Source organism: Clostridioides sp. ES-W-0016-02 (assembly GCF_020641035.1).
In the GTDB taxonomy this organism is placed as follows: domain Bacteria; phylum Bacillota; class Clostridia; order Peptostreptococcales; family Peptostreptococcaceae; genus Clostridioides.
In genome coordinates this window covers 1055584-1113254 of sequence record NZ_CP061361.1, presented here as the reverse complement: position 1 = coordinate 1113254, position 57671 = coordinate 1055584, and the positions used below count along the sequence as shown (strand labels likewise).

Annotated in this window: 47 protein-coding genes and 1 other RNA gene (2 of these 48 only partly in view); 7 read left to right on the top strand and 41 right to left on the bottom strand. The window is 27.6% G+C overall.

Annotation, left to right across the window (positions count from 1 at the left end; genetic code table 11):
• The 5 genes from IC758_RS05435 to IC758_RS05415 all read right to left on the bottom strand — a co-directional run.
• A protein-coding gene (locus IC758_RS05435; protein WP_227434043.1) for an ABC transporter ATP-binding protein crosses the window boundary here: on the bottom strand, positions 1 to 1393 show its 5' portion. Its footprint begins 308 nt before the window's first position; 1393 of the gene's 1701 nt are visible here — the first part of the coding sequence; it begins with the start codon at positions 1391 to 1393; its stop codon lies off the left edge, out of view.
• A gap of 248 nt (positions 1394 to 1641) precedes the next feature.
• Positions 1642 to 1917 (bottom strand): PTS sugar transporter subunit IIB, encoded by a 276-nt coding sequence (locus tag IC758_RS05430; protein ID WP_227434042.1) that lies wholly within the window; start codon positions 1915 to 1917, stop codon positions 1642 to 1644.
• A gap of 128 nt (positions 1918 to 2045) precedes the next feature.
• Positions 2046 to 2579: a molybdopterin-guanine dinucleotide biosynthesis protein B gene (gene mobB, locus IC758_RS05425; protein ID WP_227434041.1), complete on the bottom strand. Its 534-nt coding sequence runs from the start codon at positions 2577 to 2579 to the stop codon at positions 2046 to 2048.
• Between the two features lie 23 nt (positions 2580 to 2602).
• Positions 2603 to 3784 (bottom strand): molybdopterin molybdotransferase MoeA, encoded by a 1182-nt coding sequence (locus tag IC758_RS05420; protein ID WP_227434040.1) that lies wholly within the window; start codon positions 3782 to 3784, stop codon positions 2603 to 2605.
• Positions 3785 to 4037: 253 nt separating this feature from the next.
• Positions 4038 to 4772 carry a hypothetical protein gene (locus IC758_RS05415; protein ID WP_227434039.1) on the bottom strand — a complete coding sequence of 245 codons (735 nt, stop codon included), beginning with the start codon at positions 4770 to 4772 and terminating at the stop codon, positions 4038 to 4040.
• Positions 4773 to 5135: 363 nt separating this feature from the next.
• On the opposite strand from IC758_RS05415, the gene IC758_RS05410 reads away from it, so the two are divergent.
• The gene (locus IC758_RS05410; RefSeq protein ID WP_227482171.1) at positions 5136 to 6041 is read left to right on the top strand and encodes a selenium metabolism-associated LysR family transcriptional regulator; all 906 of its coding nucleotides are present in this window, start codon (positions 5136 to 5138) and stop codon (positions 6039 to 6041) included.
• Between the two features lie 199 nt (positions 6042 to 6240).
• Here IC758_RS05410 and IC758_RS05405 read toward each other — a convergent pair whose 3' ends face one another.
• From IC758_RS05405 to IC758_RS05395, 3 genes are read right to left on the bottom strand one after another with little or no spacing between them, the layout of a single operon-like run.
• On the bottom strand, positions 6241 to 7635 hold the full coding sequence (locus tag IC758_RS05405; protein ID WP_227434037.1) for an aminopeptidase: 1395 nt from the start codon (positions 7633 to 7635) through the stop codon (positions 6241 to 6243).
• Between the two features lie 19 nt (positions 7636 to 7654).
• Entirely contained in the window at positions 7655 to 7864 is a 210-nt protein-coding gene (locus IC758_RS05400) for a DUF896 domain-containing protein (protein WP_227482170.1), read from the bottom strand.
• A 27-nt stretch (positions 7865 to 7891) separates the two neighbouring features.
• The gene (locus IC758_RS05395) at positions 7892 to 9337 is read right to left on the bottom strand and encodes a PLP-dependent aminotransferase family protein (RefSeq protein ID WP_227434036.1); all 1446 of its coding nucleotides are present in this window, start codon (positions 9335 to 9337) and stop codon (positions 7892 to 7894) included.
• 109 nt (positions 9338 to 9446) lie between these two features.
• Here IC758_RS05395 and IC758_RS05390 point away from each other — a divergent pair, with 109 nt between their 5' ends.
• Both IC758_RS05390 and IC758_RS05385 read left to right on the top strand, forming a co-directional pair.
• Positions 9447 to 10241: a histidinol-phosphatase HisJ family protein gene (locus tag IC758_RS05390; RefSeq protein ID WP_227434035.1), complete on the top strand. Its 795-nt coding sequence runs from the start codon at positions 9447 to 9449 to the stop codon at positions 10239 to 10241.
• 51 nt (positions 10242 to 10292) lie between these two features.
• A complete protein-coding gene (locus IC758_RS05385) occupies positions 10293 to 11615 on the top strand; it encodes a polysaccharide biosynthesis protein (RefSeq protein ID WP_227482169.1) in 1323 nt (440 codons plus the stop codon).
• Between the two features lie 101 nt (positions 11616 to 11716).
• Here IC758_RS05385 and IC758_RS05380 read toward each other — a convergent pair whose 3' ends face one another.
• The 3 genes from IC758_RS05380 to IC758_RS05370 all read right to left on the bottom strand — a co-directional run bounded on the left by IC758_RS05380 (position 11717) and on the right by IC758_RS05370 (position 14268).
• Entirely contained in the window at positions 11717 to 12922 is a 1206-nt protein-coding gene (locus IC758_RS05380) for a hypothetical protein (protein WP_227482168.1), read from the bottom strand.
• A 184-nt stretch (positions 12923 to 13106) separates the two neighbouring features.
• Positions 13107 to 13287: non-coding RNA, 6S RNA (ssrS, locus tag IC758_RS05375), on the bottom strand.
• 117 nt (positions 13288 to 13404) lie between these two features.
• The gene (locus IC758_RS05370) at positions 13405 to 14268 is read right to left on the bottom strand and encodes a hypothetical protein (RefSeq protein WP_227482167.1); all 864 of its coding nucleotides are present in this window, start codon (positions 14266 to 14268) and stop codon (positions 13405 to 13407) included.
• Positions 14269 to 14479: 211 nt separating this feature from the next.
• Here IC758_RS05370 and IC758_RS05365 point away from each other — a divergent pair, with 211 nt between their 5' ends.
• Entirely contained in the window at positions 14480 to 14881 is a 402-nt protein-coding gene (locus IC758_RS05365) for a hypothetical protein (protein ID WP_227434031.1), read from the top strand.
• 122 nt (positions 14882 to 15003) lie between these two features.
• Here IC758_RS05365 and ccpA read toward each other — a convergent pair whose 3' ends face one another.
• From ccpA to IC758_RS05340, 5 genes are all read right to left on the bottom strand, one after another.
• The gene (gene ccpA, locus IC758_RS05360; RefSeq protein WP_227434030.1) at positions 15004 to 16020 is read right to left on the bottom strand and encodes a LacI family transcriptional regulator CcpA; all 1017 of its coding nucleotides are present in this window, start codon (positions 16018 to 16020) and stop codon (positions 15004 to 15006) included.
• Positions 16021 to 16273: 253 nt separating this feature from the next.
• Entirely contained in the window at positions 16274 to 16480 is a 207-nt protein-coding gene (locus IC758_RS05355; RefSeq protein ID WP_227434029.1) for a hypothetical protein, read from the bottom strand.
• Between the two features lie 33 nt (positions 16481 to 16513).
• A complete protein-coding gene (locus IC758_RS05350; protein WP_227434028.1) occupies positions 16514 to 16693 on the bottom strand; it encodes a hypothetical protein in 180 nt (59 codons plus the stop codon).
• Between the two features lie 180 nt (positions 16694 to 16873).
• Entirely contained in the window at positions 16874 to 17080 is a 207-nt protein-coding gene (locus tag IC758_RS05345; RefSeq protein ID WP_227434027.1) for a hypothetical protein, read from the bottom strand.
• Between the two features lie 47 nt (positions 17081 to 17127).
• On the bottom strand, positions 17128 to 17553 hold the full coding sequence (locus IC758_RS05340; RefSeq protein WP_227434026.1) for a hypothetical protein: 426 nt from the start codon (positions 17551 to 17553) through the stop codon (positions 17128 to 17130).
• A gap of 171 nt (positions 17554 to 17724) precedes the next feature.
• On the opposite strand from IC758_RS05340, the gene acpP reads away from it, so the two are divergent.
• A complete protein-coding gene (gene acpP, locus IC758_RS05335) occupies positions 17725 to 17952 on the top strand; it encodes an acyl carrier protein (RefSeq protein ID WP_227434025.1) in 228 nt (75 codons plus the stop codon).
• Between the two features lie 161 nt (positions 17953 to 18113).
• On the opposite strand, the gene IC758_RS05330 is transcribed toward acpP, so the two are convergent.
• From IC758_RS05330 to IC758_RS05275, 12 genes are all read right to left on the bottom strand, one after another.
• Positions 18114 to 19118, bottom strand: a complete 1005-nt coding sequence (locus tag IC758_RS05330) for a nucleoid-associated protein (protein WP_227434024.1) — start codon at positions 19116 to 19118, stop codon at positions 18114 to 18116.
• A 14-nt stretch (positions 19119 to 19132) separates the two neighbouring features.
• Positions 19133 to 20035, bottom strand: a complete 903-nt coding sequence (locus IC758_RS05325; protein WP_227482164.1) for an RluA family pseudouridine synthase — start codon at positions 20033 to 20035, stop codon at positions 19133 to 19135.
• Positions 20036 to 20213: 178 nt separating this feature from the next.
• A complete protein-coding gene (locus tag IC758_RS05320) occupies positions 20214 to 21389 on the bottom strand; it encodes an acetyl-CoA C-acetyltransferase (RefSeq protein ID WP_227434022.1) in 1176 nt (391 codons plus the stop codon).
• A 91-nt stretch (positions 21390 to 21480) separates the two neighbouring features.
• Positions 21481 to 22326 (bottom strand): 3-hydroxybutyryl-CoA dehydrogenase, encoded by an 846-nt coding sequence (locus IC758_RS05315; RefSeq protein WP_227482163.1) that lies wholly within the window; start codon positions 22324 to 22326, stop codon positions 21481 to 21483.
• 100 nt (positions 22327 to 22426) lie between these two features.
• Positions 22427 to 23224, bottom strand: coding sequence for an enoyl-CoA hydratase-related protein (locus IC758_RS05310; RefSeq protein ID WP_227434020.1), 798 nt, complete (start codon positions 23222 to 23224; stop codon positions 22427 to 22429).
• Positions 23225 to 23242: 18 nt separating this feature from the next.
• A complete protein-coding gene (locus IC758_RS05305) occupies positions 23243 to 24253 on the bottom strand; it encodes an electron transfer flavoprotein subunit alpha/FixB family protein (protein ID WP_227434019.1) in 1011 nt (336 codons plus the stop codon).
• A gap of 17 nt (positions 24254 to 24270) precedes the next feature.
• Positions 24271 to 25053 (bottom strand): electron transfer flavoprotein subunit beta/FixA family protein, encoded by a 783-nt coding sequence (locus tag IC758_RS05300; protein WP_227434018.1) that lies wholly within the window; start codon positions 25051 to 25053, stop codon positions 24271 to 24273.
• A 56-nt stretch (positions 25054 to 25109) separates the two neighbouring features.
• Positions 25110 to 26246, bottom strand: coding sequence for an acyl-CoA dehydrogenase (locus IC758_RS05295; protein ID WP_227434017.1), 1137 nt, complete (start codon positions 26244 to 26246; stop codon positions 25110 to 25112).
• Between the two features lie 695 nt (positions 26247 to 26941).
• Positions 26942 to 27409: a YbaK/EbsC family protein gene (locus IC758_RS05290; RefSeq protein WP_227434016.1), complete on the bottom strand. Its 468-nt coding sequence runs from the start codon at positions 27407 to 27409 to the stop codon at positions 26942 to 26944.
• A gap of 85 nt (positions 27410 to 27494) precedes the next feature.
• Positions 27495 to 28037: a hypothetical protein gene (locus tag IC758_RS05285; RefSeq protein WP_227434015.1), complete on the bottom strand. Its 543-nt coding sequence runs from the start codon at positions 28035 to 28037 to the stop codon at positions 27495 to 27497.
• Between the two features lie 35 nt (positions 28038 to 28072).
• Complete coding sequence (locus tag IC758_RS05280; protein WP_227834686.1) at positions 28073 to 28768, bottom strand: ABC-2 transporter permease; 696 nt, start codon at positions 28766 to 28768, stop codon at positions 28073 to 28075.
• Positions 28768 to 29628 carry an ABC transporter ATP-binding protein gene (locus tag IC758_RS05275; RefSeq protein ID WP_227434013.1) on the bottom strand — a complete coding sequence of 287 codons (861 nt, stop codon included), beginning with the start codon at positions 29626 to 29628 and terminating at the stop codon, positions 28768 to 28770. The genes IC758_RS05280 and IC758_RS05275 overlap by 1 nt, the downstream gene beginning before the upstream one ends.
• Positions 29629 to 29764: 136 nt before the next feature.
• Between IC758_RS05275 and IC758_RS05270 the strand changes: the two genes are divergently transcribed.
• Both IC758_RS05270 and yfcE read left to right on the top strand, forming a co-directional pair.
• On the top strand, positions 29765 to 30565 hold the full coding sequence (locus IC758_RS05270) for an NAD(+)/NADH kinase (protein WP_227434012.1): 801 nt from the start codon (positions 29765 to 29767) through the stop codon (positions 30563 to 30565).
• A 23-nt stretch (positions 30566 to 30588) separates the two neighbouring features.
• On the top strand, positions 30589 to 31155 hold the full coding sequence (yfcE, locus tag IC758_RS05265) for a phosphodiesterase (RefSeq protein ID WP_227434011.1): 567 nt from the start codon (positions 30589 to 30591) through the stop codon (positions 31153 to 31155).
• A 372-nt stretch (positions 31156 to 31527) separates the two neighbouring features.
• Here yfcE and IC758_RS05260 read toward each other — a convergent pair whose 3' ends face one another.
• The 13 genes from IC758_RS05260 to IC758_RS05200 form a co-directional block, all read right to left on the bottom strand.
• Positions 31528 to 32580: a cell wall-binding repeat-containing protein gene (locus IC758_RS05260; RefSeq protein ID WP_227434010.1), complete on the bottom strand. Its 1053-nt coding sequence runs from the start codon at positions 32578 to 32580 to the stop codon at positions 31528 to 31530.
• Positions 32581 to 32789: 209 nt separating this feature from the next.
• Positions 32790 to 34016 (bottom strand): peptidase T, encoded by a 1227-nt coding sequence (pepT, locus tag IC758_RS05255; RefSeq protein WP_227434009.1) that lies wholly within the window; start codon positions 34014 to 34016, stop codon positions 32790 to 32792.
• 88 nt (positions 34017 to 34104) lie between these two features.
• On the bottom strand, positions 34105 to 35157 hold the full coding sequence (ytvI, locus tag IC758_RS05250; RefSeq protein WP_227434008.1) for a sporulation integral membrane protein YtvI: 1053 nt from the start codon (positions 35155 to 35157) through the stop codon (positions 34105 to 34107).
• Between the two features lie 150 nt (positions 35158 to 35307).
• The gene (locus tag IC758_RS05245) at positions 35308 to 36561 is read right to left on the bottom strand and encodes an HlyC/CorC family transporter (RefSeq protein WP_227482158.1); all 1254 of its coding nucleotides are present in this window, start codon (positions 36559 to 36561) and stop codon (positions 35308 to 35310) included.
• Positions 36562 to 36693: 132 nt separating this feature from the next.
• Entirely contained in the window at positions 36694 to 40221 is a 3528-nt protein-coding gene (locus IC758_RS05240) for an AAA family ATPase (protein WP_227482157.1), read from the bottom strand.
• On the bottom strand, positions 40208 to 41419 hold the full coding sequence (locus IC758_RS05235) for an exonuclease SbcCD subunit D (RefSeq protein WP_227860813.1): 1212 nt from the start codon (positions 41417 to 41419) through the stop codon (positions 40208 to 40210). Before IC758_RS05235 ends, IC758_RS05240 begins: the two co-directional genes overlap by 14 nt.
• A 46-nt stretch (positions 41420 to 41465) precedes the next feature.
• Entirely contained in the window at positions 41466 to 45293 is a 3828-nt protein-coding gene (addA, locus tag IC758_RS05230; protein WP_227860812.1) for a helicase-exonuclease AddAB subunit AddA, read from the bottom strand.
• A complete protein-coding gene (gene addB / locus IC758_RS05225; RefSeq protein WP_227860811.1) occupies positions 45293 to 48763 on the bottom strand; it encodes a helicase-exonuclease AddAB subunit AddB in 3471 nt (1156 codons plus the stop codon). Before addB ends, addA begins: the two co-directional genes overlap by 1 nt.
• Positions 48753 to 49583, bottom strand: coding sequence for a PD-(D/E)XK nuclease family protein (locus IC758_RS05220; protein WP_227434002.1), 831 nt, complete (start codon positions 49581 to 49583; stop codon positions 48753 to 48755). Before IC758_RS05220 ends, addB begins: the two co-directional genes overlap by 11 nt.
• A 145-nt stretch (positions 49584 to 49728) precedes the next feature.
• Positions 49729 to 51948, bottom strand: a complete 2220-nt coding sequence (locus IC758_RS05215) for an ATP-dependent helicase (protein ID WP_227482153.1) — start codon at positions 51946 to 51948, stop codon at positions 49729 to 49731.
• A complete protein-coding gene (locus IC758_RS05210; RefSeq protein ID WP_227860810.1) occupies positions 51941 to 53857 on the bottom strand; it encodes a hypothetical protein in 1917 nt (638 codons plus the stop codon). Before IC758_RS05210 ends, IC758_RS05215 begins: the two co-directional genes overlap by 8 nt.
• Positions 53858 to 54103: 246 nt before the next feature.
• A complete protein-coding gene (locus IC758_RS05205; RefSeq protein WP_227433999.1) occupies positions 54104 to 56119 on the bottom strand; it encodes an N-acetylmuramoyl-L-alanine amidase in 2016 nt (671 codons plus the stop codon).
• 581 nt (positions 56120 to 56700) lie between these two features.
• A protein-coding gene (locus IC758_RS05200; RefSeq protein ID WP_227860809.1) for an N-acetylmuramoyl-L-alanine amidase crosses the window boundary here: on the bottom strand, positions 56701 to 57671 show its end. 1051 nt of this gene lie beyond the right edge of the window; the window shows 971 of its 2022 coding nt (coding positions 1052-2022); its start codon lies beyond the right edge, outside the window; its stop codon occupies positions 56701 to 56703.

Sequence of the window (57671 nt, the reverse complement as noted above, 5' to 3'; positions counted from 1 at the left end):
TTTCTCCTATATAAGTATCATATCCATCTGGCAAAGTTTCTACGAAATCGTGTATTCTAGCTTTTTTTGCAGCCTCAATCATCTCTTCATCTGTAGCACTAGGATTTCCACAAAGAATATTATCTCTTATAGTTCCTGTAAATAAAAATACATCTTGTTGAACTATACCTATATTTTTTCTCAAAGATTTTAAACTTACATCCCTGATACTTTTTCCATCAATTTTTATATCACCTTTATCAAACTCATAAAATCTTGGCAATAAATTACACAATGTAGTCTTTCCTCCACCAGAAGGACCTACTAAAGCTATAGTTTTACCAGCTTCTATAGATAAACTTAGATTATCTAATACTTGGGTATCATCTTCATATGTAAAAGATATATTTTCTATCTCGATGTTACCTTTTACATGTTCAAGTTCAACAGGGTTTTTAGCTTCTTTTTGATGGTCCTGTTCCATTATCTCTATGAATCTTTTAAAACCTGTCATACCATTTTGATATTGTTCTGTAAAGTTTATCAATTTCTTCATAGGTTGTATAAACATCTTTACATATAATATATATGCAGCAAAATCACCTAAAGTAATTTTCCCAAGATAAGTAAAGTATCCACCAGCTATAACAACTACCCATTCCAAAATATCCATATATAAATTCATACCAGAATAATATTCTGCCATTACTTTATAAGAATCTTGTCGTGCTCTCCTAAATAATTTATTACTTCTTACAAACTTATTTAATTCTTCTTTTTCAGTACAAAAAGACTTAGTTACTTTCATTCCAGCTATGCTATTTTCTAAAGTTGCATTTACATCACCTATAGTAACTCTACTTTTCATAAAGGCTATATTCATCTTATCTTTTTTTGTTATAGCAAACCAAATTATAAATGGCAATATAGCAAAAATTATAAGAGTAAGAGGAATATTTATATCTATAAGTATAAAGAATGAACCAACTAGCATTACTATAGAAATGAATAAATCTTCAGGACCATGATGTGCAAGTTCTGTTATATCCATTAAGTCATTTACTATTCTAGACATAGTTACACCAGATTTATTATTATCAAAATAAGTATTTGGAAGCCTCTGTAAGTGTGTAAATACCTCATTTCTCATATCAGCTTGCATATCTACACCAATGACATGTCCCCAATATTGCATAAAATAATTAAGCCCTGCTTTTGCTATAAATATAAGTATAAGTACAACTGCAAAAACTACTAGCATTCTTAAATTTTTATTTGGAACAATGTCATCCATTATATTTCTAGTTATCATAGGATAAACTAAATCACATAAAGAAAATAAGAACGCAGCTATAAGGTCTAATGTAAAGATTTTCTTATATGGTTTATAATATTTGACAAATTGTTTTATCATAAGTTTTAAATCCTCCTTTATCAATACGTCTAAAAAATACCCTTAAATTAGTATAACATAACACTAATTTTAAATCTTTTATAAAATTGCAATTCAAAAGAATATGTTTCATAAAATTGAATACTTATTTTATATAATCATATATTTAAAATACACCTAAAAAGAGCCATATCTATGTAAATAAAATTTTACAAGATACAACTCTATATTTAGTACTAAATATTTTTTATAACTGTAAACTCAAAAACTTATTTTAAAGCATCCAATATTTTCTTATCTAATGCAGCAGTATTTATACCTGTTATGTATGCTGTTGCTTTTATTGCAGGTATATCATAAGTTGTTGGCAATATAGTAGTAGATACTATCAAATCAGCACCTTCTTGTTTTGTTGCACATTCAGCAATTTTACATTGTATAACTTCTGCTTGTATGTTATTTTCTTTAACCAATCTTTCTACTTTGTCGCAAACTACTGTTGATGTTGCAATTCCTGCTCCACATGCTACTAATATTTTTTTCATATTATCCTCCTACGATTTCTATAATATTTTATAATTCAAAATACGATTTTTATAATTAAATAAATTTCTCATATCTTTGTTTATATATAAATAATTATACCATTTTATATCAAAATAATATCTTAAAATTATTCTTTTAATATGTTTTTTATTTCACTATCATTTAATTTTAAAGTATTATTTTTTATACAATATTCTATGTACTTTGATACATTTTTATAGTCATTCAAACTAAACTGCTTAATATTTAAATCATATTCTATGTCACTTATAATACCTATCAAATCAGATTTATTTGATAAAATATCCTTATACTTATCCTTTCTAGTTACCTCTAATCTTTTAAATCTATAATTTTTATATCCTTCTATAATAATCAAGTCCATATCTTCATAAAACTTAATCATTTTATATAGTGGATTTTTATCTTTTAACTCTTCAATATATGCTAACCTCTTATTTGATATTATACAAACTTTCCTCGCACCTGATTTTCTATGTTTATAAGTATCTTTCCCTTCCTCATCTATCTCAAAATCATGGCATGTGTGTTTGATAACTCCAACATTATACCCTTCTTTACTTAATTCTCTTACTATACCTTCAATCAACGTAGTTTTACCTACTCCTGAATAAGAGACAATTGATAATACATTATACATAAAACCATATCCCCTTCATAAAACTATATAACAACAACATCTACTAATTGATTTTCTTTTATTATTTCTCTCTTTTTTATCTTAATCATGCAATTGCTTCTCAATGTTGCAGATAATCTAGCCTTGGCATCTTTTTTATCATTTAATGTAACATATAATTTACCTTCATCTGTATATAATTTTCCACTTACAAATCTATCGTTATTTGAGACTTTGTTAAATTCTCCTTTAAATATAGCTTTTATATAATGATTGCTGTCCTTATATGTTAAATACTCAATCACAGGAACAACTACATTATCAAATACCACAATTGCCGCATGTGGATTGCCAGAAAGCCCAAACAATATTTTTTCTCCCAATGTAGCTACATAACAAGCTCCTCCAGGTTTAATATTTATCTTCCAAAACAATTCTTTTGCTCCTATGTTTCTAAATACATCTGGTATTAAATCTTTATCTCCAACAGATACACCACCTGTAGTAATTAAAAAATCTACAGTTTCTAGCATATCCTTTACTTTTTTTTCTAACTCCTGTATATCATCAGTACAATTACATATTGTATCTGCTTGTATTCCAAGCTTTAAAAGCTTTGAATATAATGTATATCTATTGCTATCATATATTTTGCCATCCTCCAAAGTTTCATTTATATCTTGTAATTCTGTTCCTGTATTTAAAATACCAACTTTTAAATCATCATATACAGTTAATTTAGATATTCCAAGACTCGCTAATACTCCTATACCATCATACCCTATATTTTGATTTTTACTAATAATTAATTGACCTTTTTTTATATCCTCACCTTTAAATATATAATTGTCATATTCCTTTAGTTTTATATTTAAAGTTATCATGTCTTCTCTAGTTGTCACATCTTCTTTCTTTACTACACAGTTTGCTCCCTTTGGAATTTTTCCACCAGTCATTATCTTCACTGCTTCATTTTTATTTAATATACCATCAAACACTTCTCCTGCATATAATGTTCCTATAACCTTTAAATTTTTATTTTCAGAATTTGCATCATATGCATAACCATCATATGGTGACCTGTCAAATGGAGGACTATCAATTGTTGAATATATATCTTCTGCAACTACTTTATTTACTGCTTCTATAAGATTAACTCTCTTAATCCTACTTATTGGTATAACATTTTCTTCAATAATTTTTATGGCATCTGCTAATCCTATCATTTTAAATACACCCCAATATATTTTTTATTTAAAAACATTCTTAATGTAGTATAATTGTAAATTGCAATAAATCATTTTAGCTTATATTTAATTATAACTAATTGTTATCTATAATTGCAGTTTAAATTTAATAAATCTTATAAAATTATCATTAATTGTATTAATTTCAATTTTATACATTTTATAAAAAAAAACTGCTTCAAGTTAGAAATTTACTTCTACCTTAAAACAGACTTGTATGCTTTAAAATTCATTATTCTAATAAAGCTCCTTTTATTATTTTTACAACTTTATCACTCTCAATAGTTTTTATAGACTTTATTTTATTATCTACTATACTTATTGTAAGTATTTCTTTGTCTAATAATTTATTATCTTCTTTTAATCTATAACTCTTCACTACCCTATTTCCTTCATGGTTATATGCTGTTAAATTATAATTGGCATTACCCACGATTTCATTTATCCTAGATTCTTCAACTCCAATATACTCTCCCAAGTCAATGTTTTTATATTCCTCCAAGGATACAGCTGATTTTTCATTATCATTTGTTTCAATCATAATACCATAACTTTCATCTATAGCTGTTATACTTTGTGATGAAAAGGAATTTGTTTCAACATTAACAACTTTATTTTTATTAATGTTAATGTATAAAGCACTTCCATCTAATTCATTGTTTCCAGTATATTTAGGGTAAACTAATGTCATATAACTTGATGTATTTATATCTTGCATTGTATTTGATTTTTTTAAATTCTTATTTTTTATATAATAAATTGTGTTATAAGGTATTCCCATATTTTTTATAACATATTTATAATCTTTATCCATCATTTCATTAACATCATTTTGAACTTTTGTCATAGTTTTTTGCTGTGTTGCTTTACTTGCTACTTGATTTTTCTCTTTAGTAGTTTCTTTATGACATCCAACAAGTACAATCCCTAAAATAGTTACACAAACTAATGACCTTTTTAACTTCATAAATCAATCCTCCTTTCTTAAATTTTATAATATTTATCTATATCTCATTGTGTGATTATCTTTTTTTTCAATAATTACGTTTATTATTTTATAAAATAATTATATAATATTTATTTAAATTTAATAAGATTAAGAAGCTATCTGTAATTTTTTTGTAACAAAACACATTTTAAAGTTGAATTTTGAAAATTCAATTTACAAGATACTTGTGGTAAATATCCTTATAACATTATACCAAATTATTCCTAAACAATCAAAAACTCCATAAACATTTTAAGGTTTTCTATTTCAAAAAATCACCTTTAACTATTAATTTATCAAATATGTTATAATAGTTTTAGATAATTTAAGGAGGATTAAATAATGGATTTTAAACAACTTGAAGTATTTGTTGCTGTTGCAAAACATCAAAGTTTTTCAAAAGCTGCAAGAGAACTTTTTTTAACTCAACCTACTGTAAGTGCACACATACAAAATTTAGAAAGAGAGTTAGAAACTGTACTTATAAACAGAAGCAACAAAGTTATTACACTCACAAAATCTGGTGAAATTCTTTATGAGCATGCCATATATATATTAAATAACTGCAAACGTGCAATTTATGATATAAAAGAATATTCAGGTAAAATAGAAGGTATTATAGATATAGCATGTAGTTCTATACCTGAAACTTATATTCTACCTGATTTTATGAAGAATTTTTCTATGAGTTATCCAGATGTAAAATTTTCCATAAGCCATTATGATTCTCAATATGCTATATCAGAAATTTTAAATGAACGGATAAGCTTTGGATTAGTTGGTTCTAAAATTAACAATCCTCAAATCGAATATCTAGACTTATTAGATGATGAACTTGTACTTATTACTCCTTCAGATTTTAAAATTGATAACAATAACAATTACATTGATATAGAAGAATTGGCTTCTGTCAATTTTATTATGAGAAAAGAAGGCTCTGGTACTAGAAACTTAATACTAAACACCCTTAGCAAAAATAACTTTCCGGTAAACAAATTAAATGTAATAGCTCATGTAGAATCAAATGAAGCCATTAAAGAAATGGTTAGATTAGGCCTTGGTGTATCTTTTATATCATATATTTCAGCTATTGATTATCTAAATGCAGGCAAAATAAAATGCTACAAAGTAAAAGATGTTGATTTTACAAGAAAATTTTTCTTTATTTATTCTAAAAAGAAAACTTTTTCTCCATTGGAAGATAAATTTCTAAACAGACTATGTGAGTACTTTGAAATCATAATATAATAATTTTAATACACGACACTCAAATTTAAATTATAAGCTGTTAAATAATAAAATAATAAATAGAGTAGTATTATACTATGTTCATTTAATTAATGAGCATAGTATAATACTACTCTATTTACTTATTACTTATTACTTATTACTTATTACTTATTACTTATTACTTATTACTTATTACTTATACTATTGTATATTAAACTTATAAATTTATATTAAAAAACGATTTATATCCTTTGTACATTTCATATATATCTACTTTAGAAACAATCTCATGCGGTGCATGCATATTTAAAACACCAACACCACAATCTATAACCTCTGCACCTTGATTTGCTAAGATATAGGCTATTGTTCCACCTCCACCTTGGTCCACTTTACCAAGTTCAGCAGTTTGCCATACTACATTACCCTCGTTAAAAATTCTTTTTACTTCTGATATAAACTCAGCATTAGCATCATTACATCCACTCTTACCTCTCGAACCAGTATACTTATTTAAAACTATTCCATTTCCCATATATGCAGAGTTTCTTTTTTCATATGCCTCATCAAAATTTGGGTCATATCCAGCTGCAACATCAGCTGATAATACTTTACTATTTGCTAAAGCTCTTCTTACCTTAATATCACAGTAATCGCCTTCTAAAGCTATTAACTCAGCCACAGTATTTTCAAAAAACTTTGAATGCATACCTGTATTTCCTTGGGAGCCAACTTCTTCTTTGTCTACACATAATGTAACTGAAGTAAATTCTGGTTGTCTAGTCTCTAGTATAGCTTTTACAGCAGCATATGAACATACTCTATCATCATGACCATATCCTAATACCATTGACCTATCAAACCCCAAATCTCTTGCCTTCCCAGCTGGAACTACTTCAATCTCAGCGCTTAATAAATCTTCTTCAACTATACTATATTTTTCATTTAAAATTTTTAATATATTTGCTGTTATAGGTTCTTTTTCTTCGCCATCCAAAGGCATATTTCCAATTAATACATTTAAAGCTTCACCACTGATTCCTTCTGACAATTTCTTTTGCATTTGGTTTCCAGCTAAATGAACTAATAGGTCAGTTACACAAAACACTGGGTCACTGTCTTCTTCACCAATAGATACATCCACCTTTGTACCATCATTTAATATAACTACTCCATGTAAAGCAAGAGGAATAGCTGTCCATTGATATTTTTTAATTCCTCCATAGTAGTGAGTCTTAAAAAAACCTAGATTAGCTTCTTGATACAATGGGTTTGGTTTTAAATCTAATCTTGGAGAATCTATATGACTACCTATAATCTTCATACCTTTTTCTATATAGTTTTTACCTATTACAAAAAGTGCCACTGCTTTTTCTTTATTTATAGCATAAATCTTGTCCCCATGACTTACACTTCCATTTTCCATAGCTTCATCTATTGAAATATAACCATTTTCTTTAGCCAATTTTATAATTTCTTTTACTGAAAGTCTTTCAGTTTTTGATTTACTTAAAAAATCCATATAATTGCGAGCATATTCCATAACCTGTTCAATAGCATTCTCTTTTTTTTCAATTTCCCATGCATTCTTAAATTTATGCTTTAAGTCCATGTTTTCCTCCTATTAAGTTTTAATTTTTATTATTTTTCATATATTGTTCATATTCTTCTGGTGAGACTACTTTAACACTATCAAGTCTTGATTTAAAATGAGCTCTAAAATTTTCTAAATATTCCTTTCTTAAAATCTCCCTTTCTTTGATTTCATCATCAGAAAGAGCTCCCTCTTTATTTTTCTTTGCTAATTCATTAATCCTATCTAATTTCTTCTTGTCAAACATTTTTTCCTCCTAAAAAACTTCTATTTATTAATAAAATAATTTATTACTTTTTATATCTAACTTATTTTTATATTCACAGAAAAACTCTTCTATATTATCACTTATTATAGATATTCCCTTTTCTAACTCTTCCATACTTGGACGAGCTATATTTATTCTAAAAAATCTATCATCCACTAGATTATCAAAAAAATAAGTCCCTGGAAGCATGGATACTCCTTTATTTAACATAAAACTTGTAAAGCTTTGTGATGTATACCCTCTTGGCAATTCTAAAAAAAAGTTTATACCTCCACAAGATTTTCTAACTTTTAATTTACCACTCAATTTATCATTAATCAAGTTTTTTGCTAACTTGTACTTATCAGTATATATCTTCTCTATATGACTTAGATAATTCTTCCAATTGAAATTCTCCATATAGTAATACATTGATTTTTGAATAAGACCTGGTGTTGATATGTCTGATGAATATTTAGCCCACAAAACTTTTTTTAATAATTCATTTGGCATTTCTACAATTCCTATTCTTAAGCCTGGCATAAGTATTTTTGAAAAACTCTTTATATATACTACCCTATTTTTATCATCATAGCTCCTGACTGTCCTATTATCCTCTGAATCAAATATAAAATCACTGATAAAATCATCTTCAATTATATAAAAATCATGCTCTTCTGCCAATTCTATTAGCTTCTTTTTTTTATATGTAGAATAAGATATACCTGTTGGATTTTGAAAATTAGGCATAATATATATAAGTCTTGGTTTTATTTTTTCCAATTTTAATTTTAAAATACCTATATCAATTCCATCATCTAACATAGGTATAGATATTATTTTTGCACCTCTACTTTTAAATACTTCAATTGCTCCATTGTAAGAGGGTTCTTCCATAAAAACAACATCAGAATAACTTATAAGCCCTTTACAAACTATATCTATACCTTGCTGTGCTCCTGAGATTATTTGAATGTTTTCTTTAGTAGTATTTATATTTTCATCACTTAAATACTCTACCATCTTTTCTCTTAACTCCTCAGAGCCTAGCCCTTCATCGTAATCAAATATTGAACTTCCATCTTTAGATAATGCCATGTTTACAGCATTTTTAAATGAATCTATAGGAAACATATCATTAGATGGATTTCCATTATCGAAATGAATTAAATCATCTCTTTGTCTAATATTCTTGTTTTTCCCTTTATCTATACCATTTTTATAAGAATTTGAATTTGATACAAAAGTTCCACTTCCTATAATTTTATATACATATCCTTCATTTTCCAAAAGCTCATATACTTTAACTATAGTAGTATTATTTACATGTAAATAATCTGATAACTTTCTTATTGGTGGAAGTTTTTCATGCTCAACTAGTTCTTTGTTTATTATTAACTGTTTTATATGATTAAATATTTGTATATATTTAGTTGACTTCCTTTCACTTAAATCTATTTTGTATTTTTCCATATTTATCACCGCTTATTGTTTTTATATTTTATTGATGCCTTAGCATATATTTGATATTATTTAGTATGTATATATAATACCAAAATTTTTATAAAAAGGGGAAATATTTATGTTTTACGACTATCACATGCACTCAAGTTTCTCTACTGATGGAAAATCTACAATGGAAGAAATGATAAAAAAATCTATAGACCTTGGTATAAATGAAATTTGTTTCACAGACCATGTCGATTATGATGTTTATGCGGATGATTCTTTTTCGATTGTTTACGAAGATTATTTTAAAAGTCTAGAAACTCTTAAAAATAGATATAAAGATAAAATATCAATAAAAAAAGGGATTGAATTTGGAGTTCAAACTCAATTAATAGATACATATAGAAAAGAAGCTCATCAATATCCATTAGATTTTATAATATGCTCTATTCATGCTATAGATAAAATGGATTTATACCTTGGTAGCTATTTTGAAGGTAAGACTCAACATGAGGTCTATGAGAACTACTACCTTTATTTGTATAATATTGTTAAAAACTACAAGGATTACTCTGTTTTAGGTCATTTAGATTTAATTAAAAGATATGCACCTTATGATACCATCCTAGATGACAGACTATTTTCAGATATAATTGAAGAAACTCTCAAGCAAGCTATCTATGATGGTAAAGGTATCGAAATAAACACATCTTGCTACAGATACAACCTGCCAGATTTAACTCCATCTAGATATATCCTTCAGATGTATAAAGATTTAGGAGGAGAAATCATAACTACAGGCTCAGATTCACATCATGTAAGTCAAGTTGCATATGAATTTGATTACATATATTCATTACTAAAAAACATGGGATTTAAGTATGTATCTAAATTTAATAAAATGAAACCAGAATTTATAAAATTATAAATTTTTACACCCCCTTATGAATATATTTAAAAGATAAGGAGGTGATTTTTTTTGAAAGTACCTTATTTAGTACTATCAACAGTTATTTTATTTATGTCTAACTTTGTCGTAAGAATATTTGGATTTTTATATAAAATATTCTTATCAAGAGCTTTAGGCGAAACAGGTCTAGGTATATATCATATGATTTTTAACTTTTTAATGATTTGTTTAGCTGTTACAACAACTGGAATACCTACTGCACTTAGTTGTCTAGTTGCAAAAAGAAAAGCTTTAAATGATAAGCACAACACTAATGCTTTGTTTATATCAACTTTATACATATCATTTTTTGTAGCATTAATTATATCTATAGTTGCATCTTTCAATAGTTCTTTTTTATCACTTAAGTTTCTAAAAGACCCTAAATTGAACTTATTTATACTAGCAGTTTGTCCTGCCATAGTTATAATAACACTTTCAAATGTACTTAGGGGGTATTACTACGGCATAAAGAACGTAAAAGTTCCTGCTATTGGACAAATTATTGAACAGATGGGTAAAATTCTATTTGTTTTTTTACTCGTTATGTATGTAAATGATAAGTCTATGAATTGTTATATTGCTCTTTTAGGTATATCTATTGGTGAATTGAGTAATATCATATTTATGCTCATATGTTTATGTCGAGATTCTTCATTTGACAATAAATATATTATAAGTATAAAAGATTTTTATAATTCCTCTATGGAAACATTGAAAATGTCCATACCTATAACTTGCAATAGAATGTCAAATATACTTTTACAATCTATTAGCTCTATGATGATACCATCAAGATTAGCATTATCAGGCATGACTTATCAACAATCATTAAGTATGTATGGTGTCGTCAGCGGGATGGTAATGCCATTTATATTTTTACCATTTACTGTTGGCTCAGCACTTATTGTAAATTTGATACCTACTATATCACAAGAAATGGCCTTAAGAAAACGTAAAAGTGTCCTAAAAAAAATAAAGTATTCTGTAATCCTAACTTTATTTGTAGGTATACTATCATCAGTGTTTTTTTATTTCTTTGGAAAAGATTTATGTATACTAGTATTTAAAAATAAACTTGCTGGAGAATATTTAAAAGCTATGTTTTTAGTACCACTATTTATGTCACTAAATCAAACGCTATCTGGTATTTTACATTCAATAAGAAAAGAATTAGCTTCAAGTATAAACACTATCATTGGTATGTTAATTCAGCTAGTAGCTCTATATGTATTTCTTCCTATTCCAGGACTTAATATTTATGCATACATATACACAATGACAATAGTATCAATATTTACTTGTTTATTACATACTATAGTACTTTTTAAATCTATAAAATCTATACATTAGTTATAAATAACGTGAAGGCTACCAATGTAAATCATCTACTATTGGTAGCCTTCCTTAAATGATTTTTATTTATAATTTAAACTGTCTATATATCTACCTATCTATCTGTGGCAACCTGAATTTCCACTTCCATGATTAGGTCCACATTGCGAAAAATCACATACTTTAGAGAAAGTATCAACAAGTCTTGGTTGGATTGGGTTTGGTGATGCTAAAACTACTATTTGTTCACTTATTAATGTGCTAACTGTTTCTTGTAAGCAAAGTACTAAATCTATATCATTTGGTATAATTAATTCATACATAGGTTCACAACATTCATTACATTCTAATTTTAATATAGATTTTCCTATACAATCTACAGTTAAGTTAGTTTGGTATTCTTGTCTTAAAGTGACAGCTCTTCCGTCAGCTGGCAAGCATATTGGTGCTGAAAGTGTGTTAAAAGTAAATTCTACAAAATCAACTCTTCTCTTACATCCACCTCCTGCTCTAACTGCTGGGAAAGCTAATGCAACGAATTCTGTACATCCACATCTACCTCTTAGTTCTAATACTAGATTACGAACTGCTACAGTTAAGCCTCTTTGTTTATAAGCTACTGATTTGCCTTTTCCTTGTCTACAACATTCAGCGTTTCTTTCTCCACATACTGCATATTCAAAAGTTGTTTCACAGTTTCTTCCTATTATATCTCCTAATGGATCTAAATCGAAATCTTCTAAAGTTGTCATTCCTGTGTCTATAACTATTCCATCATTACTTAAGCATATTTTATCTATAGTTACACTTGCTCTACCTGCACTTGGAACTGAACCAAATACTTCTACTACTTCTGTTTCAAAAGTTAATGGTTCTCCATTTGGTCCAGTTGCATCTGTAAATGTTTGGAATTGCATAGTATCAAAAATTCTATTAGCTTCTATTGCAAATGGAACTGCATTTGCTACAGAAAAGTTTCTTGGAGATATAGGATTACAGCAGTTTGGTCCACATTTGTTTTCAAAACATTCATCTGAATCCATTTGGCATGGTTCACAATCACATTTACAATTATCATGGCATCCACAATTGTCATCACATGGATTAGGTTTGCATGGATTAGGTTTACATGGATTGCATGGATTAGGTTTACAATCATCATGACAATCACAATTATTATCATTGTTACATCCATTATGATGATGTGATTTTTTGAATCCTCTCATCTCATCTGAACTTATTTCATCTGTATACACTTCTTCTTCATTCATTGTAGACATTGGCTGATTTAGCATTCTTCTTTTATTTTTTTTGTAATCTTGCATTTTTCATTGCCCTCCCTGTAAGCGATTCTTATTAAGTCTTCGGCTTTTTATAGCCTAATTAATACTATGCACTTATAATCCTAATTGTTACTTAGCTTTTTAAATTTCTCAATAATTAGGTATATTTGGTAGAAAAATGCATTTTAATAAAAAAAAGTACTACTATTTAAAATAGTAGCACTTTTTTTGTCCCGAAACACCGGTGGCTAAGTAAATTCACACCCTAGGCACTCCCAGGTGGGTGACTTGCCAGTAACCTTTAACGTCCAAACTAAACAGGCATGTTATAATTTACTAGACACGGTCTCCCGTATTTCATTTGTAGGTTGAATTTAAAAAAGCCTTATCGTATGTTTCAGGATTTCATATTATTATTATATAATAAATTTTGAATTTTTTAAAGTGGTTTTATATAGTAATTAAGATAATCTTATTCTAGTATTACTTTTTCTTCCTTTTCTCTTTATGTATTTAGTTAATTATTACTTTCTCTTAGCTTTACTTCTAGTATTTTTTTCATTACGATTATGTTCATGCTTTTGTTCATTAACATCATATAATTCTTCATCATATACTATATTTTCATCATTTTCTGCATACTCATGGTCTGTTTCTTCATCTTCTGTTAATTCTTCTTCATTATCATCTATCTCATCTTCATAATCTAATTCTTCATCTTCTTCATTATTATCTTCATATTCATCATCATCATTATTACTATCATCACCTCTTAAAAGATTTCCTAGCAGTTTAAGATTATTCATACTACCTAGATTATTTATATTTGCCAAAGAACTTAAACTAAATCCACCTTCACCAAAATCATCAGGTAAAAACAATTCTGCAAATAAATCTATCTTTTTTTTCATTCCTATAGCCTTTTCAACAGAATTTTTTCTCTTTTCTGGAAATACATCTATAATTTCTTTTATCATCATATTTTTTTTGTCTTCACTATCCATTTTTCTAAAAAAATCTGTTTCCTCTTCAACATCTACCACATCTATATTGTTAAGTTTCTTTATGCCTCTAACTAAGTCTAAAATACTTTCTATTTTTACTAGTATTTTCCTTTCATCTCTTGACATGTATTTTTTAGTTCTTGTTATTATTTCCATTCCCATTTCTAGGTCTTCTTCACTCAAATCCATAAGTCTTAGACCTCTTTTTATATCATTTGCATCAAACCTTAAAGTTTCATGTATAGCTTTTGATAATTTCTCATTTGAATTTTTTTTGTTTTTTCTGGCTCTATTATTTTTCTTTGATTTATCTTTATCATCAAATATAGAGATATTACCATTACTCAATGCAATCACTCCAATCAAAAATAGTAAGTTATTCAAGACAATTCCCCCTTATATTATATAATTGCCCTATATTAAAGTATGTTTTTCATATTTTAATGTTCCATTTTTAAAGCTCAGTGCATATATATTATCTATAAGAATTTTTATTTATATTATATATCACTCACAATTCACCACTTCAATATTATTTCTATATATAAATAGTATGAATATAATTCAATATATATTTATAGAAAGGGGTTTTTTTATGAAAAAAATAGATACAGATTCATTAGAAAAGATGGCTAAGCAAAAAAATATTGACAAGGATAAGATAGAAAAGATTGCTGATAATTACAAAGGGAAATCAGAAAGTGAACTTATGGAGGAACTTATAAAGATAGGTAAGAACCTAGATGGAAGAGAGGAAGTAGTATCAAAATTCAAAGCATTTTTAGATGACAATCAACGTAAAAAATTAGATACTATAATGGATAAAATATCAGATGCAGAGACTCAAAGAGATACTAAACCTGCTAAAACTAAAAAGACTAAGCAACCAACTAAAGGTAAATCAAATACACCTGCACCAAAAAATACACCAAATAATCAACAAAAAAAATCTAAGAGTATATTTAAGAAAACTAAAAAATCCAACCCTCATGAATAAACAAAAATAAACTACTTTTAAGGTTTAAAGTTATTATTTTTAACTAAAATATTTTAATTGCATATTATTTAAACTAAAAATCAGGTAGTGTTTTAAACACTACCTGATTGACTTTAATAACTTTATTTCTTTCTCTCTATAACACTTTCTCTATCAACAATTTGATAAGGTAATTCTATTTTCTTGTTTTCAATTAATTCTTTATTGATTAATTTAATAACCATTCTTATTGCTACTGCTCCCATATCATATAAAGGCTGATAAACTGTAGTAAGCTTAGGCCTATACATCTTAGCTATCTTAACATCATTAAATCCTGCAACTGATATGTCTTCTGGAACCTTATATCCAGCATCACAGATAGCATTTATAGCTCCTATAGCAGCCTCATCACCCGTAACAAAGGCTGCATGAGGTATTATTCCTTCATCCAATAATTCTTTCATACTATGGTATCCACTTTCATAATCAGTTCCACCATATTTGATTAAACTCTTGTCCAACTCTATATTATTACTTGAAAGTGCTTCTTCGTAGCCTGAAAGTCTTTCCATTTCTAAAACAGTATCATCTTTACTTGTCATTATAAAAGCTATCTTTTCATGACCTTTCTTTATAAGATGTTCTGTCATATCAAAAGTAGCTTCTTTATTACTAGTGCTCACTGTGTATATATCATAATTTCTAGCAGTTTTACTTATATATGTTGCTGGTATACCACAATTTTGTATATAGTTGATATGCTCTTGTTCAACTACCCATGAAATCATAACTATACCTTCTACTTGTTTTGCTCTTAATAGATTTATACTCTTTAACTCTTGTTCTTTATCAGAGTATGTATTAGCTAAAAGAATATCATAATCATACATTTTAGCAACTTCTTCTATTCCATTTAATATCTCATTAACAAAAGAATCTGAAACTTCTGGAACTATTACCCCTATTAATTGACTCTTTTTAGTTACTAAGCTTCTTGCAAGTGGATTTGGAATATATCCAGTTTCTTTTATAACCTCTAAAACTTTTTGTTTGACTTCATCAGTCACAGGTTTTGAATCATTTATAACTCTAGATACTGTAGATATTGACACGCCTGCTTGTTTAGCAACATCTTTTATCGTTATATTACTTTTCATTTTCATCCTCCTAATTTTGCTAAATTTATCTAAATCTGAACCAAATTTATACAGGTTCTTATTTTAACTATATTTATATAAGTTCTTATTTTACCATAAAAGCAAGTACATTTAAATACATTATATTTTATATTATACCCTATATTCAACAATTTTAATAATATTCATTCTTAATTTAAATTACATTAAAAAATAAAATAAAAAAATGCTGGTATAAAACATACCAGCATTTTTTCACTTTAACAGTTTAGTTTTAGCAGCCGCAGCCACAACCATCATCACCATCAAAGAATCCACCACATGAACAAGTTATTAATAATAGTATTAAGAATGGTATCCATGACATTATATCGATATCTCTCCAACAATCTTCAAAAGCTAAGAATAGGAAGAATAATACGATTATCCACCATCCTCCCCCACCAAAACATCCATCGTTTCCAAAAAATCTATCTAACATAATAAACTCCTCCTTTTTTAATAATTACTACTCTTATTCTAAGCATCCACTACAGCAGCAAAGTATTAATAAAACTATTAAGAATGGAATCCATGCCATTATGTCAAATTCTGCCCAGCTCTCTCCAAAAGCTAAAAATAGGAAGAATAGTACGATTATCCACCATCCTCCTCCACCAAAACATCCATCTTCTCCAAAGAATCTATCTAACATTCCACGTTACCTCCTGTTGATATTTTGTTGAGCTTTTCGCTCCTAACATATACTATGCATTTGGTTTCCATTTTGCTAATGTATTTTTATTATTTTTTTATTTTTTTTATCTTAACTAAAAAAGGCAAAACCATAACTTGTATAAGTTACTGGCTCTGCCTATTTAATAATCAATATTTTTTAGCAACAACAACCATCATCGAAGTTAAATAACAACAATACTATTAATATAACCCATATCCATATATTGTCATCGCATAATAAGTCTTCTAAAATGTCTGTACATAATAATAAGAATACTATAACTATTATTATCAACATTTTATTACTAAAAAATCCTTCGCATCCTCCAAAGAAACGTTCCATATTGTCTTCTAATTTTGTCATAACTAATCCTCCTTGAATCATTAAGAGACTAACTTTTGTCTCTTTAATTAAATATATGTAGTAATAGACAGATAAGTTACTTCTAAAAAGTTTTTATTGATTAATTTATTTATTTCTTTTTCTCCTAGTTTATTGTATCTATCAACTTCATCTAAATAATCCTTTTTTTCTTCTGATATAGTATAAATTAAACTTTCTATTGATTTTACTTTGTATTCTTTATATCTTTCTATCAAGAAGGATGTTTTTGAATTTTCTATGCCTTTCTTTACATGCATTAATCTTGATATATAATCGTCCTTTTCATTAGATACATAGCTTTCCTTCTCTGCTACATCTTCAAGAATTAAATTGGTTTCCATTACATAGTCCTCTATTCGTTGCATATCTAAAGTTATTGAATTATAATAAAAATTTACTGCTATAAGTAAAAATATTCCTACAGATGTTAGTAATAAGCCTACATATTTCATAGCATTTCCTCCTAAGTTATATTTGTTATCAATAAAGTTTATTCATCAAATAAGACTTTATTACTACCTTTATAAAATTTTATTTTTTTTTACTAATTGCATATTGAAAAATTTTTGATATTATATTAAACTAACATTAAAATTAATTAAAACTGCTGTAGGAGGCTTAAAATGTTTGAAAAAATAAAAGAAATAATAGCAGAACAATTAGGGTTAGACAATTTAGATGAAATAACTATGGAAGCATCTTTAATGGAAGATTTAGAAGCTGATTCATTAGATGCTGTTGAGATTATAATGGCTCTTGAAGATGAATTTGGTATAGAAATACCAGATGAGGAAGCTGAAAACTTTAAATGTATTGGTGATATATGTAAATATATCGAAGAAAATAAATAACATCATTTTGTCTACAAATATAAATAGTCTGTGTCTACTTCTACTTAATATTTCTATTAGAAGTTTACACAGACTAATCTACATTTTATTTATAACTATATTAACTATACATTTCTTCTAACTTAATTTATATTCAATCCTATAAATTACTCAAATTAAGATTACTTTTCTTCATAAAATGTTACATTCTTTATTACTATATCTATAGTTCCATCTTGATTTTGCTTTACAGTATATTTCATTGGGTCTTCAAAATCAGTTAGGTTCCCTTTTATATCAAAACCATTATCAGTTTTTATACTTCTCTTTTTGAGCTTTTTCTCAACCCATTTTTTATCTATGCTAAAACCTTCATCAAGACCTTTTTCTTCCATATGCTCTTTAAAACTACCTTTTAATTCTTCATCCTTAATTGAATTATCAACAAAATCATTTATATCAATTTCATGTTTTTCTTTTAATGTATAATTTAATATACTTCTTACATCTTCTGCTTGTTTTATATCATTACTAAGAGCATTAGTTATCCAATTTTCGGCTGTATTTTTAAATACTTTTGTCTTATACTTATCATCATCTATTTTTTTAGCATGCAAAAATTCTGTTACAAACTTTGATTCTGAACCCTCTTTTTCTGCATCTTTGTCTAAGAGTCTTAGATGAAACTCATCATTCATTCCACTTAATCCAATTAAAGCTCCTTGTTTTTGTCTTAAAGTTTCTGGAATACCAATTTCATTTGATACCATTTGAATATTAAATTTATCATCTACAAACTCAATTGAATGAGTATACAATTTTTTATAATCTAATTTCAATATAGCAACACTCTTTTCATCTTTTACAGTATACAAGCAAATTGCCAAATCACAAGATTCTAATGCTGCATTAATCTTCATAACATCAAACAGATAAGATGCTATTTCTTTAGAGTTTTTTAAAAATGAACTTTCATCATATATTATTTGTTCACAACAATTTTTAATTAAATTGTCATTATAATCTTTAAAAATACCTTTTCTTAAATCTTCATCCTTTGAAATTCTCTTTATTGCTTTTTGAAAAAATCCATCTACTTCTTGATTAACTTTACCTTCAAAATCATTTAATATTGGAACATCACTATTCTTATCCAAAACATGTATTATAAATTTATGTATTATCATATATATCACCCCATCTATCTTAATTTCGATATTAACTCTTGCATATCCTTTGGTATATCTGTTTTAAATTTTAAAATTTCTTTTGTTCTTGGTTGTTCAAACTCTAAGCTATATGCATGAAGAGCTTGCCTATTTATAAGATTTCCATCTATATAACCATATAACTCATCACCTATTATTCCATGACCTATATGAGCCATATGAACCCTTATTTGATGTGTTCTACCAGTTTCTAGCTTTACTTCTAGTACAGTTGCATTTTTTAATCTTTCTACTACTTTATAATGAGTAACAGATGCTTGCCCTCTTTCATCTATTACTCTCTTTATTGAATCCTCTTCAGGTCTATAAATTGGTTCATTTATAGTTCCCTCATCTTCATCTATAATCCCATTCACTACTGTTATATATGTTTTTTCAACTTTGTTTTCACTCATTGATGTAGACAAAGTATGGTGTGCATAAGCATTTTTTGCTACTATAACAAGTCCTGAAGTGTTCATATCAAGTCTATTTACAAATCGTATTTTTACATTTTCTTTATGCTTCTCTATATAATAACTAATACCATTTGCTATTGTATTATCATAGTGACTTTTAGTTGGATGAACTACCATAAATGGTGGCTTATTTACCATAATTATATCAAAATCATCATATATTATTTGTAAATTTAAATCTTGTGGCTCAAAATTTGCTTTTTCTTCTTCTATTTTTACCTCTATTAAATCCCCACGAGACACTTTTAAACTTGGCTTTTTATATACACCATTTACTAATACACTTTTTTCTCTTTTCATTTTTGATAGTGACCTAACCGAAAAATTTAGCTTGTCCAGCAAAACTTCTTTTAGAGTCATTTCTTCTTCATTTGTATAGGATATAAGATTATATTTTTGATTTTCTTTTTTAAACAAACTTTTACCTACTTTCTTTTATATCTTCAAAACCATGATATTATATATTTTACACTATTTTTGTTTAATAGATAATAATTATTTTTTAACCATAAAAACCTGTAAGAATAACAAATAGTTACTCTTACAGGTTAAGTTCATGGTTAAATGTTTAATTTTTAAAAATTATAATCTAAAACTATCTTTTAACTATTAAAGTAGTTCCCATTCCACCACCTATACAAAGTGTAGCTAAACCAGTTTTAGCATCTCTTCTCTTCATTTCATATAAAAGTGTAGTAAGTATTCTTGCTCCTGAGCATCCTATTGGATGTCCTATAGCTATTGCTCCACCGTTAACATTAACTTTAGCCATATCTATGTTTAAATCTTTTACTACGGCTATAGATTGAGCAGCAAATGCTTCATTAGCTTCAACTAAATCTATATCTTCAATAGTCATATTAGCAGCTTCTAAAGCTTTTTTAGTTGCTGGAACTGGTCCATAACCCATTATTGTAGGGTCAACACCAGCTGTTCCATAAGAAACTATAGTTGCAAGAGGTTCTATTCCTAATTCTTCAGCTTTTTCTTTAGCCATTACTACTAACATAGCAGCACCATCATTGATTCCTGATGCATTACCAGCAGTAACTGTTCCATCTTTTTTAAATGCAGGTCTTAATTTAGCAAGTTTTTCTATTGTAGTACCAGGTTTAATATACTCATCTTTGTCTACTACAGTGTCACCTTTTCTTCCTTTTATAACCACTGGAACTATTTCTTCGTCAAATTTTCCTTCAGCTTGAGCTTTTTCAGCTTTATTTTGACTTGCAAGGGCTAATTCATCTTGTTCTTCTCTAGTTATATTCCATTGCTCTGCTATATTTTCAGCAGTTATACCCATGTGATAGTTATTGAATATGTCTGATAATCCATCTTTTATCATTGAATCAACAAAAGCAGTATCACCCATTCTTGCACCATATCTAGCACTTGGTACTAAATAAGGAGACATACTCATGTTTTCAGCTCCACCAACTAGCATTATATCAGCGTCCCCTAATGCTATAAGTTGAGATGCCATTGAAACAGATCTTAATCCAGAACCACAAACTATATTTATAGTCATAGCTGGTTTTTCTACTGGTATTCCTGCACCTAATGCTATTTGTCTTGCTATATTTTGACCAAGACCTGCTGTAAGTACTCCTCCTAAAAGTGATTCATCTATCATATCTGGAGTTATATTAGCTCTTTTTATAGCTTCTTTAGCTGCTGTTATACCTAAGTCTACTGCTGAAACTGATTTAAATGCTCCTCCAAAACTTCCTACTGCTGTTCTAGCTGCACTGGCAATTACTACTTCTCTCATATTCATTACCCCCATTAAATTAGATTTTTATCAGATTTTTGAGATTGTTTTTTTTTAGACAATATCAGTTAAATTTTTTAGATTTCAGTTCTTATTTATTATAATCATAGAATCCTATTTTAGTTTTTCTTCCTAATTGATTAGCTCTAACCATTTTAGCTAAAAGTGGATGAGGTCTATATTTAGTGTCTCCAAATTCAGTGTATAAAACGTTCATTATAGCTAAAACAACATCTAATCCTATTAAATCACCTAATGCTAAAGGTCCCATTGGATGGTTTGCACCTAGTTTCATAGCCTCATCTATTTCTTCTTTACTTGCAACACCATCTGCATATATACCAACAGCTTCATTTATCATAGGTATAAGTATTCTGTTTACTACAAATCCAGGAGATTCAGATACATCTACTGGTACTTTATTGATACTCTTAGATAATTCAAATACTGTATCAAAAGTAACTTTTGATGTTAATTGACCGCTTATAACTTCAACTAATTTCATCATAGGAACTGGATTGAAGAAATGCATTCCTATAACTTTATCTGCTCTATTAGTAGAAGAAGCTATTTCTGTTATAGATAATGATGAAGTATTTGTTGCTAAAATAGTATCGTCTTTACATAACTCATCTAATAATTTAAAAACATCTTTCTTTATGTTCATATCTTCTACAGATGCTTCTATTATTAAGTCCATGTCTTTCAAATCTTCATAGTTAGTAGTTGAACTAACATGACTTAATATTTCTGCTTTTGTAGCTTCGTCCATTTTTCCTTTAGTAACCAATTTAGTTAAATTTTTATCTAATAAGCCTAAACATTTATCTATAGCACCTTGAGTTCTACTCTTTAAACATACATCATGACCACAACTTGCAAAAGTTTGTACAATACCACTTCCCATAGTTCCACTACCTATTACAGCTAATTTCATAGTTATAACCTCCTGTTATTTTAGTATTTATATTCTGTTAACTAGATTAAAGTATTTATTCAATCTAGTTAACAGCAAATATATTTTTAATTAGATTTGTTTATCCTTTTATAAAGTTAGCTTCTCTTTTTTCAATAAAAGCTGACATTCCTTCTTTTTGGTCTTTAGTTGAAAAACAAAGTCCAAAGAAATTAGATTCTATATCTATTCCAGTATCTATATCAGTTTGAGCACCAAGTTGTATAGCTTCTTTAGAGTATCTAACTGCAAGTTGAGCATTTTTAGCTATTGTTTTAGCTAGTTTTTCAACTTCTTCCATTAAAGCTTCTGGCTCGACAACTTTATTTACTAGCCCTATTTTTTCAGCTTCATCAGCTTTTATAACTTGACCTGTAAAGATTAATTCTTTTGCTTTTGCCAGTCCAACCAGTCTTGTAAGTCTTTGAGTTCCTCCATACCCTGGAGTTATTCCAAGAGTTACTTCTGGTTGCCCAAATTTAGCTTTAGCAGATGCAATTCTTATATCACAAGCCATTGCTAGTTCGCATCCTCCACCTAAAGCAAATCCATTTACAGCTGCTATTATTACTTTTTTACTATCTTCTATTTCTCTAAAAGCTTTAGCTCCTAGAAGACTAAAATCTTTAGCAGCTACGGCATCTAAATCTTTCATATATGCAATATCTGCTCCAGCTACAAATGCTTTTCCTTCCCCTGTCAGTATTACTACATCAATAGTTTCATCATTATTAATATCAGCAAATACTTCATAAAGTTCTTCTAAAGTTTTTGAATTTATTGCATTAAGGGCTTTAGGTCTATTCATTTTCACTGTACATATATTTTCATTTACTTCAACAGCTATATTCTCATAAACTTTAACATCGCTTGTACTCATAATACCCTCCCCAAGAAATTAGTTAGCTAAAACTTCACCTTTTTCTTTTGCAACACTTAATTGACTTATAAGTTCTGGAAGTACTTTGTGAACATCTCCAACTATACCAACATCAGCATATTTAAATATTGGAGCTTCTGGATTTTTGTTTATAGCAACTATAAACTCAGCATCTTCCATACCAGCTATATGTTGTATTGCTCCAGATATACCACATGCTATATAAAGGTCTGGTCTTACAGTTTTACCAGTTTGACCAACTTGTCTTGCTTTATCTAACCATCCTGCATCTATAGTTGCACGAGAACCAGAAACTTCTCCACCTATAACTTCAGCTAATTCATAAAGTATATCTAAATTTTCTTTTCCGCCCATTCCACGACCAGCAGAAACTAATATTTTAGCATCTTCTATTTTAACTTGTTTTTTAGCTTCTTTTATTATTTCTACAACTTGAACTAATTTGTCAGCCTCAGTAAATTCTACTTTAAAACGATTAATTACAGCTTCTCTAGTTTCATCAACTTCATTTTTCTTCATAACGCCTGGTCTAACTGTAGACATTTGAGGTCTGAAATCTTTGCAAACTATTGTTGCCATTATATTTCCACCAAAAGCAGGTCTTGTCATTAATAATAATTTTGTATCTTCAGCTACTGCAAGTCCTGTACAGTCAGCAGTAAGTCCTGTATGTACTCTAGCAGATACTCTAGGTGCTAAATCTCTACCTATTGAAGTTGCTCCAAATAATACAACTATTGGGTCCGCTGCTTTTATTGCTTCATATGCAGCCTTTGTATATGGTTCAGTTGTATACACTGCTAAAGCTTCATCATCTACTACTATTACTTCATCAGCTCCATAATGTGCTAATGTATCTATTAAATCTTCTACCTTACTACCTAAAAGTAATGCAGAAACTTTTGTATCATAATCTTTGGCTATTTCTGTTGCCTTTCCTAATAATTCTAAAGAAACAGTTTGAATTACATTTTCTCTTTGTTCTATTACTACTAAAACATTACCCATTCTTTATCCCCCCTTAATTATATGATATATTTTTCTTTTAATTTATCTATAATAATTCCAGCTGATGCTTTTGCATCTTCGTTGTATATTGTACCAGCTGGTTTAACTGATTTCGTAAATGATTTAAATACGCTAGTTGGAGAACCTTTTAGACCTAAGTTAGAAGGGTCAACTTCTATATCTTTTACAGTCCAAGTTTCTACTACATCATTTTCAAAAGAATCATATATTCTTCCAACCTTCATGTATCTTGGTGTGTTCATATCTTTAAGAGTTGTTATAAGGCATGGCATTTTAACTTTTAAGTCATGACAACAATCTTCAAATTGTCTTTTTACTAAAACATATTCGCCTTCAGTTTTTATTTCTTCAGCATATGTTATTGATGGAAGTTTTAAATGTTCAGCTATTTGAGGTCCAACTTGTGCAGTATCACCATCTATAGCCTGTCTTCCAGCTATTATAATATCAAAATCTATATTTTTTAATGCTCCTGCTAATGCTGATGAAGTTGCCCAAGTATCAGCACCTGCAAAGGCTCTATCTGTTAATAATATTCCTCTATCTGCACCCATTGCTAAAGCTTCTTTTAAAGCCATATCTGCTTGAGGAGGTCCCATTGTTATTACAGTTACATGAGCTCCCATTTCTTCTTTTAATCTTATCGCTTCTTCTAAACCTGCTTTATCATCAGGGTTTATTATACTTGGTACTCCATCTCTAATTAAAGTACCTGTATTAGGATCTAGTTTAACTTCTGTTGTATCTGGAACTTGTTTTATACAAACGACTATCTTCATAAATCCTTCCTCCATATCTATTTTAATATCGACCTATTGTGTATATTTTAATATCTCTATTTTAATAATTTTCCTGAAATAACCATTCTTTGAACTTCACTAGTTCCTTCATATATTTCAGTTATCTTAGCATCTCTCATCATTCTTTCTACTGGATAATCACGAGTGTATCCATATCCACCATGAAGTTGTACAGCTTTTGTAGTAACTTCCATAGCTGTTTCTGCTGCAAATAATTTTGCCATTGCTGCTTCTACTCCATAAGGTTTTCCTAAGTCTTTATTTATAGCTGCTTGATATACAAGATGTCTAGCCGCTTGTATTCTAACTTCCATATCAGCTAATTGGAATTGTGTATTTTGGAATTTTGATAGTGGTCTACCAAACTGTACTCTTTCTTTTACATATTTAACTGTTTCATCAAGAGCACCTTGTGCTAAACCTAAAGCTTGTGCTGCAATACCAATTCTACCACCATCAAGAGTAGACATTGCTATCTTAAATCCTTGGCCTTCTTTTCCAAGTAAATTTTCTTTAGGTATTCTACAATCTTCAAATATTAATTCACTAGTAGCTGAACCTCTTATACCCATTTTCTTTTCTTTAACACCAAAGCTAAATCCAGGAGTTCCTTTTTCAACTATAAATGCTGAAATTCCTCTATTACCTTTAGATTTATCAGTCATTGCCATTACTACATATATGTCACCAGCTATTGCATTTGTTATAAATATTTTTGAGCCATTAAGTATGTATTCATCTCCATCTAAAACAGCAGTAGTTTGTTGTCCAGACGCATCTGTACCAGCATTAGGTTCAGTAAGACCAAATGCTCCTAATTTTTCACCACTTGCTAATGGTCTTAAGAATTTTTGTTTTTGTTCTTCATTACCATATTGATATATAGGCCATGAACCAAGAGATGTATGAGCCGATAATATAACTCCTGTAGTTCCACAAACTCTAGACAATTCTTCAACAGCCATTATATAACCTACAGTGTCTCCACCTTCTCCACCATACTCTTTTGGATACGGTATACCCATCATTCCTGCCTTTGCCATTTTTTCCACTGTTTCATAAGGAAATCTTTCTTCTTCATCAAGCTCTGTTGCTAAAGGTTTAACTTCATTTTCAGCGAAGCTTACATATAACTCTTTAAGCATCTGATATTTTTTAGAATTTAAATCCATAATAGCCTCCTCAGTATTTTATAAATATTTTATTTTCATTTATTAATTAAAATCTCGGCAACATCTATAATAAAGTATTTGAGTATACGTCGAGAAATTTATAACCTTAATTAAAGTCCGCCCTATATTTATATGCAATTATATTAACCGATTATGACATTAATTTAATTATAAATTGTTAATTTAAAGTCAACTGTTCTTAAAAAAAATCTCGCTTTTTGGAATTTTGTGAAATTTCAAGCTAGAATAAGACTTCTCTCACAATGGTTATAGATAAAATAATTTGTTTATGATGTTCATTCTAGGGTATATCAATAGTAAATGTTATGTATATTAGTATTTCAACCCATATATAAATTTTTTCTATCATATCAAAATTATTTTAATAGAGCTAAATAATCATATTTTTTCGTGATTATTTTTGTTTTTTAAATATCTTACATTTATAATAGTATCACTCAAAGGATAATTTTTCAATAATTTCTAATTATTTTTTTAACAATATTTACTACATTTTTTCCATTTTTTTGTCATTTTTTTATTATTTTGAAGAAAAATCAGAATTTTTTAACTTTTTTTTGGATTATTAGTTTAAATTAGATTTTTCTCTTAGATTTATAAATATTTTCCACATAAAAATATCCCCACACAGACAGTATACAGGGATATTTTTTTACTAATTCTCATTATATTTTTTACCAATTTTTACAAACATCTACCCATTTCTCACACTTAGAAAATTTCTCCATTTCATCACATGTAAGTTCTATTGCTGAATTACTGCTACCACATGCAGGAAATACTGTATCAAATCTCTTCATTGAATCATCTAGATATACTTTTAAAGGATTTTTTAAACCAAATGGACAAACACCACCAATAGCATGTCCAGTAAAATCTAGAACTTCTTCTGGTGCTAACATTTTAGCTTTACAACTAAACTCATCCTTGTATTTTTTATTATCAATCTTAGCATCTCCAGCTGTAACAATTAAAATTGCATCCTCTCCTATTTTAAATGAAAGAGTCTTAGCGATTCTAGCTGGAATAACTCCTGCTGCTTCTGCCGCAAGTTCTACAGTAGCACTAGATTGTTCAAACTCTAGTATGCTATCTTCCCTTCCAAATTCTTTAAAATACTCTCTTACATTGCTTATTGACATTGAACACCCTCCTAACCTGAATATTTATAAATTTCATACTATTTTAATTATATATGCAATAACTTTATTTTTCAATTTTTTCAAATTACTCCATAACATTAGAATTCCATACATCATTATTTTTTCTAACTACTAGATATAAACCTTTTGCGATAGGCATTTCCACAGTAAATTCGCCCTTATATTCTACACTCATACCAGAGTCATTAAAATACCTGTAGTCAAAGTTTAACCCCTTTGGAATCACAAAATCGACATAACCTTGATTATTCGACTTTATCCCATAGTTTAAGGTTTTTTCAGTTATAGAATTTTTTTCATTAAACAAATCTATATTTACATAATAAGAGCATTTATTCTCTCCTTTTTTACTCTCAATACAATTCTCAAATCTCATTTTTGCACTGTTTAATCTATATCTGTATTTACTATTATTACTTATTTTGAATCTTATAACAGTACCAATTTCTTCACTTCTTCTGCTATCAAAATCAAAAACAATTTCCTCTAAATGATTTATTTCATAATCTTTGACACTTACCATATCTCTATATGCTAATTTATTTATAGCTATGAATAGTGTAAAAACTCCCAAAATAAAAATTGAAACTTTTATAAACTTATTCATTTCTAATCTCCTTATATTTTACGCTATAATATTAATTAAAAACTTTTATAATTAAACTTATTTTTTTTTGAAATCTTAATAGAAAAATACATAGATATTATAAAAATCATTATAGTCAAAAATGTAATACTATATAGATTTATATATCTAGTATTAGTCATATCAGTAATATAATTTGAAAGGTATACGCCTCCTACCTTACTATAATTAACATGCTTTACTTGATATACTATCATACTAACCATTCTTAAAATACTCCCATATACAAAATAAACTAAAATACTTATTATTAATCCACAAATTTTCATTTTGCCATATCCAAATTTAAAAAATAAAGGAAGTACTATTGATAAAATTGCTAAAAATATATTTATAGAAAAGAACACATCATTTAAAACCATGCTTCTAAAAAACACTAATGATGTCAATTTACTTATTAAAGATGCAATTGTTGTTATAAAAATTATTAATCCCGCACCTAATAAATACTTTGAATACACTATATCTTCAATACTAACTGGCATACTTCTTATAAATATTCTTGAATCACTTTCATAATCACATTCAAATGTATTTACAAAAATCAAATAACTTATGACAACACTTACAGTATAATACGAAATTGAATTAAGGAAAAAATAAAAAATAAAAAATAGCAATATGTACTTCAAATTACGAATCCCATCTGAACTAACTCCTACTATTAAATCTTTTCTTATCAAATTGAACATTATTTCACCTCATTTACATAATAATACATTAGTTCTTCTATAGTAGGATTTTTAACTTTATGTTTATCAATTTCTATCAATAAGCTTTTTACTTTTAAGCTATCTCCAACTTTTAGTAGTGCTTCACTATAATATTTATACTCTTTTACACCCACTATATTTTCTTTAATTTCGTCTAATTCTGCTTTATTTGCCCTAATTATTTTATATTCCTGCTCTATCATATCTTTCTTTATTGTAAAAATTTGATTTCCTTTATTTACAAAAATAAGATAATCCGCAATCCTAATTAAATTATCAGTATTGTGAGTTGAAATTATTACACTACTACTTCCATTTTTCACAAAATCTTTTAGATACTGCATTATTTCTTTTCTTACAATTGGGTCTATTCCAGCGGTTGGTTCATCCAAAATAAGTAGTTTTGCATTATGGCTAAGTGCATTTGCTAGCATAAGCTTCTCAGATTGTCCTTTGGATAAATTCTTAATATGTATATTTTCTTCTATTTCAAATTTTTCAAGATATTCATCAAATCTTTCTCTATCAAAATTACTATAAAATAAAGATACTATTCTTCTAAACTCTTTTACCTTCAAATGCGGATAAAATTGTAAAGAATCATATACAAAACCAATATTGTTTTTAAAACTTACTGGAGAGTTGTCAATTGTTTCATTACAAAGTTCAATTTCACCTTCATCAGCATCAATAATCCCCATTATAATTTTTATTAAAGTTGTCTTTCCAGAACCATTTGGTCCTATAACTCCAATAATCTCTCCTTCTTTTAATTCCAAGTTTATATTATTTAATTTAAATTTACCTAATTTTTTTGTGATATTCTTTACCTTAAACACGTCTTCACCTCTTATGTAATTTTTTATACCCCCTATACATATTTTAACACATTCACAACAAGCTAGGTCATTTATAAATTTATAAATTAAGAATTATAAAACTATGTTATAATACAAAGTATGAAGAGGTGAATATATGAAAAGAATTATAACTATAAATGCAAACCAATTAAATAAGTCCCTTGAGACTAAAGAACTCTTAACTAGAAAACTTGTCAACGCTGGCTTTGAGGTGTATTCAGATATTTATCCAGATACAGAACTTATTATATCAATTGGCGGTGATGGCTCTTTTTTAAGAACAGTTAGAGATTTCGATTTTCCTGAAATTCCCATAATGGGTATAAATACGGGACATCTGGGATTTTTTCCTGATATTTTACCAGATAAGATTGATAGCTTTATTGAAGCTTATATAAAAAAGGATTATATTATTCAAGAAATGTCACTTCTTAATGCTGAAGTATATACAACTACTAGTGGCTCTAACATGCTTGCTGTAAATGAAGTTGTTATAAGAGGAGACAAGTCTAGAACTATACATCTTAATCTAAGCCTTGATGATAAACATATACAAAATTTTAGTGGAGATGGTATGATTATTTCTACTTCCACAGGTTCAACCGCCTACAACTATTCTGCTGGTGGTAGTATTGTTGATATAAAACTTGAACTTATGCAGATTACACCTTTACATCCAATAAACACTAATGCATATAGATGTTTTACATCAAGTATAATATGTTCAAATGAATCTGTTATAAAAATTGCACCAGAATACAGATTTGAAGATTCATTATTGATTGTTGTTGATGGTGTTGAACACAGATTTAGACAAATTGAAAATATAAAAGTTAGCATGTCTGATGCAAAAATAAAATTACTTAGGATGTCAAATTACGAATTTTGGCATAGAGTATCTGAAAAATTTTTATAGACTGCACTTAGGAGGATTTTAATATGAAAATAGGAATAATGAGTGATACTCATGGTAGTTTACTTTACTTTGAAAAAGCATTAAATGTATTATCTGATTGTGATATTCTTTTACATGGAGGAGATGTATTATATCATGGTCCTAGAAATGATATTCCAGAAGGATATAACCCTAAAAAATTTATTGAAGTATTAAACAAATTAGAAAATATTATAATTGTTAAAGGTAACTGTGATGCAGATGTCGACCAGATGGTAATAGAACATCCTATTCAAAGTCCTTATGTCATGAGCCAATTTGGAGAAATTAGGATTATATTAAATCATGGTTATACAGAAACAGAAGAAGAAATTATTGATAAATCAAAGAAAATGGGTGCTGACATATTAGTTTTAGGACATACTCATGTAAAGAAACTATATATGGATGACAATTTAATAGTTATAAACCCTGGAAGTACTTCTATCCCCAAAGATGGAAGCCATTCTGTAGCAATTATAGATATTATAAAAACTGATGATGAAGATGAACTTGAACTTGATATCAATTTAATCGATATTAATACTGGAAATATAATCAACATTAACTAAATGTAGTATTCCATAAGAATGTATTAAAAACGTTAAAGGCTAATACTTAAAACATATAGAGTAAATTTAATTACAAAAGTAAAATATATTATAAAAAGACACTTTACACTAAAGTGTCTTTTCTATTCTATATCATCATAAAACTGTATAACAACATACGATATTGTAAAGTATCACAAAATTTCTACTAATTATGTTTTAAATAACTTCATCTGTATAACCTACAATATTATAAAGTGTATATTTGCACAAAAACAAGTAAACTAGGCTATTTGCAACTTAATTAGAATTTCAAATACATTAATTCAAACTTCTAATTAAACATAACTTAGTTTACTTGTCTCTATTATATAATATTGCTAATTGATAAAACTACTGTAATCCTAATGCTTCTGTATAAGGATTACTATTTTTTCCTCCACCAACTTGTACAAACTTATTTGCTTTTACTTTCTTTATAAAACTTTGTTGCCCATTACTTAAACTTCCACTTGCAAGAATGACAGGCGATTTTGTTTTTGCTGCCAATACTCCAGCAGCAAGCCCATCAACTAAATCAGCTTCTCTACCACTTCCATCCTTTGCAAAATACATATTACTAACCTTACTTAATTTTCCATAAAATTTTTCTAAAACTTTAGCATTTGTGTCTTTTCTATCTGTTCCAGCTAGTCTTTCTGAATTTACTAGTTGTCCCTCAAGTTTTTTGCTTATATTATATTCTCCGCCTATTATGTATGTCTCATTTGAATTTTGTGTTATAAAACTTTTAGCCTCACTTCGTATACTATCTTTACTTGCATATATTATAGCCATATTATCACTTGCAGCTGGACTTGATATAGAAGTTGCATCTGCTAGACCATTATAGCCATTAACTACTGCTATTTTTGAAACGCCTAAATCTCCTGTATCATCCAATTGTTTAGTAAGAAGCAAAGAAGTTTCTTCTCTATCTGCTCCTCCAATTCTGCTTACTAAAACACCTATATCTTCAAGATATTTTTTTACATTTGATGAAATTGCTCCTTCACTTCCAATTAAAATAATTTCTTCAGGATTAAGTCTTGTTATCTCATCTGCTACATTTTCTGGTACATTATTTTTATTAGTAAGTAGTATTGGAGCATCCAATTTGCTTGCCAAAGGAGTTGAAGCTAGTGCATCTGGTAATGAATTTGAATTTACTAGAAAAACCCTCTCTGAACCATTATTCCATCCACTTTGAGATATTTTTATAGCTGTATCAAATCTATCTTCCCCAATTAACTTTTCTCCCTTTGGAGATTTTCTGTTTTGAATATAGCTATTCATATTTTCCTGCGAATTTTGATTCTTGCTAGTTGTATCTGCATATACACAGCTAGGCATTACAAGCCCTAATACAAGTGCAAATACCATTATTTTTTTAGATTTAATTTTCAATATAATTCCCCCTTATTTAAAATATTAATACTTATAGACACTCTGCAATACTTATTTATACCCCAAAGTAAATATAATTACCTTTTATCAAGATAATTATAAAATAGCTACATCATCTTAAATACAAAACAAACTTATAATCCATTTGTTTCATAAAGAATGATATAGCTATTATAACTTTAAACTCTTAATTTTTGAATACTTTTTAACTAAACTCTTTCAGCATATTTTTCAGCTATTCTTATAATTAATTTAGTAGCTTTCTCCATAGAACTAACTGGAATACATTCATTTTTACCATGGAAGTTTAATCCTCCCGTAAATATATTTGGACAAGGTAGTCCTTCAAATGATAGTCTTGCACCATCAGTACCACCTCTTACAGGAACTAAACGTGGCTTTATGCCTACTTCTTCCATTGCCTCTTTGGCTATATCAACGATGAACATAACTGGCTCAATCTTTTCTTTCATATTATAATAAGAATCTTTTAAGTCTAGTTCCACTCTATTATCATATTTCTTATTTATTTTTTCTATATTTTCTATCAATATAGATTTTCTTTGTTCAAATTTTTCTCTACAATGGTCTCTAATAATATAAGCCATGCTTACAGTTTCAACATTTCCATTTATAGTATTTAGATGCCAAAAGCCTTCATAACCTTCTGTTGTTTCTGGTCTTTCATCCGCTGGGAACATTTCTGATATTTCAGCTGCTATATGTATAGCATTGACCATTTTATTCTTAGCTGAACCTGGATGAACGTTTCTACCATGTATAGTAATAGTTGCATTTGCTGCATTGAAGTTTTCACATTCAAGTTCTCCAACTACTCCTCCGTCTAAAGTATATGCATATTTTGCTCCAAATTTTTTAACATCAAATAGATTTGCACCTCTTCCAATTTCCTCATCAGGTGTAAATCCTATTTTTATATCTCCATGCTTAATTTCAGGATGATTGATTAAGTATTCTATTGCAGTTACTATTTCGGCTATTCCAGCTTTATCATCAGAACCAAGCAAAGTTGTTCCATCAGTAACTATTAAATCATCTCCTTTAAATTCTACTAATTCTGGAGAATCTTTTATATAGGTAACAACATTTAATTCTTCATTTAAAACTATATCTTTTCCATCATAATTTTTTATTATTCTTGGTTTAATATCTTTTCCACTTATATCTTCAATTGTATCCAAGTGTGATATAAACCCTATAGTATCTACACCTTCAACATTTCCTTTTAAAGTAGCCATTACATAACTGTTTTCATCTAAACTTACTTCATCAATACCAATTGATTTTAACTCTTCAACTATATATTCAGCTAAAACTCTTTGACCTTCTGAAGATGGACAATTTTCACATTGAGAATTCGATGTTGTATCAAATGATACATACTTTAAAAATCTTTCTACTACTTTTTGCTTCATGCATATACCTTCTTTCTTACAATATTAATGGAATTTTTATTTATTAGTGAATAAAATTTTACTACAAAAATATATTAATTATTTATAGTTAAAAGATATCCACCTTCTTAAGTATATCATGCATACATACCAAACCCAAACAAAAAATTACTCCTATTATTCCCTTTACCTGAATTCCAATAAAAATTGCAGCCAGTGTTGCTAATGGATTTAACCCAACATTTACTGATACTAATTTAGGTTCAAGTATTTCTCTTATCAGAGACAAAACAAAAAATATTATAGTCATACTTACAGCTATAAAATAATTTTTTATAAGAAAATAGTACACGATTATTGGAAGGTATATTGTTATTATTCCTAAAAATGGAATTAAGTCCATTAAAGCTCCTACAAAAGCTACTATAAGACCATATTTCAATCCAAATATAGCAAAACTTCCCCATATAGTAAAAAAAGTTATAGCCATAAGTATTGTATAAGCTCTTATATACCCTACAAGAGAAAGACCTGCTTCCTTCTTTACATTCTTTACCTTTTTTCTTACATCACTAGTAAACATATTATAAAAATTATTTTCAATTTTATCTAAATCTTTTGCTATAAAATATGTAGCAATAAACAAAGTAATTATAAATATTATAATATATGGAATAGAAGTAGCCAGTCCAATTATACTTGTAAGGAGATTTTTTGTAATATGCATTACTTCATTACTAAACTTACTTACTAATTGTTCTATATCAAAGTTAGCTATTTCTTGAAATGATTTCATATAGTTATTTACTTTATTTAAAAAATACATAATTGTATTGCTTATATCTTCAGGGTTAGCAGATATATTATTTAGGAATCTCATTAATTCTTTCACTGAATTTATTGCTATTATTGTAGTAACTGTACTTACTACTGCTACTGCAAGAAAACTCAAAACTAATGTAGATACACCCTTATTGATGCTAAACTTATTTTCTAATTTTTGGGATATAGGATTAATCATAAGAGCTATTATTCCACCTAAAAAAAATGGAGCTATGTATGGAAACGCTTTATAAATAAAAATAAACAACAATGTGTATATACAAAAAAAGATAGTGTTATTTTTTAATTTGTATAAAAAATCATTTTCTAATATATTCATCTTAAAAATCTCCTTCCTTCTAATTTATATTTCTATTTTGTCCATTTAATACTAGTTTTATTTGAATATAAAATAAAAATAAGTGCATTAAATATAGAATTTAAATTCTACATTCAATGCACTTATAATAAATTTAAGAACATTATTACATCATGTATATATTCTTATTTTTTTTATTCTGTTTTTTTCTATACTTTCTATACAAAATCTTATATTATCAACTTCAATTACTTCATTTTCTTCTGGCAGTCTGCTTAAATGTCCAATTATAAACCCACCTATAGAATCAAATTCTTCAGATTCTAAGTTTACACCTATAAGTTCATTGACATCACCAATTTTAGTACTTCCATCTACAATATACTCATCTTCTTTTATAACTTGTATTTCATCTTCTTCTTCATCATATTCATCTTCTATATCACCAACAATTACTTCTACTAAATCTTCTATAGTCAAAAGCCCAGATGTCCCACCATATTCATCTACGACTATAGCCATTTGACTTTTTTCAAGTTTCATCTCTTCAAGAAGCTGTGTTATCTTTTTAAACTCATATGTGAAAAATGGTTCTCTCATATAATTTTTAATATCAAATGACTCTATTTCCTCATCTGATAAAAATATAATATCTTTTATATTAAGTATTCCTATAATATCATCTACAGTTTCTTCATATACAGGCATTCTACTTAGTTTTTCTTCTTTAAATACTTGTATGATTTCATCGTAACTATCTTCCATATCTATAGCTACCATATCTATTCTCTGTATCATTGCATTTTTAGCTTGCATATCTCCAAATTCAAATACATTATTTATGATTTCTCTTTCTTCCATTTCAAGGACGCCTTCTTCATGGCTTACATTTACCATAGTTTTTAATTCCTCTTCAGTTATAAATGACTTGGCTCCTTTATGTGTTATACCAAACAATTTAAATATAACATTCGTAATTATATTAAATACCCATACTACTGGTCTTAATACAAATATAATTACTCTTATAGGCTTAGATACCAAAAGAGAAACCTTTTCTGAGTTACTTGCTGCTATAGTCTTTGGAGTAATTTCACCAAATATTAACACTAGTACTGTCATAACAGCTGTAGCAATTGCTACTCCTTTTTCTCCCATCAACCCTATAAACAGTGACGTTGATATGGATGTTGCTGCTATATTTACAACATTATTTCCAACTAATATAGAACTTAAAAGTTTATTTGGGCTTTCTATTAATGAACTTACTAACTTAGCTCCTTTGACTCCTTCATCTTGCATATATCTTATTCTGATTTTACTTAAAGACATTAAAGCTGTCTCTGATGCTGAGAAAAATGCAGACCCCATAAGTAATACTACTAAAATTATAATCTGGACCAAACTATTGGGCGATTCCAACACTTACCACACTCCTACTTACTTGTTTTTTTATATTGACATTAATTATAAATAAATTTAATATTAGTTTTAATTATATCACAATTATATATTTTTTGGAAATGTTAGATAATATATTCAATTAACATATTGTTTCTAACTGTATTCAATTTTTACTTTTGAACCTACACCAGCTTCACTTGATGAAACCAATAACTTAACAGGAACCCTATTTTTAAGTTCTTCGACATGACTTATTATACCCACACTTAGATTATTACTATGCAATCTTTCCAATGATTCTATAACAATCTCCAAAAGTTCACTGTCCAATGAACCAAATCCTTCATCTAAGAAGAAGAATTCAAGCGGTGCACTTCCTTTTAATTGTATTTGAGATGAAAGAGCAAGTGCTAATGATAGTGAAGTTAAAAATGTCTCTCCTCCAGATAGAGTATCAATACTTCTTCTTTCTCCTCCATTAAAATTATCTCTCATTACAAAATTGAGTGTTGAGTCAATTTCAAGTGCATATCTTCCTTTAGTTATTCCTTCTAGTCTTTTTGATGCTTCTAAAGCTATATACTTTAGTTGATTTGTAGAGACATATTCTACAAATTTATTTCCTTGTATACATTTATCTAATTCTTCTAACAAATCTACTTTATGTTCAACCAATCTAAGTTCCTTATTAAAATCATTTATCTTATCTAAAGAATCTTTTAATGTTAGCAACCTATTTTGATTAGCTCCAATGTCTTTGGATATATTTCCTATTTCTACTTTCATATTATAAATATTATCTTTTAATTGTTCAAAGTATTCTTTTTTAATAATTCTTCCATTTAATTTTTCTTTTGATGATTTTATTTTAAATGATAATAACTTTTGTTCTTCTTCATATTCTAATATTTCTTCAATCAATTTTTTTACTTCTTCACTTTCTAATAACGCTCTTTTTACTGCGTATATACTTTCAAACTTATTTTCTGCTAGCAGTTTATTTAATATTATTTTTTGTTCTTTATATTGTTCTTTAGCAGTTTTAAGTCTTCCATCTATATTGTGCTTTTCAGCAAGATTTTTTTCATATTCTGACCTTTGTTCTTCTAGCTTTACTTTACTAGACTCTTCTTGTTCTAGTATCTTGCATATACGTTCTTCAACACTATGTAAAAGATTTTCAGCTAAATCACCTTTTGTTATGTTAATTACTTCTTTATACTTACTGTCTCTATGCACTTTTTTTTCTACATATAACTCTCTAGCTTTTATTAACTCTAATTCTATTTCATGTAACTTACTTTCTTGTTCTCTTATTTTAATATCTAATAAATCTCTGTTTTTTAATAAGTTTGAGTATCCAGTATTTAATAATTCTAATTTTTTTTCATTTTCTCTTATTTCTTCTACTTTTGATGATAGATTTGAAACTTTAGTAATTGTTTTTAATCCTAAATACTCTTGTTTTAATTTCTTACATTTATGTTCCAGGTTTTCAATTTCGATATTTAAGTCTTTTATTAATTTCTTATAGTTATTCAGACTTTCATTTATCTTTAATTCTTCTTTTTCAATTCTATTTTTTTCTTCTTTTGCCAATGTTATTTTATTTTCGGTGCTTTCCTTCTCTTTTTCCCACTCTTGAATATTAGACTTAAGAACAGCTAATTTTCTTTGTTCATCATCAAGTCTTTTAAATAATTGACTTGATGGAATTTCCCCAAGCTTTCCTTTTACATCTTCCAATTCTTTAGTTTTCATTTTTTCTACAGACACATAACCACTTACTTTAGAATTTAATTCTTCAATATTGTGTCTTATGCTTACTTTTTCTTTTTCCAATTTATCCAATTTGTCTTTGACAAAAACTATATTTTCATCATAATTAGTTATATTATGATTTTCATGGTGCTTTGAACCACAAACTGGGCATGGCACATTTTCTTTTAATTCACGTCTAAGTTCAGAAGCCAAATTCAAGTATTTCAGTTCTTCCAACTCTTTTTCAAGGTCTTCTCTATTTTTTCTATTATTCTCAAGCTTTTCATTTACTAGACTTAGCTCTCTCTCAATATTAAATTTCTTTTCTAAAACTACCTTTAATTCATCTTGTATATTATTTTTCTTACTTTCATTTTCTTTGGTATTATTTGCCTTATTTCTTAATTCAGTTACATATTCAGATTTTAAAAGCAAATCTTCACTTTTACCAGGACATTTCTTAAGAAGAACATCTAAATGAAGAGACAAACTTTCTAGGTTATGGTTGATATCATTTTTATCTCTATCAATATATCTAACTTTTAAATTTATATCTTCTGTATCCTTAGATATTTCTCCTAGCTTATTTATTTTTTGAGTTTTCTCTTCTAGTACTTTATTATAATCTTTCTCATATTCATATGCTAAAAATATTTTTTGTTTTAATTCTGCACTTATATTTACTTTATCTATTTTTCCTTCAACTTCTTTTACAGACTTAATAACTGCTTCTTTTCTAGATTCAGAATCTTTTTTTAGTTTTTCTAACTCCATTTTGTTTTTACTTAAATCAAGGCCATTTTCTTTTAATTCTTTTAATTCCTTATCTAGTAAAACTAATTCTTCTTCTAGTTTTATTGCTTGTTGTAACTTTATTTTTTCCTCACTTAACTTAGGAACTTCTTCATTTTTAATTCGACTTATTTTTTCATATCTATGCTTTGTAACTTCAAGTTCTTGATTTAAAATTACTAATTTTTTATCTAAATTATCTACTGTGAAACTGTCCTCTTTTATTCTTTTTTCTAAATTTTGAACTGTGCCTATATATGGGTCCACTCTTCTTGCATTATTATCATTTTCTACAAGATTAGTTTTTTCTTTTATCTCATTGCTTTTTAGATTAAGTTCATTTTTTCTAAGCTCATTTTTCTCTAGTTTCAATTGTTCCTCATATATTACTTTACTCTCTTCATAAGATTTTTGAGCTAAATCTAAAGTTTTATTTTTATCTTTTTCTAGTTTTTTTAACTCTATTAGTTCTTGATTGATATTATTATACACTTCTTCTGTAATTCCATCGTATTGACTTAATTTTGATTTCAAGTCTTTTAACTTTTGCAAATGTAAATTTTTTCTCTTTTTTACCTTATCTCCAAGACTTCTTCCATACTTTTCAAGATTGAAAATTCTCTCTAACATGTCTCTTCTATCTGCACGTGATAATCTCAAAAACTCATTGAATTTGTCTTGTGGTAAAACTACTGACCTCGTAAAATCGTTTGATGTTAGTCCTACAACTTGAGCCACTTTTTCATTTACTTCAACAACTTTATCAGCCAAAACATTTTTTGTATTATCATTTAACACCTCTACTAATCTAGCGCCAGAAGTTTTTGTTCCTGTTTTACTTCTTACAATAGTTCTATCTACAATGTATCTTCTTCTTGTATTTTTGCTTCCTATCTCAAATTCATATGATATAATTGCTTTGTCACATACACTGTTTATATATTCTTTTGTATTTCTAGATATATTTCCATACATAGCAATGGTTATGGCATCTAAAATTGTAGATTTCCCACTTCCAGTAGTCCCAAATATTCCAAACAAACCTCTTTCAATTAGCTTTTCAAAGTCTATAACTTGTTTATCAATATAACTATTAAGTCCAGTCAGTTCTAATCTAATTGGTCTCATCTGTTGATTCACCTTCTTCACTTATTATATCTAGAAATAAATCCATAAGTTCTCCTTTTGGTTCTACTCCTCTACTAAAGGAATAAAATTCTTTGAATAATTCTGCCATAGACTTTTCTTTTATATCTACACTTTCTTGTTCATAACAAGATGTTATTATCGGTTTTATCTCTATTATGTCTTTTAATAATTCTTTCATTTTTTTAATTTCACTTTGAGATATTATCTCATCAGTATTTATTTCAAAGTATGACCAAATATCTCTACCTTGATTTTTCTCACATATATCTAAAGCTTCATCTATACCATTACATTTAAATACTTCTATTGGCTTGTAATTATTAAAATAAATTTCCTCGATATTTGGTTTTTCTCCTGCTTTTATATCCACTATATACGCACCTTTAGTATATGCTCTTTCATCTTTGCTGTATTGAAGCGGAGAACCAGAATAATATGCATTTAAACGTTCAGAAGCTTTTTGTTGTTTGTGCAAATGTCCTAATGCAGTATATTGAGCTTTTTCTGGTAAGTCTTTTTTTTCAACCAGAAAGCTTCCCCCTAGTTGTATTGGTCTCTCTGATTCTGTACTCTCTCCACCTATTACAAATATATGTGATACTGCTATATTTATAGTATCGCTTCTAAAATTTTCTCCTAAACTTCTAAATATATCACCTACTTTTTCAGAGTAAGTCTTTTGCTTTTCCAAATCATCTTCACTTGAAAAAACCTCATTTAATCTTTTTTCACTTGGATAAGGTAATGTAGCAATTACAATACTTTCTCCATTTATATTTAGTGTTGTGCATCCTTGTACAGCCTCTATTATTTCAAACTTTTCATACTTAGCTATTTCTGTAGAACTTGATGGATAACCAAATATAAGTATACCCTGTTCATGTGCTAAAGGTGTTATTGCAGAAAGTCTCTCTGGATTATCATGATTCCCAGAAATTATTATTACACATCTTTGTCCATTATTAGCAAGTCTTGAAACAGTTCTATAAAACAGTTTTTCTGCTTGAGCTGGTGGATTAGAATTATCATATATATCACCAGCAATTATTACCATATCAACTTCATTTGATTCTACTATTTGTATGAAGTCCTCACAAAATTTTGCCTGCTCTTCAATTCTAGAGTGGCCTTCTAGGTATTTCCCTAAATGCCAATCTGATGTATGAATGAATCTCATTTTTTCCCTCCCCATTTATATTTATGTCTAATTTATATCAAAATAATTAATAACAAACAGCCTCATCAATTCCAAATAAATATATACATTTTTCTTTTACTGATTTTCCAGTTAAAGTTTCAATAACATCTGCATATAAATCTAATTGTCTCTTATATTTCTCTATTATCTGATTTATATTTTCTTCATTTACAAAATCTGTTTTATAATCTACTAAAACTATCTGATTATCTTCTTCAAAATAAGCATCAACTATACCTCTTAACATGACACTTTCTTTGTCATAAATTTTCTTATCATCATTTTTTATCAATTCTTCATAAAGATATATATCTTTCATATTTACTTGTGCATAAATTGACTTTTCTCTATTTATAAGTTCAGCATTTAACATCCTTTTTCCTATATTAGATGTAAAAAATTTATATATTTTATAAGGATTTACTATACTAGCTTGCTTTTCTGTTATTATACCCTTTGAAATAAAACTTTTTATTTGCATCTTTATATCACTTATGTTGTTTACCTTCTTTAAATCTAAAACTTCCATAACTAAGTGAATTATTGTACCTCTTTCTGCTCCATTTATTTTTTCTTTTTCTTCATCATTTTGAATAAATAGAGGTTTTTTTAAGGTTATTTTTTGTTCGAATATAGTATTTATCAACTCTTCTTCATAATTATTTTGTATCTTATTTATTTCTGTAACTGATATACTAGCAGGTTTTTTTGTACTAAATTCATATGGATATATATAGTTTAACTTTTCTTCTATTTCAGCATAATAATCGCTATCAGGCTCATCTACATCTATTTTTTCAAGAATTTCTTCAATACTTTCTTTTTCTTCATCATTTTTCTTTTGTATTAAAATATCATCCTTATTCCATAACTTTCCATACCAATTTGAATTATGTTCAACATTAAATGGCACATCTAATCCCATATCTTCCAATAAATTAGATAAATCTTTATGTTTTAATACACAAGGCATTATCCAATCTAAGAAATTCTTACTTTTTAGTATTTCATATTGTGATATTGTATCTAAATTTTCAATTCCATTGGACCATTTTTTCATGCTATCTTGTACATTTCTAGTAGAGCCTGTTATAATCAGTTTCTCTTTTGCCCTCGTAAATGCAACATATAAGACTCTCATCTCTTCTGATAAATTTTCTATATTTATTTTGCTTTTTAGTGCTTCTTTAGCTATACTTGGAAAAGAAATTCGTCTCTCATAATCCACAAACTGAGGTCCATATCCTAAGTTATGATGATATAAAATACTCTTTTTAAAATCTTGAGTATTGAAATTTTTTCCCATAGCAGAACATATAACTATTGGAAATTCTAGACCTTTACTCTTATGGATACTCATTATTCTAACAACATTTGCATTTTCTCCAAGTGTTTTTGCACTCCCCATATCAGAGCTAGATTTTTTTAATTTCTCTATAAAATTTACAAAGTTGAATATTCCCTTAAAGCTAGTCTCTTCAAATTGTTTTGCTCTCTCAAAAAGTACTTTCAAGTTGGCTTGTCTTTGACTTCCACCTGGTAATGCTCCAACATAAGCATAGTATCCAGTTTTTGTATATAAATACCATATAAATTCATCTGTACTCATGTACATTGATTTTTCTTTGAATTCTTTTAGTTTAATCAGAAAGTCTTTGCTTTTATTTATACATTCTTCACTTGGTACAAAATCCGACTTATTTTCATTCTGTGATTCTGTAAATTCATCATACTCTGATGTACTTTCTAAAACTTCATAAAAAGTTTTATCTTTATTTTGAATTCTAATATCAATTAAATCTTCTGGTGTAAATCCAAATATAGGTGACTTTAACACAGCTATAAGTGGTATATCTTGCATTGGATTATCTATTATCTGAAGTAATGATAGTATTGTTTTTATTTCAATTGTATCAAAATATCCAACTCCAACATCAGCATAAGTAGGTATATCCATATTCATCAACTCATCTGCAAACACAGGTGCCCATGCAGATGTAGCTCTTAAAAGAATCACTATATCCTTAAATTCCACAGGTCTATAGGCATCAATTCCTTTATCATAAACTTTTTGAATCTTTCCATCTTCATTGGCTCTCATTAAATCCTTAATAATCTTTCCAACCATTCTAGCTTCAAGTTGTATATTGTCTAGTTCTTCATCTTCTTCTACTTCATTTTCTTCATTATTAACATTATTATCTTTATTATTTATAATATCATTACTAGGTTTAGTATTTTTTTGTATAAGGTGTATTTCTGTTGCTCCGCCAACAATAGAGTTCTCATCTAAATCTGATTTAAAATCTGCACCCAAATTAAGTCTTTCTTTTTCTGTATATTCAATCTCTCCTATATTCTCATTCATTATATTTTCAAATATATAATTTACAGAGTCTACAACTTCTTCTCTACTTCTAAAGTTTTTATAAAGCATTATTTTTCTGTGAGAACTTCCTTTTTCATCTTTATAGCTATTGTACTTTTGTAAAAACAACTCTGGTTTTGCTTGTCTAAATCTATAGATACTCTGCTTTACGTCACCAACCATAAATCTATTTGGAGTATCTATGTTTGCTACAGTTTTGAGCAGTACTTCTTGTACAAGATTGCTATCTTGATATTCATCTATAAATATTTCATAGAAATTATCTCTATACCCCATAGCTATATCAGAAGGTACGATATTTCCGTTCTCATCTATATTCGTAAGTATATTTAAGGCAAAATGCTCTATATCATTAAAATCTATTATTCCTTTTTCACTTTTTTTATTGCTGTATTCTTCTTCAAATCTTAGAACAATATTGGATATTGGTTTAACTATATTATAAAGATACTTAATTTCGTCTTTAATAGATTCGCTATCTTTATTAAATGTAGCATTTATTATACTTTCTAAAGATTTTTTAATTTTATCTCTTATTACTTTTGCTTTTTCTTTTGATTCTTTTATATATGAAGGAGCATCTTTTGGTATCCTTTTTATACCTTTTACATAGTTTTCAAAAGACATACTTGACATCTTCTTATGTGCCTCATTCCATGATTTATTACATGCTTCTGAAATATCGACCACTCTCTTATACTCAATCGAAAGCTTCTCTGTAAAAGTTTCTAGCTCTTCTATTGACTTAACTTCTTTTAAGGCCTTTTCCATATTTGAGCAAATTCCATCAATTTCTATTTTTACAGTGTCTAATATAGCTCTAGCCCAAATAGATTCTGAAAAATCAAAGTCCTCATCAATGTTAAATCTCTCTGCTGAATCAACAAGCCATTTTTTAGGCTCAGGAGAAGCCATTGCAAATGAATATATTCCTAAAATAATATCCTGAACCTCTTTATCTCCGCCTCTTTCTGCATAACTTTCAACTAAATTTAAAAAACCCTCTTCTCTTTCTTCATATAATTTTTCAAATACTTCTTCTATTGCCTCTTGTTTCAAAATAGCGCATTCAGTTTGGTCTCCTATTCTAAAATTAGGGTCTAGGTTTATTCTATGGAAGTTTGATTTTATAACATCTAAACAAAATGAGTGTATTGTTGTAATACTTGACTTATTTAATAAGACAAGTTGATTTTGTAAATGTTTATTTTCTGGATTTTCATCTAATGCTTTTCCTATAGCATCACCTATTCTCTCTCTCATTTCTGATGCAGCCGCATTAGTAAATGTAACTACTAATAATTTATCTATATCAATTGGATTTTCTCTACTTGTTATCATTTGAATTATACGTTCAACCAGTACTGCTGTTTTTCCCGACCCAGCAGCAGCTGCAACAAGTAAGTTACAGTCTCTACTTTCTATAACTTCTGTTTGCTCTTTTGTCCATTTAGGAGAACTCATCAATCAACATCTCCTTCCATCATTTTTATTATCTCTTCATTGCTCTTATTATTTAAAATTTTATATTTATTATCTTTCATAGTTGAATCAAATTGACATATAGCTGAATAATCACAAAAATCACATGATGTTCCCTCTTTATGTTTATATGGAGATATCTTTATTTCACCACTCAACATTTCTTCACATAAATCCTTTATCGCATGTTTTACATATTTTCTAAGTAACCTAAAATCTTCATAACTTACTGTAGATGTGCTTTTACCTACATTTCCATCCTTTGTAAGACCTACTGGTATTACTAATGAATTTTTTCTTTTTCCATCTATCAATGACTTATCCATCTCTTTTATTATATGAGAATCTTTTACCACAAGCCCTTTCATTCTAAGCTCTTTTAATATTGCTTCTTGTATTTCAGCGTCATCTTTATCTTCATTAAACTTTGCTATTGGGTTATTTATTCTACAATATAATATTGCTGCTGGATTTAAATTTATATCTTCTTCTTCTTTTACACTTTCAAGGATTGCATCAAGATATACAAGTAATTGTAATTGTAGGCCATAGTATATCTCTGTTAAACTTATAGCTTTATTACCTGATTTATAATCTACTATTCTTATATATTTGTTTTCACCTTCTTCAAACTCATCTACTCTATCTATTTGACCGATTAAATTTACTTCTTCTCCATTATTCAAAACTATTTTTATAGGAGGGTATTTACCGTCTTTACCAAATTTAACTTCATAATCTACAGGTTCAAATGAACCTTGTTTTATCTGTTGGCTAATTATATTTATAGCTGTTGTAAGCATATTCTTCAATCTATACGCAAGATATTTATATCTTTCAGAACTATTTAATATATATCCTGGTATCTTTGAGATTATTTCATCAACTATAATACCTACCTTTAATTCTATATATTCTTCATCAATATCTTTCCACAATAAATTATCTTGTGATAGTTCTTTTGAAAATCTATCTAAAATATTATGAACAAAGGTTCCTAAATCTGGTGGTGTAAATGAATACTCTTTACGCTTTCTGGCTTTAAGGCCATATTGTATAAAATAAGCAAATGGACACTCTGCATATTTTTCAAGCCTAGACACACTAAGAGAATTACTTTTATATAATGACCTTATTTTTTTCTCTTCAATCCTATGAACTTGATTGGTATAACTAAGACCTTTTATAACTTTTTTTGTTATAGAACTATATAGTTCATCCTTTAGATAGTATCTATATATATCTAACCAGATACTATTCATTTCTTCTTTGCTATACTCATCACTATCGTAGTTTTTTATTACACTTATAAGCTCGTTAAATGTAGGTGATTTTACAGTTATTTTTTTAAGTATATCTTCATTAGTTCTTTTATCTTCTTCTATCAAATAACTTTTATTTTCTACATTTGGGAATATTTTCTTCAATCTTGATATAATTATTGAAGGTCTAAGTGTCTTACCCTCATGGTCAGATATAGGATATGTTATAATTAGATTTTCAGATGTTGAAGTAAGGGCTTTATATACTAAAAATTGTTCTTCAAAACTTCTAGTTTTACTATCTATGTCAACTTCAATACCTTTATTTCCAAGACTCTCCCTATCATTATCACTTAATATTCCACTATCTTTTGTAATTAAAGGAAATACACCATCTGTAGTTCCTATTAAGTATAAGTATTTTGTATTTGGATTTTTCATTCTGTCCACACTACTTACAAGTACTTGGTCTATACTAGGAGGAACTAGCCCTAACTCATACTCATCAAAACCAAGAGTTATTAATTTTATAAATTTTTCTAAGGATATTATTTCTTCACCCATAAGTTCCACCATTTGGTCTAAAACATCTACTACTATATCCCAAACTTGTGAATACTGATTAGCAACATCGAGTTCTCCTTTATCCTTAAAATTTACTATTAAACTCTCTATAGTTTCTGGCATATTTATATCTAGTAAAAACTCATATATATACTTGCAAATTTCTTTTACTCTGTTTTTTCCCTTTAATTTTTCTTGTAAATTTATTATTGGCTCTAATACTCTATTTTTTATTTTATTTATTTTATCTTTTAATTCTACCTCAAATTCACTTTCTTCATTAATAAGACTTTGTGTTATTCTATAATCCCACTTTTCATCAAACCATTTCTTACCTTTAATCCCATTGGCTAGTACATAATTTTCTAGTAAATTTATATCATCATTATCAATTCCTATAAGACCACTCTTTAAATACCTAAACATAGTTTCATATCCATATCGTCTGTTTTTCATTTCTAGAGCCGAAATAATTAATATAACTATTGGATTACTTTTTGCTTCTCTCTTTTTATCTATAAAGTTAGGTATGTTATACTCATTAAATATAGAATGTACCAAAAAATCATATCTATTTAAGTCTCTTGTAGCAAGAGTTATATCTCTATATCTAACATTTTTGTCTCTAACCAAATGTACAATTTCTTTAGCTATTTCTTCTACCTCTGAATATAGATTATTAAATTCTTTTATTTTTATATTTTTAGTTGGATTTATATATGTTTTATATGGATAAGCATTATAAAACTTTTCTAAATGTTGTAACTCTTGAATTCCTTCAAATCTTTTTATAGTGCCTGTATTTAAATTTACTTGTGGTAATATTTTTACTCCTTCTTCATTACATAATTGAGTTAATTTTGAATAAGTAAACTTAGTTCTAGAAAATACATCTGCTTTGCTATATCCAATATAATTAACATTATCTACAGTCAAAGATATATTAACATCTTTAGCTTTATTTAATATACTTTTTATAACATTGTATTGATTTGGTGTAAAACCTGTAAACTCATCTATATAAACATAAGCTCCTTCTAAATAGTTACTCAATTCTATTTTGCCTGATAATGAAGTCAACATATCTTGAGCATCTATATAATTTTCATGTAATTTTCCTTCAAAAGAATTATATATCTTACTTATATCTTTTAACTTTAAACTTAATGTCTCATTTTCTAATTCTCCAGATATATTTTCTAACATTTCAGGACTTATATTGTACTGTTTCATTTCTGATATCATATCTGTAATTGAACTTACAAAACCAGATTGCGACTTTGATTTTGAAAATACATTTAACTCTTCACTTACATCTTCTATCGCTCGATACACCATCATTGCTTTTCCACTAGAATTTATATTTACATCTGTTAATCCTCCTGTTTGAGAAAAAACTATGTTACTCAGTGTTTTAAAACTAAGCACTCTAACTCTTAAGTACTTGTCCTTTTCTCTTCCTAAAAATAGTTTGCTTACTCTATTTTCAGCTTCAAATGTATACTGTTCTGGAACTAAAAGTATAACAGATGTCATTTCATTTTTTTGAGATTCTTTTTTAATTTCATCTAATATATATGTAGATTTTCCACTTCCACATCTACCTAATATAAACCTAAGTCCCATAAATTTCCGCCTCCAAAATACTATAATCTATTTCTTTGTCATTGCATAATTTATTAAACTCACAATACTTACAATGACTTTTATTTCTATAGCACATACGTTCTTCTTTATTATATACCTTTTCTATATCATTGTATAGATTGTGTTCGTATGTATGTTCTTCATAATTAGTACTTTTTATCATGTTTATATAGTTTTGAATCTTATTTCTATTTGCTTCATGTTTTTCTTCATCATATGAGATATTAATTGGCAAATCATCAAATTCAGGTTGGTAATATTTCATACTTATATCTTTAACATTTACTTCTATTTTTAAAACTTTTGGTATAACTTCTTTTGCCAAAAACATATAAACTATTGTTTGAATCCTACTTTCCACATTTTTATAGTTAATCTTTTTAGACTCAGTTTTCCAGTCCCATATCTCTATATTGCCTTTTCCAACTACAATTAAATCATACTTTGCTTGTAATATGTCCCCATTTAAATTCATCCTTACTTCATATTCTGGTAAATACATTTTTTCTTTTTCGATAGGAACAATTTTTTTTATATTCTCAATCCATTTTGAAAATCTTTTACTATTTTTATCATCTTCATTAAAATAGATTCCAAGTGGTATATTACTAAAGTATCTTTCACAAATTAAATGAAAGTCTCTTCCAGTTTTTAAACTATCATAATATTCTCTACTACCTATATCATCATTTTTCCAATTTATTTTATCAATATACTTATATTTAAATTTTAGTGGGCACGATTTATATGTGTTAATTGAATTTTGACTATAAGAAAAATATTTTAATTTATCATTCAATCATATCACTTCTCTCTTAACTTTATTTTTTAATAACTATTTATTATATATTAATTTGGCATTCTTTTAACAGTATATAAGCTAAACTCATCATATATTAACTTATATTTCTTTCAATAATATATCAACTTAACTCATCTATATGTTAATTTGACCTTTTCTCAATAATATATTGATTCAACCTTCTTAAATAAACACAAGGATTCTGTTCTTTTCTTTTATTACCTATATCATTTTCATCTCTATAAGCACTCCCTGAAAGTACTAACATCTCCTTTGCCCTAGTGATTCCTACATATAAAAGTCTAATCTTCTCATTTATAGAATCAATTTTAGTTTGATAAGCGTAATCAGTTGAAATACTACCTTTTAATATAGCTTCAATTTCTGACTTAATAATAGCCATTGGATTTTTGTATTTTTCTTTTAAGTACCATTTATCACTCTGAAATTTCTGAGTAATATTGTCAGGGAAATTATATTCAACAAGACCTAATAAAAACACACAATCCCATTCCATCCCCTTTGATTTATGATAATTACATAGTGTTATGCTACCAGGTTCTGGCTCATATCCATTTATCTCATAAACTACATCTATTATGTGATTAAACACCTTATTTTTAACATCAAATAGAACATTGTAAACATCTTCTAAGTCCATATATATATTTTCCGAAACTAAATACTTTATATAAAAAGATATATAATCTAATACTGCTTTATCCTCTTTTTCTAAGTTGAGCTTTTTACCAATGAACAGTATCAGCAGGTCTAACCTTATTATTGGGTATTCTAATATCTGTTTTATAATATCTATACCATATTTAAAACTTGTATATATATCGCTTTCTTCATTAATTTCTAGTGATTCAAATTTATCTTTATTAAATTTCAAATCATATATAATTTCTTCTGTTGTATATTTTTTTAATCTGTCTAAAAAATTCTTTTCTTCTATCTCATTGTCTGTGTTTATAAAAACCTTATCAAGTACGATTATTAACTTTTCTATATCATCGCAGTTTAGCATAAAATCTATAATAGAAGCTATGCTATTTATAACCTTTCTTTTACTTAAAGAATTTGGACCCAATTCTTCAAAGGTTAGACTATACTCTCTAAGTTCCTTAGCAACTTGTGTAACTTGTTCATTAAATGGAACTAGTATTCCTATACTCTTATCTGGATATTTCTTTTTTATACCTTTAACATATTTAGCAGTTTGTTCTATTTCATTTTTCCAACTATTATACCATTTTACATTTATATTATAATGCTCTGGCTTAGGGTTTTCTTTATATCCAACTCCAGTTGGAACAGTTTTTATTTGCATATCCTCAAGAGCATATCTGCATTCCTCTTGTTTAAATTCTTTTGTGACATATTCTACAAGTGAATTTGCTAAATCTAGTATATCTTTTGAACTTCTATTTGACATATCCATCCTATAACAACACTTTGCATTTTTTATAAATTCTTTAAAAAACCTAGGGTCTGATGATGAAAATGTACCTGTTATACTCTGATTTATATCTCCCACTCTAACTAAATTATTATTTTCACTTGATATAATTTTTATTATATTCCCTTGTATTTCATTTGAATCTTGACATTCATCTTCAAAAATATATTTATATCTAGTTTGGAATTTTTTTCTAAGTCCTTCATCTAAGCATAAGGTTTTTTCTGCTAGAATTAATATATCATCATAATCTAGTAAGCCATTTTGCTTTAATTTTCTATCATACAATTTGTATATTGGCAAAATCACTTTAAGCATGCCTTTGTGCCCTCTTGATAGTATCTCTTCAAGCTTATCTGGAGAAATTCCCTTGTATTTAAGTTCACTTATAGCATTTCCTACAAATTCAAAAAAACCTCTCTCCCAAGCTTCAAGAGTTATCTCTTTCCATCTCTCATCTTTTTGCTCCTTTAGAAACCACCTAAATGCTCTTTCTCCTCCATCAAATCTAAATTTATGTATACATTCATTTAATATAATACTTTTTTGTAAATCATCAGCTATATTAAAATCTTCACTTAACATTACTATTTCGGGTTTTTCCTTTATTATTTTTACAGCTAGACTATGTATAGTCATTACTTCATATGAGTTAATATCGTCTATTTTGTTTTCTTCAAGTATTTTTTTTATTCTACCTTTAAAATTATTTACAGCACTATTCATATATGTAAGAACTAATATTTTACCACCTTTATGTTTCTGTTCAAGGAGTAGTTTAGCTACTAAATTGGTTATTATAAATGTCTTGCCAGCCCCAGGAACTGCTGGAACTGCCATAGTTCCATCCTCATAATTTATTATTGGTATTTGGTCTTCTCTATAGTTTATATTAATCATAAATTTTATCTCCTTTATGTGAGAGTTTCAAAAGTATACTATATAGCATACTTTCTTGAATATAACCATTAATTGTGTATTCACTCTTATATGCATAAACTTTCTTTGCACTTAACAATAAATTATATATTGTATTATATAGATAATATTTCTTGTAGTACTCTTCCATTTCATTTGTATAAATTTTTTTCTCTTCAAAAGATTTTCTAAGTACAATTAAATTACTTATATCTTTTTCTATTTTCATATTCCAAGAATTACTTCCTATATCTACCAATATCTGGACACTTCTATCTATATTTGATGATATATATGAATATGGAGTTGTTATTACTATTTTATCTTTGCTTTTTAACTCTTCTATATCAATAACAGAATAATAATCATTTATTGTCGTCTTTAAAGCTTCTATAAAAATCTTTTCTTCTTTCAATCCAAGTAGGTTTGCACTTTCACTAAATGATTCACTTTCAGTTATTATCTGTTTACATAGACCAACATTCTTTTTACCATCTTTTAAATTTAACATTTTATCTATATAAAATTGAATTAAAAATTCATGTATTTTTATATCACTTTTCTTTTTTTCTTCAATATACTGTAAAATATCACGATATTGATTATATCCTCCTATTTTATCAACTTCTAAATACCTTGTTTCTTTAAAAATCTTAAATGCTTTTATTCTGTTTATGTCTAAAAGAGTCTCTAAAAAACTTATATATTCTTCATCTTTTATAAAGTCTAAATATCCATAAAATATGCAAGTTGCAACCACTAAAGCATTTCCATATGGGTAATCTATAGCTTTTTTATCTTTTTTAGTGTTAAAAACATCTATATTTTTTTCTTTCAAAGAATCTCTAATTTGATACTCCAATATTGTATTGTTTATAGGTGATATAATTGCTATATCTTTTGGAGATACTCCACTTTCTATAAGTGTTACAACCTTTTCGCTCACTAAATCTAACATTTCATTATATAGTTGACTTGATTGATTTAATTCTATACTTGAGGGTAATAAATATAAATCTTCTATTTTTATATTACTTTTTTCAAAGTTAATTTCTTCTTTAAATTTAATTTTAGATATTATCTTTTCATTTATATAACCCATGTCAATATTATTAAATACAGAATAATCTTTACTAAAATCAAAGAATATATGGCTTTCTAATGCATTGCTTGACACCTTTTCAATAAAATCTACTTCTGCATTACTTGAATTTTCAAGACTATCAACTACTATATATCTCAATTCTTTAAGTAAATTTTTTAAATAAAACTCATCATTAAGAAGGTAATTATTATATAGATATACACTCAGTGCATTATCTAACATTGAATTTGAAAGCAGTGTATTTATATAATATGATATAATTTCATCCATCTGAGTATATGAAAATCTATATATACTATTTCTATTTTTCTTTGATGAATATATTTTTTCTCCAATAAAATCAAAGTCAATTAAATTAAATGCGGACTTACTTATATTTGTAATTATACTTTTTGCGATTGATTTATTCGTTCCTGTGATATCTTCGAAATATCCTTCTTTCACTCTTTTTTCCTTAACTTTTTTAATTATTAAATATTCACTTAAACTATTTGATATAAATGTTGGAGATATAGATTTTTTATTTATTCCTTCACATTTCTCTATTATAAGTGCCCAATATTTTAATAATTCTTTTTTTACAAATCCTATATATGTTGTTATTTTTAATTCTTCACTATAATCTAATTCTAATGACCTCTCATATCTTATTCTAGTATTGTTATTTGGTACTAATAAAATAATACTTCTTGAGTTATTTTCAGTTCTATTCAATAATTCCTTATATTTACCTAAGGATTCATTTTCATCTTTTTTTAGACTGCTTTTTTTTAATAAATATTCCACATAATCACCTTCCTTAATTAAATTAAGTGTATATTATATAATTATATCATATTGTGCATTTTTCAAAATACAATCAAATTATTGCATTTAACTACAAAAAAGACCATATATACACTGTTATGCATTTGTATATGCAACAATGTATATATAGTCTTTATATATTTACACACCCATACTTCAAATTATAGCTTTAATATAAACTCACAATCATAAATTTATATTAAACTTTAATCACTCTATTTTTAATTACTTTAATGATTCTTCTATTCCTTTAGCTATTTGTGTGCCCATTTCTTTTACTTTTGCAGGTGAATTTATTAACTTCATATCACTCTCATTATCCAAAAATGCACATTCTACAAGTACAGCTGGCATGTCATTGGTTCTTAAAACGTATAAATAATCTTTTGTAGGGTCACTAGTAAGTACTCTTGTTTTTATACCTCTATTTGTAAGTTTAAATTTCTCTAAAATTCGATTTAATATGTTTGTAGCCACAGTCTTGGAAGTTCCTCCATTTTTATCTTTAAGCTTGTAAAACACTTCTACTCCATGACCTTTTCTATTATTATCACCATTGTAATGTATACTTGTAAATAAGTCTGGTTTAAGTGAGTTAGATAAAGCAGTTCTACTTCCAAGTGATAAAGTCTTATCTGTATCTCTAGTCATAATTACATTTATACCTTTTGAACGTAAATATTCAGTAGTTGCAAGTGAAGTATTTAAATTGTAATCTTTTTCAATCATTCCTCCAAATGAATTTCCAGGTGCTGAACCACCATGTCCTGGGTCAATCATAACTGTCTTTGCTCCATTACTAGCTCCTGGGTCTGTCGGTGTTGTATTATGCTTAGATAATGATGATGCTATAGAATTCATTACCTTAGAAGTTAATCCGCCTCCTATCTTATACACTTTATTAGCAGATTTAGCTTCTAAATTATCCTTATGATATGCAGATACATATGTTTTTGGTGTTATAAGTATTGGAGATTTTAAACTAGCAGCCAATGGTCCTGCTGCTAAAGCATCAACAAGTACATCTGACTTAGCTACTAGAACAGCTTCTAATTCATCCTCTGTATAGAATGTTTTTATTACATTTGCATTTGTTTCATGTCTATCTGCTCCATATACTCTATTTTTAGTAACACTATCTTTAGTTATATCATTTATTTTATTGATAACATTTGTTGATAACATTTGAGGACCACCTATAAAGTAAGCATTTTGTAAATCCTCACTTTGTAACCACTTATACGTATCGTTTGTAAGACTGTCTTTATCACTTAATATAATTGGTTGCTTATCTTGACCTGCTTTTGCTGCAATAGTAAGTGCATCTACTTCTCCACCATTTGCATTTGTTATATATACTTTATCTACATCATGATTTTTATCTATTTCTTTTGCTATCAATAAAGATGTCTCATATCTATTAGAACCATTCAAACGTGTTTGACTAGCACTTACAGTTGATTTTATTTGATTAGCAGTAGTTTTAGAAATAGAATTCTCATCTCCAATTATAATTATATCTTTAGGATTTAGACGCTTTAATTCTGCTTTTACACTATCAGACACATTATTTTTTTCAACCAAAAGTATTGGTGCATTATATGTAGTTGCTAGTGGAGTTGATATAATACCATCTATGCTTACATCTCCATTTATTATAACTACTTTATCTGAACCATTTTTCCATCCCTCTTTACTTATTTTAACAGCTGTTTCATATCTATCACTTCCTGTAAGTTCTGTGATAGGTGCAGAAGTCTTTCTCAAATATTTATTTACATCTTTTCTTGAAGTTATATCTTCAATTATACATTCCTGTGTTACATTGTAGTCTTTTAGATTTAATCCCATAGCTTCTAATTCTTGTTTGTCTAAAGTCTTAGGATTAGTTGCGCTATTTATTGTTATCCCTTGTAACTCCCAAACATTTAGATACTCTGGGTCTTTATTATAATTTATAGTTCCTTCATATACCCCAGTTGATTGATTGTAGTTCAGAGTTGTATCTAGTGGCATATCATAACATTTATATTTTAATGTAATGCTATCAGCATCTGGTTTTTCTTTAAATTTTATACTTACTTTTGATGTACTTCCTAAAACTATACTTTTTTTCTCCAAATTTATGTTTAAGTTAGCATTATTTTCCATAGCATTAGACTCAGTAGCAAATGCCATTGTAGGTGCAACAATTGCCATTGAAAGAACTCCTGTTGTTATTAATCTCGTATTTTTTTTCATATTAATCTCCTTACTTAACATAGATTTTCACCTTGCTTTTTTTATCTTTTAATTTTTTAAAACACAGCAAAGTGTGCTTATCTAAATTTGCAAAAATTTATTAAAAATTAAATTACAAAAAATAAACAATTACAAAAAATAAACATAATTAAATATATTTGCTCATTTCCACTATATCATTTATTACTAAAAAAATCTATAAATGACAAATAAAAACATATAATGATTATATTTTGTAGAGTTTTATATCAAATTTTTATAAGTCAATAAAATTAATTTTTCAAAGTTGCATTCTAAATGTTACATATATATTTTAATAAATAAACATCATATAAATATTATTCAAGTCCTCGACCTATTAATACCTAGAAGTTAAATACATCTCTATAATTACACCTAAAACCTAGCAACTAAAACTTCAACACAAAAAAGACCATGTATACACTATTTGCACTTATATCTGCAACAACTTATACATAGTCTTTATTACTAACAGAATTATATTTTTATTTTATGGATTTAAACTAAATCTAAAGTCATAAATTAATTTATGCTGAGTTTTTAAGTATTTTCATTATGTACTATTTTAATGACTCTTCTATACCTTTACCTATTTGTGTACCCATGTCCTTTACTTTTGATGATGAATTCAGTAAACTCATATCCTTCTCATTATCTAAAAATGCACATTCTACAAGCACAGCTGGCATATCATTAGTTCTTAAAACATACAAGTAATCCTTTGTAGGGTCAGTTGATAGTGTTCTTGTTTTTATACCTCTATTTTTAAGATTAAACTTCTCTAAAATTCTATTTAATATGTTTGTAGCTACAGTTTTAGTAGTTCCACCATTTTTGTCTGCAAGTTTATAAAATACTTCTACTCCATTTCCAGTTGTATCAGATGCATTATAGTGTATACTTGTAAATAAATCTGGTCTTAAAGAGTTAGATAGGGCAGTTCTATTTCCAAGTGATAAAGTCTTATCTGTATCTCTTGTCATAATTACATTTATTCCTTTTGAACGTAAATACTCAGTTGTTGCAAGTGAAGTATTTAAAGTATAATCTTTTTCTCTAATTCCACCTAATGGTTTACCTGTTGTTCCAGTATCCGAGCCACCATGACCTGGGTCAATCATAACTGTCTTTGCTCCATTACTAGTTCCTGGGTCTGTCGGTGTTGTATTATGCTTAGATAATGATGATGCTATAGAATTCATTACCTTAGAAGTTAATCCGCCTCCTATCTTATACACTTTATTAGCAGATTTAGATTCTAAATTATCCTTATGATATGCAGATACATATGTTTTTGGTGTTATAAGTATTGGAGATTTTAAACTAGCAGCCAATGGCCCTGCTGCTAAAGCATCAACAAGTACATCTGACTTAGCTACTAAAACAGCTTCTAATTCATCCTCTGTATAGAATGTTTTTATTACATTTGCATTTGTTTCATGTCTATCTGCTCCATATACTCTATTTTTAGTAACACTATCTTTAGTTATATCATTTATTTTATTGATAACATTTGTTGATAACATTTGAG

Coding starts and splice junctions, on each gene's coding strand:
- IC758_RS05290 (WP_227434016.1), bottom strand. CDS start 27,409: ATGTCAATAAGCAATGTAAGAGAGTATTTTAAAGAATTTGGAAGGGAA.
- IC758_RS05415 (WP_227434039.1), bottom strand. CDS start 4,772: ATGAAGTTAAAAAGGTCATTAGTTTGTGTAACTATTTTAGGGATTGTA.
- IC758_RS05270 (WP_227434012.1), top strand. CDS start 29,765: ATGAAAAGAATTATAACTATAAATGCAAACCAATTAAATAAGTCCCTT.
- IC758_RS05300 (WP_227434018.1), bottom strand. CDS start 25,053: ATGAAGATAGTCGTTTGTATAAAACAAGTTCCAGATACAACAGAAGTT.
- IC758_RS05330 (WP_227434024.1), bottom strand. CDS start 19,118: ATGATAATACATAAATTTATAATACATGTTTTGGATAAGAATAGTGAT.
- IC758_RS05345 (WP_227434027.1), bottom strand. CDS start 17,080: ATGACAAAATTAGAAGACAATATGGAACGTTTCTTTGGAGGATGCGAA.
- IC758_RS05405 (WP_227434037.1), bottom strand. CDS start 7,635: ATGGACTTAAAGCATAAATTTAAGAATGCATGGGAAATTGAAAAAAAA.
- IC758_RS05235 (WP_227860813.1), bottom strand. CDS start 41,419: ATGAGATTCATTCATACATCAGATTGGCATTTAGGGAAATACCTAGAA.
- IC758_RS05305 (WP_227434019.1), bottom strand. CDS start 24,253: ATGGGTAATGTTTTAGTAGTAATAGAACAAAGAGAAAATGTAATTCAA.
- IC758_RS05315 (WP_227482163.1), bottom strand. CDS start 22,326: ATGAAATTAGCTGTAATAGGTAGTGGAACTATGGGAAGTGGTATTGTA.
- ccpA (WP_227434030.1), bottom strand. CDS start 16,020: ATGAAAAGTAATATAACGATAAAAGATGTTGCTAAACAAGCAGGCGTG.
- IC758_RS05400 (WP_227482170.1), bottom strand. CDS start 7,864: ATGTTTGACAAGAAGAAATTAGATAGGATTAATGAATTAGCAAAGAAA.
- IC758_RS05410 (WP_227482171.1), top strand. CDS start 5,136: ATGGATTTTAAACAACTTGAAGTATTTGTTGCTGTTGCAAAACATCAA.
- acpP (WP_227434025.1), top strand. CDS start 17,725: ATGTTTGAAAAAATAAAAGAAATAATAGCAGAACAATTAGGGTTAGAC.
- IC758_RS05420 (WP_227434040.1), bottom strand. CDS start 3,784: ATGATAGGATTAGCAGATGCCATAAAAATTATTGAAGAAAATGTTATA.
- IC758_RS05365 (WP_227434031.1), top strand. CDS start 14,480: ATGAAAAAAATAGATACAGATTCATTAGAAAAGATGGCTAAGCAAAAA.
- IC758_RS05430 (WP_227434042.1), bottom strand. CDS start 1,917: ATGAAAAAAATATTAGTAGCATGTGGAGCAGGAATTGCAACATCAACA.
- IC758_RS05355 (WP_227434029.1), bottom strand. CDS start 16,480: ATGTTAGATAGATTTTTTGGAAACGATGGATGTTTTGGTGGGGGAGGA.
- IC758_RS05285 (WP_227434015.1), bottom strand. CDS start 28,037: ATGAATAAGTTTATAAAAGTTTCAATTTTTATTTTGGGAGTTTTTACA.
- IC758_RS05240 (WP_227482157.1), bottom strand. CDS start 40,221: ATGAGACCAATTAGATTAGAACTGACTGGACTTAATAGTTATATTGAT.
- IC758_RS05350 (WP_227434028.1), bottom strand. CDS start 16,693: ATGTTAGATAGATTCTTTGGAGAAGATGGATGTTTTGGTGGAGGAGGA.
- addB (WP_227860811.1), bottom strand. CDS start 48,763: ATGGGACTTAGGTTTATATTAGGTAGATGTGGAAGTGGAAAATCTACA.
- IC758_RS05215 (WP_227482153.1), bottom strand. CDS start 51,948: ATGATTAATATAAACTATAGAGAAGACCAAATACCAATAATAAATTAT.
- IC758_RS05205 (WP_227433999.1), bottom strand. CDS start 56,119: ATGAAAAAAAATACGAGATTAATAACAACAGGAGTTCTTTCAATGGCA.
- IC758_RS05390 (WP_227434035.1), top strand. CDS start 9,447: ATGTTTTACGACTATCACATGCACTCAAGTTTCTCTACTGATGGAAAA.
- mobB (WP_227434041.1), bottom strand. CDS start 2,579: ATGTATAATGTATTATCAATTGTCTCTTATTCAGGAGTAGGTAAAACT.
- IC758_RS05280 (WP_227834686.1), bottom strand. CDS start 28,768: ATGTTCAATTTGATAAGAAAAGATTTAATAGTAGGAGTTAGTTCAGAT.
- IC758_RS05310 (WP_227434020.1), bottom strand. CDS start 23,224: ATGAGTACAAGCGATGTTAAAGTTTATGAGAATATAGCTGTTGAAGTA.
- IC758_RS05395 (WP_227434036.1), bottom strand. CDS start 9,337: ATGGAAAAATACAAAATAGATTTAAGTGAAAGGAAGTCAACTAAATAT.
- pepT (WP_227434009.1), bottom strand. CDS start 34,016: ATGAAGCAAAAAGTAGTAGAAAGATTTTTAAAGTATGTATCATTTGAT.
- IC758_RS05380 (WP_227482168.1), bottom strand. CDS start 12,922: ATGCAAGATTACAAAAAAAATAAAAGAAGAATGCTAAATCAGCCAATG.
- IC758_RS05320 (WP_227434022.1), bottom strand. CDS start 21,389: ATGAGAGAAGTAGTAATTGCCAGTGCAGCTAGAACAGCAGTAGGAAGT.
- yfcE (WP_227434011.1), top strand. CDS start 30,589: ATGAAAATAGGAATAATGAGTGATACTCATGGTAGTTTACTTTACTTT.
- IC758_RS05340 (WP_227434026.1), bottom strand. CDS start 17,553: ATGAAATATGTAGGCTTATTACTAACATCTGTAGGAATATTTTTACTT.
- addA (WP_227860812.1), bottom strand. CDS start 45,293: ATGAGTTCTCCTAAATGGACAAAAGAGCAAACAGAAGTTATAGAAAGT.
- ytvI (WP_227434008.1), bottom strand. CDS start 35,157: ATGAATATATTAGAAAATGATTTTTTATACAAATTAAAAAATAACACT.
- IC758_RS05295 (WP_227434017.1), bottom strand. CDS start 26,246: ATGGATTTAAATTCTAAAAAATATCAGATGCTTAAAGAGTTATATGTA.